Origin of the sequence: Paenibacillus wuxiensis (assembly GCF_040195695.1) — a bacterium.
Classification (GTDB): Bacteria; Bacillota; Bacilli; order Paenibacillales; family Paenibacillaceae; genus Paenibacillus_B; species Paenibacillus_B suaedae.
In genome coordinates this window covers 1-57,671 of record NZ_JBEFZI010000002.1, presented here as the reverse complement: position 1 = coordinate 57,671, position 57,671 = coordinate 1, and the positions used below count along the sequence as shown (strand labels likewise).

Annotated in this window: 38 protein-coding genes (1 of these 38 running past the window's edge); 8 read left to right on the top strand and 30 right to left on the bottom strand. The window is 42.4% G+C overall.

Annotated elements, in window-relative coordinates; translation table 11 throughout:
- Positions 1 to 47: the start of a BMC domain-containing protein gene (locus ABN764_RS03520; RefSeq protein WP_021255521.1), read on the bottom strand. 250 nt of this gene lie to the left of the window's left edge; the window shows 47 of its 297 coding nt (coding positions 1-47); the start codon lies at positions 45 to 47; its stop codon lies off the left edge, out of view.
- 366 nt (positions 48 to 413) lie between these two features.
- Between ABN764_RS03520 and ABN764_RS03515 the strand changes: the two genes are divergently transcribed.
- Positions 414 to 1,310 carry a phosphotransferase gene (locus ABN764_RS03515; RefSeq protein WP_446670930.1) on the top strand — a complete coding sequence of 299 codons (897 nt, stop codon included), beginning with the start codon at positions 414 to 416 and terminating at the stop codon, positions 1,308 to 1,310.
- A gap of 543 nt (positions 1,311 to 1,853) precedes the next feature.
- Here the strand turns inward: ABN764_RS03515 and ABN764_RS03510 are convergent.
- The 16 genes from ABN764_RS03510 to loaP form a co-directional block, all read right to left on the bottom strand.
- Positions 1,854 to 11,555, bottom strand: a complete 9,702-nt coding sequence (locus ABN764_RS03510; protein ID WP_446670929.1) for a non-ribosomal peptide synthetase — start codon at positions 11,553 to 11,555, stop codon at positions 1,854 to 1,856.
- On the bottom strand, positions 11,546 to 18,736 hold the full coding sequence (locus ABN764_RS03505) for an aminotransferase class III-fold pyridoxal phosphate-dependent enzyme (RefSeq protein ID WP_446670928.1): 7,191 nt from the start codon (positions 18,734 to 18,736) through the stop codon (positions 11,546 to 11,548). The genes ABN764_RS03510 and ABN764_RS03505 overlap by 10 nt, the downstream gene beginning before the upstream one ends.
- Positions 18,737 to 18,762: 26 nt before the next feature.
- Positions 18,763 to 20,013 carry an MFS transporter gene (locus tag ABN764_RS03500; RefSeq protein ID WP_446670927.1) on the bottom strand — a complete coding sequence of 417 codons (1,251 nt, stop codon included), beginning with the start codon at positions 20,011 to 20,013 and terminating at the stop codon, positions 18,763 to 18,765.
- 101 nt (positions 20,014 to 20,114) lie between these two features.
- Entirely contained in the window at positions 20,115 to 20,990 is an 876-nt protein-coding gene (locus ABN764_RS03495) for a 3-hydroxyacyl-CoA dehydrogenase family protein (protein ID WP_446670926.1), read from the bottom strand.
- Between the two features lie 270 nt (positions 20,991 to 21,260).
- Positions 21,261 to 21,509 (bottom strand): acyl carrier protein, encoded by a 249-nt coding sequence (locus tag ABN764_RS03490; protein ID WP_028532981.1) that lies wholly within the window; start codon positions 21,507 to 21,509, stop codon positions 21,261 to 21,263.
- A gap of 27 nt (positions 21,510 to 21,536) precedes the next feature.
- A complete protein-coding gene (locus tag ABN764_RS03485) occupies positions 21,537 to 22,472 on the bottom strand; it encodes an ACP S-malonyltransferase (protein ID WP_446670925.1) in 936 nt (311 codons plus the stop codon).
- An 8-nt stretch (positions 22,473 to 22,480) separates the two neighbouring features.
- The gene (locus ABN764_RS03480; RefSeq protein ID WP_446670924.1) at positions 22,481 to 23,179 is read right to left on the bottom strand and encodes a thioesterase II family protein; all 699 of its coding nucleotides are present in this window, start codon (positions 23,177 to 23,179) and stop codon (positions 22,481 to 22,483) included.
- A 47-nt stretch (positions 23,180 to 23,226) separates the two neighbouring features.
- Complete coding sequence (locus ABN764_RS03475) at positions 23,227 to 29,073, bottom strand: type I polyketide synthase (RefSeq protein ID WP_446670923.1); 5,847 nt, start codon at positions 29,071 to 29,073, stop codon at positions 23,227 to 23,229.
- A 128-nt stretch (positions 29,074 to 29,201) separates the two neighbouring features.
- Entirely contained in the window at positions 29,202 to 31,526 is a 2,325-nt protein-coding gene (locus tag ABN764_RS03470) for an ABC transporter permease (RefSeq protein ID WP_446671325.1), read from the bottom strand.
- A gap of 2 nt (positions 31,527 to 31,528) precedes the next feature.
- Entirely contained in the window at positions 31,529 to 32,233 is a 705-nt protein-coding gene (locus ABN764_RS03465) for an ABC transporter ATP-binding protein (RefSeq protein ID WP_021253744.1), read from the bottom strand.
- Between the two features lie 240 nt (positions 32,234 to 32,473).
- The gene (locus ABN764_RS03460) at positions 32,474 to 33,571 is read right to left on the bottom strand and encodes a dihydrolipoamide acetyltransferase family protein (RefSeq protein ID WP_446670922.1); all 1,098 of its coding nucleotides are present in this window, start codon (positions 33,569 to 33,571) and stop codon (positions 32,474 to 32,476) included.
- A 6-nt stretch (positions 33,572 to 33,577) separates the two neighbouring features.
- Entirely contained in the window at positions 33,578 to 34,570 is a 993-nt protein-coding gene (locus ABN764_RS03455; RefSeq protein ID WP_446670921.1) for an alpha-ketoacid dehydrogenase subunit beta, read from the bottom strand.
- 20 nt (positions 34,571 to 34,590) lie between these two features.
- Positions 34,591 to 35,649 (bottom strand): pyruvate dehydrogenase (acetyl-transferring) E1 component subunit alpha, encoded by a 1,059-nt coding sequence (gene pdhA / locus ABN764_RS03450; RefSeq protein WP_021253747.1) that lies wholly within the window; start codon positions 35,647 to 35,649, stop codon positions 34,591 to 34,593.
- Positions 35,650 to 35,738: 89 nt separating this feature from the next.
- Positions 35,739 to 36,962, bottom strand: coding sequence for a class-II aminoacyl-tRNA synthetase family protein (locus ABN764_RS03445; protein WP_174809977.1), 1,224 nt, complete (start codon positions 36,960 to 36,962; stop codon positions 35,739 to 35,741).
- A gap of 31 nt (positions 36,963 to 36,993) precedes the next feature.
- Positions 36,994 to 38,142: an acyl-CoA dehydrogenase family protein gene (locus ABN764_RS03440; protein WP_446670920.1), complete on the bottom strand. Its 1,149-nt coding sequence runs from the start codon at positions 38,140 to 38,142 to the stop codon at positions 36,994 to 36,996.
- Positions 38,143 to 38,187: 45 nt separating this feature from the next.
- Complete coding sequence (gene loaP / locus ABN764_RS03435; RefSeq protein WP_174809946.1) at positions 38,188 to 38,817, bottom strand: antiterminator LoaP; 630 nt, start codon at positions 38,815 to 38,817, stop codon at positions 38,188 to 38,190.
- Between the two features lie 948 nt (positions 38,818 to 39,765).
- On the opposite strand from loaP, the gene ABN764_RS03430 reads away from it, so the two are divergent.
- On the top strand, positions 39,766 to 40,203 hold the full coding sequence (locus ABN764_RS03430; protein ID WP_446670919.1) for a hypothetical protein: 438 nt from the start codon (positions 39,766 to 39,768) through the stop codon (positions 40,201 to 40,203).
- A gap of 107 nt (positions 40,204 to 40,310) precedes the next feature.
- On the opposite strand, the gene ABN764_RS03425 is transcribed toward ABN764_RS03430, so the two are convergent.
- The 4 genes from ABN764_RS03425 to ABN764_RS03410 form a co-directional block, all read right to left on the bottom strand.
- Positions 40,311 to 41,105 carry an SDR family NAD(P)-dependent oxidoreductase gene (locus ABN764_RS03425; protein ID WP_446670918.1) on the bottom strand — a complete coding sequence of 265 codons (795 nt, stop codon included), beginning with the start codon at positions 41,103 to 41,105 and terminating at the stop codon, positions 40,311 to 40,313.
- 87 nt (positions 41,106 to 41,192) lie between these two features.
- Positions 41,193 to 42,152: an LLM class oxidoreductase gene (locus ABN764_RS03420; RefSeq protein WP_446670917.1), complete on the bottom strand. Its 960-nt coding sequence runs from the start codon at positions 42,150 to 42,152 to the stop codon at positions 41,193 to 41,195.
- A 46-nt stretch (positions 42,153 to 42,198) separates the two neighbouring features.
- A complete protein-coding gene (locus tag ABN764_RS03415; RefSeq protein ID WP_446670916.1) occupies positions 42,199 to 42,672 on the bottom strand; it encodes a tautomerase family protein in 474 nt (157 codons plus the stop codon).
- A gap of 501 nt (positions 42,673 to 43,173) precedes the next feature.
- Positions 43,174 to 43,716: an NADPH-dependent FMN reductase gene (locus ABN764_RS03410; protein WP_021260954.1), complete on the bottom strand. Its 543-nt coding sequence runs from the start codon at positions 43,714 to 43,716 to the stop codon at positions 43,174 to 43,176.
- Positions 43,717 to 43,974: 258 nt separating this feature from the next.
- On the opposite strand from ABN764_RS03410, the gene ABN764_RS03405 reads away from it, so the two are divergent.
- Both ABN764_RS03405 and ABN764_RS03400 read left to right on the top strand, forming a co-directional pair.
- On the top strand, positions 43,975 to 44,589 hold the full coding sequence (locus tag ABN764_RS03405) for a diadenylate cyclase (protein ID WP_446670915.1): 615 nt from the start codon (positions 43,975 to 43,977) through the stop codon (positions 44,587 to 44,589).
- Between the two features lie 32 nt (positions 44,590 to 44,621).
- Positions 44,622 to 45,236, top strand: a complete 615-nt coding sequence (locus tag ABN764_RS03400) for a diadenylate cyclase (RefSeq protein WP_446671324.1) — start codon at positions 44,622 to 44,624, stop codon at positions 45,234 to 45,236.
- 21 nt (positions 45,237 to 45,257) lie between these two features.
- On the opposite strand, the gene wrbA is transcribed toward ABN764_RS03400, so the two are convergent.
- Positions 45,258 to 45,866, bottom strand: a complete 609-nt coding sequence (wrbA, locus tag ABN764_RS03395) for an NAD(P)H:quinone oxidoreductase (protein ID WP_446670914.1) — start codon at positions 45,864 to 45,866, stop codon at positions 45,258 to 45,260.
- A gap of 215 nt (positions 45,867 to 46,081) precedes the next feature.
- Positions 46,082 to 47,419, bottom strand: coding sequence for a GMC oxidoreductase (locus ABN764_RS03390; protein WP_446670913.1), 1,338 nt, complete (start codon positions 47,417 to 47,419; stop codon positions 46,082 to 46,084).
- Between the two features lie 365 nt (positions 47,420 to 47,784).
- Here ABN764_RS03390 and ABN764_RS03385 point away from each other — a divergent pair, with 365 nt between their 5' ends.
- From ABN764_RS03385 to ABN764_RS03370, 4 genes are all read left to right on the top strand, one after another.
- Positions 47,785 to 48,729, top strand: a complete 945-nt coding sequence (locus ABN764_RS03385; protein WP_446670912.1) for a ring-cleaving dioxygenase — start codon at positions 47,785 to 47,787, stop codon at positions 48,727 to 48,729.
- 2 nt (positions 48,730 to 48,731) lie between these two features.
- Complete coding sequence (locus tag ABN764_RS03380; RefSeq protein ID WP_446670911.1) at positions 48,732 to 49,346, top strand: alpha/beta hydrolase; 615 nt, start codon at positions 48,732 to 48,734, stop codon at positions 49,344 to 49,346.
- A gap of 4 nt (positions 49,347 to 49,350) precedes the next feature.
- Entirely contained in the window at positions 49,351 to 49,962 is a 612-nt protein-coding gene (locus ABN764_RS03375) for a flavin reductase family protein (protein WP_446670910.1), read from the top strand.
- Between the two features lie 222 nt (positions 49,963 to 50,184).
- Entirely contained in the window at positions 50,185 to 50,568 is a 384-nt protein-coding gene (locus ABN764_RS03370; RefSeq protein ID WP_021253760.1) for a hypothetical protein, read from the top strand.
- 133 nt (positions 50,569 to 50,701) lie between these two features.
- On the opposite strand, the gene ABN764_RS03365 is transcribed toward ABN764_RS03370, so the two are convergent.
- The 7 genes from ABN764_RS03365 to ABN764_RS03335 form a co-directional block, all read right to left on the bottom strand.
- Entirely contained in the window at positions 50,702 to 51,937 is a 1,236-nt protein-coding gene (locus ABN764_RS03365; protein WP_446671323.1) for a HAMP domain-containing sensor histidine kinase, read from the bottom strand.
- A 4-nt stretch (positions 51,938 to 51,941) separates the two neighbouring features.
- The gene (locus tag ABN764_RS03360; RefSeq protein WP_446670909.1) at positions 51,942 to 52,637 is read right to left on the bottom strand and encodes a response regulator transcription factor; all 696 of its coding nucleotides are present in this window, start codon (positions 52,635 to 52,637) and stop codon (positions 51,942 to 51,944) included.
- Between the two features lie 88 nt (positions 52,638 to 52,725).
- Positions 52,726 to 54,708, bottom strand: a complete 1,983-nt coding sequence (locus ABN764_RS03355) for an ABC transporter permease (protein ID WP_446670908.1) — start codon at positions 54,706 to 54,708, stop codon at positions 52,726 to 52,728.
- 17 nt (positions 54,709 to 54,725) lie between these two features.
- Positions 54,726 to 55,418 carry an ABC transporter ATP-binding protein gene (locus ABN764_RS03350; RefSeq protein WP_268632093.1) on the bottom strand — a complete coding sequence of 231 codons (693 nt, stop codon included), beginning with the start codon at positions 55,416 to 55,418 and terminating at the stop codon, positions 54,726 to 54,728.
- 40 nt (positions 55,419 to 55,458) lie between these two features.
- Positions 55,459 to 56,175: a lipoprotein BA_5634 family protein gene (locus tag ABN764_RS03345; RefSeq protein ID WP_446670907.1), complete on the bottom strand. Its 717-nt coding sequence runs from the start codon at positions 56,173 to 56,175 to the stop codon at positions 55,459 to 55,461.
- A gap of 244 nt (positions 56,176 to 56,419) precedes the next feature.
- A complete protein-coding gene (locus ABN764_RS03340; RefSeq protein WP_446670906.1) occupies positions 56,420 to 56,965 on the bottom strand; it encodes a hypothetical protein in 546 nt (181 codons plus the stop codon).
- Positions 56,966 to 57,182: 217 nt separating this feature from the next.
- On the bottom strand, positions 57,183 to 57,671 hold a 489-nt coding region (locus tag ABN764_RS03335), incomplete at its 5' end, for a transposase (protein WP_446670905.1).

Sequence of the window (57,671 nt, the reverse complement as noted above, 5' to 3'; positions counted from 1 at the left end):
CCCAATGTTTCCACAAGCCCGAGAGCTTCTTCTCCCCGGTACTCCATTCGAATCTCACCTCACATAGGTCATTTTTATTTGTGAAATCGCTGTAATCGTAGATATTTAACTCTTACTAGCAGGTTAACATGGTTCTCCCCGTGATTATGGAGGATTCGGTAGCTGATTTTAGGATTCTAATGCCCCCTTTACCGCCAATCTGGTACAAAAACGTCTTTCTTGCACGACAAGTACCAGAACGTCCTCAAGCGTGTCTATTTCATTGAATTACTTCTCCTATCTTGCTATAATTGTGGAAAAATCTGTGCGGCGAGTATATACATTGTTAAAGCATGTATATGGAATGCCGAGAAAAGGCCATCATGAAACCTCTAAACGACTTTTTATCCAAACAAATGAATATGGAGAACCTTGTGCAGCAAAAACTCCGTCTTTTTTTTAAAGATGAGAGTATTGTTTTTGACAAATCTCGTTTTGCAGGCGGGTTGACCAATTATAACTACATTATGAATATCCACGGAACGGAGTATGTGATTCGCAAGCCCGGTAATCTGACTGATCAAATGATCGATCGCAAGATAGAGCGTGTGAACAACGGCATCGCTTCGGAGTTTGGCGTAAATTCAGAATGTATATATTTTGATGAGGAAAGCGGCATTAAGATCAGCAAATATATTCCCGATAGCACAACGCTTGCCGCGGCGGGACCTTTGGCTTTGCCGAGCTTGCAGGCTGTTTCCTCTTTACTGAAGAAAATTCACGGTAGTCCCAAGCACTTCCCGAACAAGTTTGATTGGCTCAGTGAACTTGCCAAATATGAAACCATTGTCACGCAGATCAACGGTGAATTGTTTTTTGATTACGCCTCCTTAAAAGAGCAATTGCTTCATTTCATGCAGGAACATCTCAAAAATGTCCTTTCCGTCCCTTGCCATAATGATACGGTTCCGGAGAATTTTCTCGTAGATGGGGACGGCAGCGTCTATTTGATAGATTGGGAATATTCCGGAATGAATGATCCGGCCTTTGATATTGCTGCATATATCATCGAATCGCGTTTGACAGAAGAGGCGATTGAGCAACTTTTTGAAGCCTATTACGGCAATACGTTTACAGAGGATGATCTGATGAAGGTCAAATGCTATATGATGGCCCAAGATTTGTTATGGACGGTATGGGCCCTGCTGCGCCATTATACAGGGGATGATTACCTGGATTACTGCTCGCTGCGCTATAACCGCCTGCGTCGGAATATTCAAATATTAAGCACACAACCGGATTATCCTATTGCCGACATGGTGATGCGCTAGCACTAACGGTCGCTTGCGCTGTAATGAAAACCTTTGGAGATTAATCCAGTCTCTTTAAAAACGTTTGACTGGTCAGATAATATACAAAAAAAACCTGTACTTTCTTATTCTAAAGGGATAAAAAAGTACAGGTTTTTTAATTTGAGCAATGTGATTCTTGTTGCATCAGGTTAGCATTCCTAAACGCAACTAAATCTGGGAGCCCGCATGAAAATACAAGACAGTCTTCAGAGATTACGGTCGCTCTGCACTATAAGGAGCGGCAAATCAGATTGGAAGGTTAGGATAATGGGATCGGTATGGAGACCATCTGAAGGGTTTGGTCTGAGCGCAGCCTACATAGATTCTGAAGGAACAAAAGGATATGCAAGCCATTGGTTTGGCTGAGGACAGTCAGAAGGACATTACATTGTGTAAGAAGCTTAGCCTGCAAGTCGTGCTGTTGGAGCCGGATATGCGCGACAAAAAAAGAAAAGCCCGATGAATGAACCATTCATCGGGCTACATAGTTTGAAACGAATTTACAAATACCTTGTGGACATATCACCGCGATGCTAGCGGCAAATATTCCTTTACATTATTCATATAGGTTTGAATCTCTTTTGTAATCCTTGGTATTTTGTGCTCCTCGCAAAATAGCTTAATCATGAGCTGATCCTCTACTACCGCTATTGTGATCTCCGTAGATAATTTCTTTGTCCTGCTGCTGTACATCTCCTTGATTGCAGTGAGCTCATTCTTCATCTCCGCATGTGAATCAAACAGTCCAAGGTAGTTAAAAATCGGGAGCGTAATCGTTTCAGAGCTGTAGATCTCTTTTAATGCACGTCGTACCTTCTTATACTTGTTCTTCGGCTCTTCTTGAGATAGTAAGGCTGCAAAATGAATGTTTTTCTCATAGGCAAAGCGAATGAGTTCATTTATGTCTTCCATTGCCAGGTGCTGATCTCGTGGTAGACTCAGAGGCAGAATATCAATAAATGCCCCCATAGTATGATAATAGTTATGGGATGTATATTTTCTTCCTGTATGCATAAGTGCAAACGGTACCGAATCAAGATCGAAAGCGAGCTCAACAATTTTTAAAAAGATGTTCATGGATATATCCCAGGACATCTCTTGTACAGACTCGCGTATTTCTTCAGTCAACGGAATCGAAATGGTTGTATGAATCAATGATGCTTCCTTGTACTTTTTGAAATACTGGCTAAAGCTATCCTGAAAATCAGTCAGCTTAAACCTCTCGATCAGATCCTTTTCCGTTATCCCTTGCGGCCCTCTCGACTGTTCTTGAACATAATGTTCATATTGCAATATGCTTTGCCCTCTTGATTCCCCATTGTTTGCATAGGCTTGTTGGATACTTGACTGTATGATATCGAAGCTCATGGCATCAAAAATGAGATGACTGCAAGGCATATAAACCTTATAACGACTGTCCGAGATTTTGGTGATAATCATGTTGTACAGCAGATTATTCAAAACATTTGTACGATCCGCATGATCTCCAAACCGCTCATGGATATAGGACTGAATATGTTCTTTCTGCTCTTCGCTCGCATGTTCCAAGTCTACATAAGGGATATCAATGCCTTGAACCACCCCGTACTCTTGGATCATGATTTGATGATCAGTTTGGATTAATGTACTTCGTAACAGACCTTGTTCGTTAATAACTGATGCAATGCTCTTCTTCAGCAGCTGCACATTAACTTGGTGATTAAAATCGATGATCGCCCCACTATACGTTTGGTTGGTATCAAGAAGGATTTTCTGCATCGCGGATAGTGGGTACACGCTCGTTATCTCGTTATTATTTACAATCGAACTGCTAAAGTCGTTGAGTTGGTCAGCTAGAGCTTGCTCCCAATTTGATTCGTTTCGTGAAATCCGCTCTAAGCTCTTAGATTCCTGTTCTTCCTTACAATCCATTTCTTTGTTCGCCCAGTTTCTGTAGAGGTCACGGATATTTTCATAATAGAATATATCTTTAATAGAAATGTGAATATTCACCTTTTTTAGTTCTTTGTATATTTTTGCAATTCGTATCGAGTCTCCGCCAACTTCAAATAAATTGTCCCTAACACTCAACTGCTGCAATCCCAGTACATCCTTGCAAATGTCGATCATTAGATTTTCGATTTCATTCCCGGCTTCCTCGTAATGAGCGCCCGTCTTGATATTGCCTTCCATTTCAGGCAATCGCTTGCGATCCACTTTTCCATTTAGATTAAATGGCAGCGACTCCATTCTCAGGAAATACGCGGGTATCATATAGGCCGGCAATTTCTTGCTTAACGATTCCCGTAAAGTATGGATAGCGATTTCCTGCTCTGCTACATAATAGGCACAGAGAACTTTCGATCCATCGATTTCCTTATCAATAATTGCAACCTGGGACACTTCTGGCAGCTGTAACAGGGTCTGCTCAATCTCGCCGATTTCGATTCGATATCCTCTGATTTTAACCTGATGGTCGATCCTTCCTACATATTCGATATTTCCATCAGGCAGCCATCTTGCCACATCACCCGTTTTGTAGAGAATCTCTTCTGCCCGATATGGATTATGAATAAATCTTTCTTTCGTTAATTGCTCGTTATTCAAGTAGCCCCTTGCTAGCCCCACACCTGCGATGCACAGTTCACCATTTACACCTACCGGAACCAGTTTATGATTAGCATCCAGTATCAATACGCGATGATTTGCGATCGGAGCTCCAATGGAGATTTTCGTTTGCTGAACCTCGGACAGCTTGCATGCTGTTGTACATACGGTATCCTCCGTCGGGCCATAGGCGTTAATGACCTCTACTTGTCCGAGCAAATGCGAGATCTGTTCGTACTTCAGTTCACTTCCTGCTGTTATGACCCGCTTCAAACCGTTCCCTGCCTCCAAATTACCCGCGACAAATGGAGGTAAAGTAATGGTGGTAATGCCGTGAGTTCTCACAAATTCGTTCAATAAATCCGTATTGAGCAGCACCTCTTGATCCGGAATATAAAGGGTATTGCCAAGCAATAATGCCATGAACAACTCCCATGAGAACGCATCAAACGCTATACTTGCAAATTGCAGTATATTCTCATCGTTACCGATTCCAAGCTCGCGCTCAAACCAGTGCTTCAAGTTAATGACGCCCTTATGCTCGACCATTACTCCCTTAGGCTTTCCGGTCGTTCCTGAGGTATAGATCACATAGGCCAAATCGTGAGGATGGTTGATATTATCGATTTGTTCAATCGAGCGTACGTATAACGCCTTATCTTCCAAATCAATCATTTCATTAATTTCTAGTGTTCTCTTCTGCGTAAGTGTATGGGTAGATAGCATAAGCTCTGCTTTACTGTCCTGCAACATATAATTGATTCGTTCTTCCGGATAGTTTGTATCAATAGGCAGATAGGCAGCGCCTGCCTGCAAGATGGCTAGTACGCCTACAACCATGTTGATGGAGCGATCGATCATGATCGGCACGATCGACTCCGCACCTATGCCCTTCTCTCTGAGTTGAATAGCTAACGCGTTCGCTCTCTGATGCAACTCAAGATAGCTAATGGAATCTTCACCGCATCGTACCGCCGTTTTCTCTGGGTTCCTCATCACTTGATGTACAAAGAGACTTTGAATTGTGTCCTCAGGTTGAAGCTCCATAACCGTGTTGTTGAAATCGACCAAGATTTCGTTTATCTCTTCCTCTCCCACAATTTCAAGTTCATCAATGCGGATATGCGGATTGGACATGATTTGGTTCAAAATGTGAAGGAAATGGCCTTTGATCGTATGGACGCTCTCTTCATCGTAAATCCCGTCATTATAGTTGAATTTGACAAGCAGCTCTTCCCCTGGAATGACCTTGATATTGAAGCTATAGTTCGTTTCCTCAAATATCCGGGCTGAATGAATACGAAGATTGACCTGATCTTGAATATCTTTATGAATCATATCTTGATCCATCGGATAATTTTCATAGACCATCAGCCCATTGATGAGGCTATTACCAACCTCAGTCAGCTTTTGGATTTCCGCTATTGAGCAATAATGATAGGGCTCACTCTCGTGAAAATCCGATTTTATTTGCCGCAGCACTTCCGTATATCGTTTCTCCTGCGTCGCATTTACTCGTAATGGAATGGTATTGATAAATAATCCTACCATTTCATCAATTCCATGTATTTGAGTTGTCCTGCCCGATACAATAAATCCGAACACAACATCATCCACATGATTATATCGTTGCAGCAGGATCGCCCATATACTCTGGAAAATGGTATTGACTGTAACGGTATGCTGCTGCGCTAGCAGCTCAATTTGTTTTGTAACGCTTTTATCTAGACGTAGAATAACCTCTTGCGGTTTCCCTTGGACTGTTGAAGCTTTCTTGAATGGAATATCGATTGTCGTGTCGTATCCCTTCAAATACGTTGACCAATAGTTCAGAGCTGCCGTCTTATCCTGCGAACCAATCCACTTGATATACGCTTCATAAGGTTGTATTTTCTTCGCTTCTAAAGGCGTATTACTCAACAGTAGATTATAGATATCGAACAGTTCACTGCTAATGATCCCAAATGACCATCCGTCCAAAATAATATGGTGATTGCTTAACAGTAAACTGTATTCCCGCTCGCTGATCCGTACTATAAATAATCGAATAAGGATATCGTTGCTTAAATCAAAGCCTCTTCGTCTATCCTCTATGACCAGCTGTTCGATATACGCTTCCTTATCGGATGGTAAGTCTCTAATATCCAAATACGTGAACTCGGGTTCTCTTGATTTGTACACGATCTGCATATTTTCTTTGAAATGATTGCTGTCAACATTCGTACGCAAGATGTCATGACGAGCAACAAGCTCTACAAAGCTCTTCTTGAATAACTCCGCATTAAGTTCTCCGATTACCCTAAGCTCCATATTGACATGGTAGTACTCGCCCTTATCCGCCATCGAATGGAACAGCAGACCTTCCTGCATTGGAGTGAGCGGGTACATGCGTTTCACGTTGTTGATTTGCTCATGGTACGGAGCTAATTCTGCCCAGGATATGTTCTCATCGGTAACATCCGAAGCGGTAACTTCTACATGCTCTTGGGAGATGCAATGATCGATAATCTGCTTAAGACTGTCCATATAACGCTGCAGCATCTTATCAATCGTTGCATCGTTAAATTCTTCCCTGACGTAGCTCAAGGTCAGACGGAATTGCTTATGCAGCACCATTGCTGAGATCGTAAGAGGATACAATCTGCCGCTTTCTTGGCTCACCGAATCCCCAGGTAATATATTGGATAACGTAAAGTTGTCGCCAGATATACTCTCATCGAACTGTCCCAAATAGTTAAAGCTGATATCTGGGTTGCGTATCACCTTCAAATCAAAAGGCGATAAATATTTAAGCATTCCATAGCCTATCCCTTTGTGAGGAATCCGTCTGAGTGTATCCTTCGTAAATTTGATTACATCCGAAATATGTTCTTGGGCGTGCAGAATCACCGGGTATTGACTGGTGAACCACCCGACTGTCCTTGTTATGTCCACATCATCTACGATTTGTTCTCTTCCGTGCGATTCCAAATTAATGAGTATACGCTCCGTTTGATTGTAATTAGCAATCGATACGGTTAAGGCTGAGAGAAGGATATCATTGATTTCCGTTGAATACGCCTTATTGACTTTGGTTAATAACTTCTCGGTATAGGCCTGATCCAGCATAATCGTCTTTTTTATGATCTTAGCGCCCTGTATACTTGAAGGCTCATGATCCTTGTTAATCTCTTTCACGTCCCATTGGCTAAGACGATTCCAGTATTTTAGCTCATTATGCAATGTAAATCCGCCAGCATACTGCTTCTGCTTGGAAGCCCATTCTTGGAAGGAGCTGGTCTTCAACGGCAAACTCTTTTCTGGATTCTGATAGAGCATATCAAAGTCCTCTATAATAATTCTCCATGACACTGCATCTACAACCATATGATGAATGGATACAAGCAAATGATCGCCCTTATCTGTTTGGAACAGCCCTATTTTGACAAGCGGCCCCTTCGCTAATTTCATACTGGCCTGGAGTTCAGTACATAAGCCAGTAATATAATTATCCGTAATCGGTTTTCCTCTAAGGTCATAAATATGAAAATCATATAATCTATTCGTTACTTCTCGATTGATTAACGCCTGGTCAACATATATGGCTCGCAATAGATCATGATGCTGCACAATACGATCGAAAGCACGTTCAATTCGATTTACGCTGAAGCCGTCTTCACGGTACAGCATGAGCTCCTGATTAAAATGATCCTTGTCAAGATTCTCTTGCGCTAAGAACCATTTCTGAATTGGTGTCAGCTCGATCTCGCCGGATACTTCGCCCTGATCTATGGTTTTTGTTGTCGATTTGATATGCGGGATCAAGTCTTTAATTCTAGGATTGCCCATTAAGTCTTTAATCTCAAATGAATACCCTCTATTGCTCATTTGTGCAATCGCTTGGATCGCTTTAATGGAATCTCCGCCTAAGGCGAAAAAATCGTCATTGAGGCCAACATTCCTCACGCCTAATATCTTTTCCCATACCTGGGCGATTGCTCTCTCCATGTCATTTCGAGGCGCTGCGTATTCGGCTCCAGTAACCACTTTGCCATCTGGTTCCGGCAATGCCTTACGGTCTACTTTTCCATTCGGGGTTAACGGCAGCCGATCCATCTGTACGAAATACGAAGGAATCATGTAGCTCGGCAGCGATGCAGACACATGATTCCGCAGTTCTGATGCAGACAGTTCCATCTCGCTCACAATATACGCGCATAGGTACGCTTGTCCGTCCTCACCTATTTGGGCCACTACGATTGCATCTTGGATCACCTCGTGCAGCAGCAATTGCTGGGCGATTTCGCTTGGTTCGATGCGGAAGCCTCGAATTTTGACCTGTTCATCAATCCGGCCCAAATATTCGATATTACCATCAGGCAACCAGCGAGCCAAGTCTCCGGTCTTATACATTCGTGCCCCCGCTTCGAACGGGTTCGGAACGAACTTCGCCGCCGTCAATTCTGGATTGTTGACGTAACCGCGAGCAAGACCGTCTCCGGCAACGCATAGTTCACCCGCCACACCAATAGGCTGTAAATGGTGATGACGATCTACGATATAGGCTTTCGAATTGCTAATTGCTTTTCCAATTGGGATAGAGCTGCCGAACTCTTCCTCAATAGCATAGGAGGTTGAGAAAGTTGTATTTTCGGTTGGACCGTACCCATTTATCAGCTTCAGGCCCTGATAAGCCTGTCTGACTTGATTGATGTGCTCCCAAGACAGCGCATCTCCACCCACAATTAAATACTTCAGTCCCTTAAATATCGTCACGTCCTGTTGAACGAGCTGATTAAATAACGGAGAGGTCAACCACATCGTTGTAATTTGATTTCTACTAATTTCCTCCCCTAACCGTTCCGCATGTAAGAGGATATGTTCGTCAACCAACACCAATTCGATTCCATTCAGCAAGGCTCCCCAGATCTCGAATGTGGAGGCATCAAAGACCATCGCCCCTGTTTGTAAGATCCGGTCTCCTTCCGCAAACTCTATGTAGTTCGTGTTTTGGACAAGCCGCACAACACTTTGATGCTCTACCATAACCCCTTTTGGTCTTCCCGTGGAGCCGGATGTATACATGACATAAGCCAAATCTGAAGGGCTGTTAATCAGCAACGGATTATCTGAGCTCTCTGATGACAATTCCACTGCGATTCGATCCGTAAGCACGATGTCGATCTGGCTATCGATATGAAGTAATGCTTCCATATGAGAGGATTGGGCAAGGAGCATTCCAGTGTTGGAGTCTGCAAGCAGAGTCCTCATTCGGTCTAGCGGGTATTTCGGATCAATTGGCAAATAAGCTCCGCCAGCCTTTAGAACTGCTACAATGCCGATCACCGTTTCCACGTAACGTTCACCCATAACACCAACGATGACATTGTTCCCTACGCCCATCTGTCTTACATAATGAGCCAGACGATTGGCTCTCTCATTAAGCTCTTGATAGGTTATCTGTTCGTCTTGGAAGCGTAATGCGATATTCTGCGGAACTCTCTCTACTTGCTCTTCAAGCAGTTGGATAATGGTTTTATCCTTCGGATAGTTGCTACGCGTATCATTAAACACATGAAGAATGTGATGCTTCTCGCGCTCGTCAATGATGTCAACATCATCAACGCATACATTTGTGTTGTCAATAATCTGATTCACAATCGCATCAAACGCTCGGATGATCTTTGACATATCCGCTTCAGCCAATGCGTTCTCATTATAGATGAAATTGATCATCATCTTGTCATCTTGGTTGACAACTAGCGTTACGTTATAGTTTGATCCTTCAATGAGCTGATGCGGCAGCACAAACACGGAATTGAGTATTTTCAAATCATTGTTTTTCAATATTTCTTCGTTCAGTTGCTTCTCATCAATCGGATAATTCTCAAATACAAGGAGGCTGCGAATCAGATCGCTTTTCGCCTCACTCAGATTTTGAATTTCCGCAAGACTTACAAAATCATGTTTGTTGTTCTCTAGTGTAGTGTTGGTGATCTGCTTCACGAGATCAGGATATTGCAAGTTGTCAGTAAATTTCACACGAAGTGGGACTGTATTGATAAACAGTCCAGGAATCACTTCCACGCCTTCGATCTCCGCATTTCTCCCAGAGACAACATACCCGTATACAATATCATCGGTATTGTTGAATTTGCTAAGAAGAATCGCCCAGACACTCTGGATCACGGTATTCACCGTAACTCTACTATCCTGAGCGATTCGCATGATGGATGACAATCTTTCCTCGTCCAACACCAATGCCATCTCTTTATTGATGACTTCATTCGTTTTATGTTCTCTTTCAAAAGGGATCCTCGTGACTTCCTTGCAGTCATGCAAGTAATCTTTCCAGTACGCTTTAGCTTCATTGATATCTTTGTCTTTGAGCCAATCGATATAAGTAGAATAAGGTACGACATCGTTCAGACTCGCTGGAATCCCATGCTTGATTTCATTATAAATTTTAAACAATTCAATAAGAATTAAGCTGTTGCACCATCCATCCATAAGAATATGATGCAGATGAAAAATCATACTGTATCTGTTCTCTTGCATTCGAACAAGTACAATGCGAAGCAGTACATCCTTGCTTAAATCAAATCGTCTTGCCCGATATTGCCTGATTAAATCCTCCAGATATGCTTCATTATCTTCGCCCTGCTCGGTGATGTCGATGTACTCAACTGCTCCTCTTCGCTTTCTATAAACGACCTGCATATTTTGTTGAAACGATGAATAATCAAATACTGTCCGTAAAATATCATGTCGATCGATAACCATGTTAAAAGCTCGATCCAGCATCTCCAGATCAATGTGCCCTTCCACCTGGAAACAGGACAACTTGATGTACGTATCCTGCTCATCTGTCAAAGCATGATAAAGCATACCCTCTTGCATAGGCGCAAGAGGGTAGATGTTCTTAACATTGTGAAGCTCATTCTTGTATGCGGACAATTGTTCCATAGTTATATCTTCTAGCGTAATATCGGTAACGGTAATTTCCGCTTCCTGCTTGGTTGTACAATGTTGAATAAGGCGATCCAATTGATTTTGATATACGCTTAGCAGCTTCTCAATCGTTCCTGGAATAAAATCATCTTGCTCGTATATGAAAGTGAGCTTCAAATTGTCTGCGATGAGGATAGCTTCGATATCTAGAGCATGTGAGCTTGTTAGGTACTTGGATGAGTATTCACTGGAACCCAGATTCGTAATTTCAAATCCATCTCCGCTAGCACCTGGATCGATTCTGCCTACATAATGAAAGCCAATTTCGGGCTCTGCAAGGTTCAAGTCTTCAGTGGATAAGTACTTGAGGATACCATAGAAGCGTCCCTGATTCGGAATTCGCCGCAGCATGTCTTTCGTATGTTTGATTGTGTCGCCGAGATCATCGTAAGCTCTGAGGACAACTGGAAATTGTGAACGGAAACACCCAACAGTTCTGCTCAAATCCATAGGCTGTGCCCATTCTTCCCTGCCGTGGCCAATCAAGCTGATCAATGTGTTCTCTTCTCTTGTCCAGTCTCGAATCGTCAGGGCCAAGGCAGCTAATAAAATATCAAGAAGATTCGTATGATATGCATTGTTGATATTATTCAGCAACTCTCCGGTAACTTGTACACCAAGCTCTTGAACTTGTTTGTTCAACTCCATGCAAGTTTACCTCTCTCCCTTGGCAATTTTTTGGTGGCCGTCGTGTCATGTAACCTTTTCCAATAGTCAGCCTGCCTTTTCACACGATAAGAGTCTGCATATTCGTTCAGCTTGTCTGACCATTCCTTGAAGGAAGTCGTGTTCTCCGCCAACACGATGCCCAATCCCTGTTCTGCCTGCGTATACCCATTCATGAAGTCTTCTAGCAGAATGCTCCAAGATATCTCATCGATAAGAAGACCATGGATAGCGATGAATAATTTGTCCCCCGAGCTCATTTGGAACAAGCCCAGTCTTACGAGCGGCCCTTTCTCAAGATCCATACCGTTCTGGATCTCATTGCATGTTTCGATAACTTCTTGATCCGTTACATTCTCATATACCTGAAGGTCATACTGTGCTTCACCGGCTCCTCGATTGATTTGAACGACATTGCCGTGGTCCTGCTGATACACCATTCGCAATGCGTCATGCCGAATGATCAATTGATCAAACACTTCCTTTACCGTGTTAGCCTGAAAGCCCGCTGCCCTGTGCAGCATTCTACTCTCGCAGCAATGATGTTGATCAACAGATAATTGTTCAAAAAATTGCTTTTGCATCGGAGCTAACTTTACTTCCCCAGCTAAGGAATTCTGCATCTGCTTGTGATGCTTCGACTCTATTACTTTCACTAGCTGCTTGATCGTGGGGTTTTTGTATAAGTGATCAACCTCGAAGATGTAGCCCTTAGCTCTGGCTCGTGAGATGAGCTGAATGGCTTTAATCGAATCCCCGCCCATTTGGAAGAAATCATCGTTGATGCCGATCGGACTAGAGCTTAATGTTTTTTCCCATATGTGAGCGAATTCCTCTTCGATTTCAGTACGCGGAGCCTCAAAACCCGCACCTGCTACGGTACGTCCGCTAGGCACTGGCAGCGCATCACGAGCGGGTATTCCATTCTGCGTATGCTTGTTCGTGTTATCTTGTCCGATATTGCCAAAATCCTTGAGTGTAAGTCTAGAGTTATCGTTAGGATCGTTATGAGTAATAATAAACTCTAAGATTCTTTGATAGTCTTGTCCCCATTTCCCGATCGTCTCTTCTTTGAACAGACTTGTTTTATAAGTCATCCCGATATGGAATGCGCCATTTTCCTCAAGAATTTCAATGACAAAATCAAAGTCGGATAATGCACTCTTATATTCATAGGTTGTAATTTCTAAATTATCGATCATGAGTACTCTTTCATCCGTTTTTTCATAGACAAACCGTACATTAAGGAAGCCCTCTCTGCTGTTTTTCGCTTTCTTCATGAGGCTTGCCAGATAATTGAACGGGTAATACATATTAGAGTACGCTTCAATACAATTTTGTTTGACTTCCTTGACAAACGCTGCAAACGTCTTGTCATCTGAAGGATTGTTCTTCAGCACGATGGTGTTGGTAAACATACCAATGCTCTCATCAAAAGAACCATCTGCCCGGTTTGTCACAGGAGTTCCTATGCAAATGTCTTCATTTCCAGTTAATTTTTTAAGTAGAAGATTAAACCCTGCAGCCAACAACATAAATAAAGAGCATTGATGACGCGAAGCAACTGTTTTCAAATCACGAACCAATTCGGATTCGATCTGCATATGAACCGTATTGGCCGTGAAATCAGACTCTACAGGTGTTGGAAAGTCGGCAGGGAGCTTCAGAACATTCAAATCACCGGATAATTTGCTCAGCCAATACTGTTCGCTCTGCTTCTTTTCATCCGATGCCAAGTAGCGGGTTTCCCATTCAACAAAATCTCGATACTGCTTATTCACAGGCATAAGTCGTTCATTCGCATACAAGCACATGAACTCTTGCACGAAGATACTCATTGAAATGCCGTCTGCTATCGTATGATGGAAGTTGAAAATCATCGTACCTTCTTGGCTGCCCTCTTCGATTAAGATGACCTTCAACAAAGGAGCTTCCGCTAGATCAAAAGGGGTAACTAATGATTGAATGAGCTCATCCAAATCCTCATGCAAGCCCTTTTTGACGATATCGATTGTAAACTCCACCTGTTCAAGAATTTCTTGCTTAAACTCCCCATCTTCAACAAATAGGCGTGTGCGCAGGCTCTCGTGACGCATCACGATTTCATTGAGTACGGCTTCAAATTTATGCCGATCCAGCGCTCCCCTAACTTTTAGTACGGTCACCATATTATAGGGGTCATCTTTGCCAATGGAGCTTAGAGTGTATAATCGTTGCTGAATGATAGACATCGGAATTACAGGTTGCTGCTTTTCCTGCCGAGTGGATTGAGTCACCTGAACAGCATGCTGGTTCATTGAGGAGTCGCCAAAATATCCGGCTTGACGCATCTCTTCAATCGTCATTTTGATGGCAGTAAATATATTTTCGATATCCGCATCCGTGTGTTCGGTGGAGAAGAAGCAATTCCGTCCTTCCCATACATACACACCCTTCTCCAGCAAGCCGAAGAAGAAGATTTCGAAGTCCCCTCGAAATACAAATCTGAATAAGGAACCGAAATTCACGACTTTGATTGGGACATGCTGCTGTTCGAAATACGCGTTCACTCGTTGTACAAAGTCATTAGTTTTTTGATTCAGTCTGTCATAGAGCGTATCTTTGTTCTCCGTAATATAGGTTAATGAAGCGTGAGCTGCAGCCATGGCCAGCGGGTGATGTGAGAAGGTTCCGGCAACAAACGTTCTCTTCTTCTCACAAGGCGGAACCGATGTATCTCCAAAGCTCCACATGCCTCCATCAATACAGTCCATAAACTCGGATTTTCCGGAAACAACCCCGATCGGCATCCCGCCGCCAAGGACCTTACCATAGGTTACGATATCTGCTTTGATACCGAAATACGCTTGGGCTCCGCCTGGGTCAATTCTAAAGCCTGTAATGATCTCGTCAAATATGAGTGCAACTCCGTTTTCTTCCGTGATTTGCCTAAGTTTCTTCAGGAACTCCTTAGGCTGAACATCCGGTCTTCGGCTTTGAACGGTCTCAACTAGGACACCGGCGATTTCATTCGCGTGATTTCTGATATAATCCAGCGAAGCCTCTTGATTGTAATTCAACATAACTAAATCACTGACAACGCTCTCCATAATACCTGGAGCCAATGGGATCGTCGTCAGGCTTCCGTCCTCACCAATGGAGGACAATCCAAGCAAGCCGTCATAGGTTCCGTGATAGGATCCCGCAAAAGTAACGATCTTCTTCTTGCCTGTGCTTGCCCTGGCGATTCGTACAGCCACCATATTGGCTTCCGTTCCTGAATTATAGAAAGCTACCCGCTCGACGCCTGTTAATTGGCTGATCTGTTCGGCAACGGTTCCGGCCAGTCTGCCCATTGGGCCTAGAGGCATTCCTCTGCGGAGCTCCTCCGTTAATGCTTCATTGATAAAGCTCGGGTTATGTCCAAGCAAGTTAACGCCAAAGCCCATCGTCAAATCGATAATGCTATTCCCGTCGATATCGCGAAGCTTCGATCCTTGTCCAGTGTCCGCCACGATCTGATAGATCATTTCCTTCATAACCGGCCTGAATCCCGCTACATTTCGATTATTCGCATATACTTTTCTGTATCTTTGAATATTCTCTTTTGATTTTTGGGTGAATCTTGTATATTTCTTCTCAATGTTTCGAATATAGGTAAGCTGCAATTCATTGAAATTTTCATTATCGATTAATTCCAGCTTTTTGTAGGGTACATAATGGCTTTTGGTGTCCACAGCCAAGGGTGAAGCCTTTGGGCTGCTCACAATGACCTCGCTCTGCTTCAAGTTTGGCGAATTCTTGCTATCTGCCAATGGCTTCTGACTGGGATTCGTAAGACCCTTCAGAATATCCAGCTGTTCGGACATGATTTTCATCTGCGTATTGAAAATATTCTGCAAAGCATCCATGCCATCGAGTGCACCTAACGAATGGTTCTGCGCCTGACCAGCTGCCGCCAAGCTGTTCATTGGCTCTGCATCCGGGATCGTATTTATGGTCTCTGAGATCGGTTTCACCGGTTCATCATACTCAGTCTCATAACCAATTTCGTTGATCTCCTCTTCATCCACCCAATCCGTATGTTTGTTAATATGCTCGGTGATCTTCTCAACGGTATCCAAGTTAATAAAGAACTCATTTAATGTAATCGAGATGTTGAACTTATTCGTAATTTGTTTATTGAGTTGGATAAGTACTAAAGAATCAAATCCGAGCGTCAGCAGATTGAGGTCATCCTCGATCTCTTCGATCTTGAGCCCCGTTAAAATCTGTATCATTTCTTTTAATTCGGATTTGATCTTCTCTTTCGGGTTAGATCGCAAGCGATTCCCGCGAGCTTGCGGCTGTTGTGGCTGTTGTGGATGCTGTGAGTGTTGTGAAATAGGCGGCAGTTCTTTGATTTCCTTGGAGGAGCTTGCTGCTTGGATTGGGTACGCGGCTGCACGTTCTATTCTTCGTACCTCTCTCCACAGTTCCTTCTTCTGAAATGGATAGTTTGGAAGCTTTACTCTACACGTAGCATAGGATTGATAGAATGTGTTCCAATCCAGATCCATTCCCTTCAGAAATAAAGCAGAGACGGAATTGAAAAATTGCGTGTAGTTCTCCGCTTCTCGTCTCATAGAAGGGACAAACATGATCTCATCATCTTGTAGACATTGGTTGGCTAGCCCGCTTAGGGTTGCATCGCCTCCGATTTCAATAAAGATATTGACGCCAAGTCGTCTGGCCTCTTGCATGGCACCTTGGAAGTTAACCGGCTTGGATAGATGCTCGACCCAATACTTGCTTCTACCTAACACTTCTTCTTGTTCCACTTGTCCCGTAATGCTGGATATCATTGCTATCTGCAGGTTTGAGAATGTGATGTCTCCGATGCTTTGCTCATACATGCCTTCATACTCCTTCATTAACATGGAGTGATAAGGATGAGGAATGTTGAGCTTATTAAAAAAGACTCTATGTTTGGTTTGCAAGGTTTCGATTACGATATCGACCTCATCGCTTCGGCCCGAAATCGTAACATTGTCAGGAGCGTTAATGGCAGCAATGGTAACCTGTTTGCATCCGCTCTCTTCCAATGCAGCTTTCACATATTCCACATTCGTCAGAATGACAACCATCTTGCCTTCGACATCAATGGATTCCATCATTCTGCCACGCTGTGCAATCATCAGGATCACATCGTCCAAGCTGATAAGCCCTGCATAGCAGGCTGCCGTATACTCGCCTATGCTGTGACCGATGATAACGTCAGGTTTTATGCCTAACGCACCCCACAGCTTGGTTAAGGCATACTCAATGGAGAATATGGCTGCCTGTGAATAGATCGGTCTAGTGAGCAGCGTAGTGTCTTCCCCGTAGATCCCGTCAAGTATCGACAGGCCGAGTATCGCTTTAAACTTCTCATTACACAGATCCATCGTTTCTCTAAATGTTCTTGATGTCGCGTAAAATTCTCTAGCAATTCCGTCATAGATGGAGCCTTGGCCCGTAAATAAAAAGGCGATTTTGTTGTCTTTGGCCGTACTCTTCTGGATGAGGAGCTCATGGTGGCTAGAATTGTTCAGAACCAAATCCATTTTATCCAGTAAGTCTTCTTTGTTCTTCCCCACTGCTGCAAATCTGTAGTTCAAAAATGAGCGGCTAATATTGGACGTATAAGCAATATCCTTGATGGAGCCAGTTTCCTTCACCAATTGCTCCTTCAACGCGCTTATATATCCTTTTAAAGCTTTTTCATTCTTGGCTGACAAGGTCAATAGATGAGCTGGCAGTTCATCCAATTGCTCATCCTTGTCATGAGGCTGAGGGGGCTCCTCAAGGATGACATGCGCCAGCGTTCCGCTGAAACCAAAGGAACTAATCCCTGCTCTTCTGACTCCTTCAGTCTTCTGCCAGTCCATGAACTCGTCAGCGATCTTAACCTTCCCCCACGAAATGTTCTTATTTGGGTTTTGAGTATAAATGTTAGGCAAGATCTTCTTATTCTCAAGAGACATAATGACTTTAATCAATGCGGCCATGCCTGATGCTGCTTCTAAATGCCCAATATTCGGTTTGGCGGATCCGATAAATAGAGGCTCCTTTTTATGCTTAAAGACCTCTGATAACGATTGGATTTCGATGAGGTCGCCTAATGGTGTGCCGGCACCATGTGTTTCGATATAATCGATATCGTCAACAGTCAAATTTGCATGTTGTAGTGCCTGTCTGATTACGCCTTGTTGTGACAATCCGTTTGGAGCAGTAAATCCGTTTGACTTGCCATCCTGTCCGATCACTACATGCTTGATAAGGGCCGCAACTGCATTTCCAGCTTGCTTGGCATCTTTTAATCTTTTGAGAACGATGACACCGCAGCCCTCGCCTCTTCCAAAACCGTCTGCATCATTATCAAACGCCTTGCATTTTCCGTCCTTAGACAAACCGCTGAATTTGGAAAGCCCTATAAATGGCTCTGGTGTAAGCAATAGATTCGAGCCCCCGACAATGGCCATGTCGCACTGGTTATTCCGCAAGCTGTCGACGGCAATATTCAAGGCTGAAATAGATGACGAACATGCCGTATCGCAGATGATCGCAGGCCCTTTGAAATCATAGAAATAGGATAATCTACCGGCAGCGGAGCTAAGTGAGACACCTGCAGTAGAATAAGCCGTTATATCGGAAGCTTGACCCGAATACAATTCGGCATTGGCATATTCATAAGCGCTGATTCCAATAAATACACCTGTTCTGCTCCCCTTCAGCTCCTCTATATTCAAGGCTGAATTCTCCATAGCCTCCCAGCTTACCTCCAGCAAGAGTCTGTGCTGAGGGTCTATTGATGCAGCTTCAATGGCTGATAGACCGAAATGAATATTATCAAAATCTCTGATATTATCACGCAAAAAGGATGCGCTCTTCGTAACCATCTTGCCTTCTTCTTCAGGATCATCACTGTAATAGTTGCGATAATCAAATCGATCCGATTTAATCTCAGTCACAGAATCCATTCGGTTGGCCATTACTTGCCAGAATCCTTCAGCGTTCCATGCTTCTCCTGGGAAGCGACATGAATAGCCAATTACCGCAATTTCTTCATTGCTCTTCTGATCTTGAATGATCATGGACAGCTCTTCTATTTTGGCGGCCGCTTTTTTGAGAGCCGATTTATACTTATCAATTTCCTGCTCCACACACTCACTCCCTTTTCCTCTCGAAATTACGCTCCAATTTTTTGCTGTTCCGGATTGTATTGAATAAAAGCCTTAAAGGATTTTAAGAAAAATAAAGGGATAAACAATACGGTCATTGCCATGAAGCCTGTAAATACAATGTATCTTATTGGGAAAAATTCGCCTAATATACCTCCAATAAACATCGCCAGCGGTGCAAGTCCCATCGTAAGAGTTCCCTTAAGCGAGGATACCTTGCCTCTCATTTCCTGAGAAACAGTTAATTGCACCGTTGATTCGATCAGTACATTTACAATTGCGTTGAAAATGCCGCCGATAAATAACAAAATAGCCATGATAATAAAGTTATTCATCATGACTGCAATGGAGAAAACAATCCCTGCCAGTAATCCTGATACGGTTAGTACCATACTTTTGTGGTCAGGCTTGATCCGAAATACGGAAGCAAATATCATTCCCGCAAGCATACCTAATGTAAAGATGGCCATGGCGAGCCCGTATTTAACTTCACCTAGGTTCTCTGCATTTTTAAACATCGGTGCAAGCAATACAATGCTTATCGTTGCAAAAAAATTCAAAAAACCAGCTAAAACAATTAAGTCTCTTAGCCCTTTCATTTTCCAGATATACTTAAATCCATCCTTCATATCCTGCCAGAAGTTGAATTGTTGATCCTGACTCGTTGACTTCGGAACCTTCATGAAAAATGCAAGAATAAATGAAATGATATAAGAAATACCATTACATAAAAATAAAATGGGTGCGCCTATGAGAGAATACAGCAGACCGCCAGATGAAGGCCCTATGATTTGAGAAATGGCACGCAACATACTTAAATTAGCGCTAGCTTGTACAATCTGAGAAGAGGGAACAATGTCAGGGATCGTTGAGGTTACTGCGGGATTAAAAAATGCAGCGCATGTGCCGAGAATAATTCCCGCAACAAAAGCCATCCAAATTTCGAGATATCCCAATATGGCTGCAATGCCGACGAACAGAATACATACTCCTCGTATGAAGTCCATTAAGAGGATCATTTTTCTTCTGTCTGTTCGATCTACAATGACACCTGCAAAGGGTGATATGAGAACTTTGGGCAACAACGATGTCGCCAGTAATGCCCCCATCAAACCTGGTGAACCGGTTTCGTATAGTACCCAGAAGGTTAAGGCAATTTCATAGATGGAATCGCCTAGCGCAGAAACCAGCTGTCCTTGCCAGAGTAGAAAAAAATTCATCGACCACAACCGCTTTTTAGGTTCGCTTGTATTCTCCATGTTTCCTCCTGTCGAGAGCTAAAACAAAAGAATCGCGCTCAGTTTGGGGTGATAATCCACTCGCCCACCGAACACGATTCCCTTGTCCAACATTTGTTTGATTATGCTTTCACGAAACTGCCTTCGTACACCGGGTAAGAGTAGAATCCTTGTCCACTCTTCCTTCCATGTGTTCCGGCTTCAACCATTTTACGAAGAAGCGGACAGCAACGGAATTTTGAATCCTGGTAGCTCTCGTATAAAATGTCCAGTGATTGCACAACGGTATCCAGACCGATTAAATCAGCGGTTTCAAGCGGGCCCATTTTGTGTCCAAAGCATTTTTTGAATACGTCGTCTACATCCTTCGGATTTGCAACCTGATCCTGAACCACGAATGCAGCCTCATTCATAAACAAATGGGAAATACGGTTAGACACAAAGCCTGGTAAGTCGTTAACGATGATCGCTTCTTTATTCAAGGCCGAGAGAAGATGAACAGTAGCTTCAATGGTCTCCTCCGAAGTATGGTATCCTTTGATCACTTCAACCACTGGTTTCATGATGACTGGATTCATATAATGAGAGCCAATGACCTTTGACGGCCTATTTGTAAGGGCAGCAACCTTGGTAATCGAAATACAGGAAGTATTAACAGAAAAAATACAATGATCGGGGCAGATTCGATCAAGCTTTAGATATACGTCTCTCTTGATCTCCCACTTCTCCGGCACGTTCTCAATGATATAGTCTGCATCTTGTAACAGGTCATAATCCATAGTAAAGGAGATTCGATTCAGAATGGTTTCCGGCTTTTCCGCCGCGAAATCTTTGTTGTATAAGCCTTGAAAACGAATGTTGTTGGCAATTTTCTCTTTAGCTCTCGTAAGAATGTCTTCGGAAATATCAACAAGTACTACGTCATACCCGGCTAATGCAAAATTATGCGCAACGCCAGTTCCCATAACGCCTGCACCAATGACTCCAATCACCTTCATGTTTACACCCATCCCCTTCGCATCGTTTAAGGCATAGAACGAGCTGGAATCGTTATACCTTAACGCGAATTATTAAATTCAAAGCTCACAAACATACATAGTTTCGAGTCCTGCGCAAAAGCTATCAATACTATCCCGACTCGACAGCCAAGAAGTGCTCTTGAGCAGGACTCTATCCATCCAATAAACCAAGTCAAACTGTAGAGAAAAGTCATACTAGAGAGCGTGAACGGTTTACTGCTTCAAGCCTCATTTCGTATGTTCTTACGATCATTGACTTACTGCAGCACTTTTGCTCGCGACGAACGTAGAAATGGCTTCAATAGACCGGAAGTTGTTCAAATTCAGATCTGTGTTATCAATGCCGATGCCGAACTCCTTCTCAATAAACATCACCAGCTGCATAGCAAAGAGAGAGTTGACATCTCCAGTCGCGAAAATATCATCTTGATCCTGCAGTTCTTTCTTCTTAATAAACTGGCTCAAAAATGCTCTTGTTCTGTTTTTGATTTCTTCCATCGTGATACACCTCATTGAATAGTATTTTTACTTGCTTGGCATTTTCAATCGCATGAACTTTTTATACGTTAAAAATTCAGCATCCAAATTGATGAGTCTTGATATTTTCGTAAGGGAATCCTCCAAGCTAACTTCAACAAAACTTTCAATCCCCCATTGACCTAATGTGAGGATAGAGGCATTCCAGTTCATTGGGCTTGTCATATTTTTGATGAGTTCATTCTTTAAATCAGAAGTTCTTTGGATGGCAGTCTGCGAAAATATGGATAATATCGGGATATCGCCATCACAAATCGAAATCTCCTCGACAAGATGCACGAACCTGTCAATGCCTTCTGCAGCATACGGTGAATGAAACGCATAGGGAGCATTGATGGTTGAAGCCTTGATTGCTCCCTCTTGCTCAGCGAGTCTCAATACCCGATCAACGCTGTCCTTAATTCCTGAAACAACCAGACACGTACCGTTGTTCTCGCTAGCCATATATACGTCATGTTCCGATGTTCCTCGGGCGATGAGATCGTGAACCTCATTGTACGTCTTCCCAACAATTACCCCCATACTGCATGGAATAGCAAAGCTTTTGGGGTATTCATAAATCGTTTGAAGCATTCGCAGTCCGTCGGCAAAAGAAATGGACTTGCCACAAGCCATAGCCGTAATTAAGCCCATACTGTAACCAGCCATAATGGCAGGTTTAATGCTTGAATCGACATATTGCTGATACACAAGATAATCACATGTATAAATCGTAATCCAATCGTAGAACATCCTGTCGCATTCGATATGCTGAGAGTGGAACAGATAGCCGAGCAGATCGATTCCAATCTCCTTATTTGCCGTGTAACAGTACTCCTTCAAGGCATGAAGCTGACCTTCTTCCAACATGCCCAAGAGCTCCCGATAGTCCGCTCCAACACCCTGAAAAAGAAATGCCCGCTTGTTATCCGTTAACTTATTCATGACCACCCTCATTTTTCAGGCAATAATTCGCCCTCCATAATATTCACGATTGTACTGGTATGATCGTTAATAAAAAAATGATCCCCCATAAAATGATAGAACTTGATCCTTTGTTCGCATAAGTCATCCCATTCAATCTCTTGCTTGCCATCAATCCTATCTTCAAGCCCAATAAATACGGAGATGTCACATTTAATTTTCTCTGCTCTTTGCTGAAACTCGTAGTTTTCCATGATTCTGATGTCATTTTTTAATACAGGAAGATAAAACCTCATTAATTCTTTGCTCTGCGAGAGCTCTTCATGGGTGCCTCCCAAGGCAATGATTTTTGCAAGAAACTCATCGTCAGGCATCGTGGAGCTGACATACATGTTATTTTTCACAATGGGAGATTGTCTTCCTGAGAAAAAAATATGCGCTGGCTTCCGATGCCCTTCTGCAATAACTTTATAGTACAGTTCGTAGGCCAGAAGTGTTCCCATGCTATGTCCATATAGGGCATACTCGTCTTTCTGAATTTGATCTTTTATTAAAGAATAGATATCGTCAACTGCTTCTGTCATATCCTCATAGAAGTCTTGACCGAATCTCTCCCCCCTTCCCTTTATTTCGATGGCTTCAATTTCCACAGCGCGATTTGCGAATTTACTCCAGTTCAAGTACGCACGCTTGGAGCCGCCTGCGAATGGTAAACAGAACAATTTCATGGGTACGTTCTCCTCCGAAGTACGAAGTAACAGGTAAATTATCGTCGTTAATTAAGCAGGGAGTTGATCTCGGACAAAATATCCTCGACGGATTCTTCATTATTGGCTGCGTTGCTGCCAATCTGTTCTGTCTCTTCAAAGCTCATAGCTTCGGTTACTAAATAGCCATTCAATTTCCGTAAGGATGGATAATTGAAGAAGACAGAAATGTCGACTTGCAGATCCAACAGTGCCTTTATTTCATTTCTTAAGGAGAAGATCATTAAGGAATCTACTCCTTGTTCGGTAAAGGAACTATCAACCGATAACTGATTGATATCCTGAAATCCGATAATGTCAGCTGCAGCTTTATGCAGCAAGGATAATAGATACTCGGATCTCTCCGTTTCACTTAATTCATGCAGCTTGGCGATGACATCTTCTTTTGCCGCCGATTGTTCACCTTGTGTTCCTCGCGAATGATTGTTCGTGATGAAGTTGCTTAAAAACGCTGTCACCTCATCCACACCAGTCCGCTGACTAAATAGCTCCCAATTTGCATCGACAACGACAATGGAAGCAAGATCCTTATGAAATACCTTGTCAATCATTTTCTTGCCTAGCTCTTTGGACATTCCATAGAGCCCTTTATTCTCAATGTTCTTTAATATATTGCTGTTGCTTGTCGCCATCCCAGCTTCTTCCCAAGGTCCCCAGCAAATCGACATCGCCGGCATTCCCTGGCTTCTTCTGTATGCTGCAAATCTATTCATAAAGTAATTGGCCGCCGCATAATTGGCCTGCCCCATATTCCCTACTACCGATGAAATAGATGACATCATCACAAAGAAATCCAAGCTCTCATCCTGCAATGCATGATGCAGGTGGAAGGATCCCCATACCTTTGTCTTGAATGCGTTTTCGAAGCTGTTCCAGGTTTGATCTTTGATCATCTTATCATCAATGATACCGGCCGCATGAACGACACCTTTAATCGTCAGGTTGTTCTGTTTCAACTTCTGTACCATTGCGATTACGTCAGCCTCGTCACCCACATCAGCCTGTTCAAGGGTGATGTGCACTCCCTTTTCCTTCCACGAGTTCATCGTTTCAAGCAATTTGCCAGAGGCTTGGCTTCTGCTTACTAATATGATGTTCTTGGCGCCTCTGTTGATCAGATACTCTGTGTAAACTTGACCAATGGAACCAGTGCCGCCTGTGATCAAATATGCGGCGTCATCATCAATTCGAATCGCAAGCTCCTCTTTATTCGCACGGCTCTTGGAGTTTCTAATCAGCCGAGGAATATACCTCTTATGCTGTTCTCCGAGCACGACCTGCTTCTCTTCTCCATGTAGGATTTCGTTGATAATGTCGTCTATTTCGTTTTTTAGCATATGGGTATCTGTATCAATAATGCCATCCCATAACAGCGTATGCTCAAGACGAATAACTTCGGTAAATCCCCATAACGGAGCTTGATAGAGTGATGTAGCTGCACCTTTCACTGGGTCATCTATCTGATGCACATTATTCGTTATTACCTTGATTTTCATTTTGTTGGAGTAATTTAATTCAGTTATCGATTGAACGAGATGCAATAACCCGCTGCATTCCTTTTCAACGGTATTTTTCAATTGGTAAGCAGTCAGATTATTTAGCTTAGCCTCATCTGCTGTACTTATATAAATAAGCTTGCACGTATCCTTTCCATATCGACTCGCGATATTTTCCAGCAGCCTCTTTACGTCGTGCTTATTGGTGTACGAAACAAAGAAGATATCATCATCATGCTCTACATATTTATCACTTTGTATGACTCGAATCGAAGGTATTCCATAACCATTTAACCTTTCATGGAATCGATCGATGATATCCGGGTCATTACCGATGAGTACCATTTTTTCGTTACCGCCAGCTTTTGTATTCTTGCTGGCTCTAGCTTGTTCCATCCATTCCACTTGATAGAGCAGACGCTCGCCGTTATTATTTATTTCTTTGAGTAAGGTATCCCGCTCCGTTACCTTCGCCATTAACCTCTCAATTTCAAAGACGATTTCTCCCTTTTCATTGTAGACATCGATATCGCCCACTACGCCGGATTGTTGAGAATCATCCACCTTAATATGGCACCAATAGCTTTCGGCATCTCTATAGTGATATTTCAATTTGCCTAACGAGATGGGAATAGCGGTCTTTAATGCATACGCCTCACTTTGTGAGTCCATTCTCATGCTCAATTCAGATACAAAGAATATAGATTGGAAGATAGAGTCTATCGTACCTGCATACACGATGTAGTCTTTGCCATTTGGAATGTCCTTTTTGGGATCGATATAGCAGAGTCCTTCAGCTTCACCCTTCCATACTTTCGAGATTCGGGTAAAGCCGTCCCCTAATTGAAAACCAAACTTCTTCATTACATCATAGGCATTGTATCCGGATGTTACTTCAGGGTACTTGTTTGTGAGCTCATCAATCGACACACGCTTCTCTGATTCACGCTCTTGTTCTTGGGACATGAGAATATTTCCTTTGCAATGTGTCATCCAATTCTCATGCTGTGATTGCTTATCTGTACTTACAAGTTCAAATTTCATTTGCTCAATATTAGTATCCTCGATAACGAATTGCACAACCCGCTTCTCGTCTTGTATTGCTGTTAATGGGGCATGAAATTCCACATTGGATATCGTACTGCTTACAGGATTACGGAAATCCTTAGCAATCGAGATGAGCATAGACATATGAGCAGCAGCAGGAGCTATCGCGGTATCGAAGATAATATGTTCCTGCATAAAATACGGATTCTCTACTGTATACGTAGATTGGTACAGAGTACTATTCTTTAGATATGGAGTGCTGATTCTCTGTCCAATAAGCGGATGGTAGTCAGTACCTGCAAGCGCAGGCATGCTATCCTCATGAGAGCACACTGGCTGCATCCAGTAAGAAGCTTCCCGATCAAACACATACGCAGGCAATGCTACTCGATTGTATGAACGATTGAAGCATGTCTTAAGCCCTTCCCACAGGATCGATACGCCATGGCAATACAGTTCTCCTAAGCAATGCATGATTTGCTCCCATGCATTTTTCTTCATATCAAGAGAGTTCAACAACAGATGCTCTTTATTAAGGATGAGCTTGCCAAGCGAGCATAATGTGTTGTTTGCTCCAATTTCGAGGAAAATGGTGTTTTGCGCATCCTGTAATTGGGATAATGCATGGTAGAAATCGACTTTATCCTTGATGTGATTCGTCCAGTAGTCGGCGTCTAATACTTCATCTTGTTCCACGGCTCTCCCGAGGGTGGCCGATATATAGGTCAGCCTACTGCTTCTAAATTCCACCTCATTCTGCGCAACATCTCGAAATTGCTTCAGTATCGGAATCATTAAGTGAGAATGGAATGCATGGGATACATGCAGTCGATTCACTTTCACTTTTCTGTTCTCTGCTTCCGTCGAGATTGCCTCAACAGCATCCCGCTCTCCGGATATTACGATACTCTCTTCTGCATTATGCAGGGCAATAGACACCCTACCCTCATAGCCTCTCAGCAGATCTTCGATCACAGTCTTACTTGTGTAAATAGCCGACATTGCTCCCTCTCCCGGAGCTGAATCCATCAGTTGACCGCGAAGCGCAACCAGCTTCACTGCGTCCTCAAGTGTCAGAATGCCAGCGGCAACTGCTGCAGTATATTCCCCTATGCTGTGGCCCAGCACGATTTCAGGAGTAACCCCTACACTCTCCCAGAACTTGAGTAATGCATATTCGATTGAAAAGATTAAAGGCTGTGCATAGAGGGTTCTCGCAATATCTTTCCCGGTATATTTATCGCTATAGATCATTTCTACTAGCGACTTATTGATAAACGGCTCAAACAATCGATCACATTGGTCAAAAGCCAATTGGAACGAAGGGTTGTGTTCGTACAACTCCTTCCCCATGCCGACGTACTGCGATCCTTGTCCCGTAAACAAGAACACCAGCTTGGTGTCCTGATGCATATCGATGTGTTCACGATGTCTCGTGGAGATCCCCGCTTTGTTGTTCGTATCTATGTAGGCTTGCAGCCTGTTCACTAACTCTTCTCGGTTCTGACCCGTAACCGTAAGCCTGTAAGCAAAATCAGCCTTGGCCTTATTATTGGTATACGCAAAATCGTTGAGCGCAATCTGAGGGTTTCTCTTCAAATATGCAAGATTGCTTATCACATTTTCGACTAATGCCTTTTCACTTTTGGCAGCTATTTTTACGATAGTGATAGGATCAGTATCTTTTGTCTGTGGCGCTTCTCTCTTAGGCGGCTCTTCCAAGATGATGTGGGCATTGGAGCCTCCGAAGCCAAAACCGTTAACGCCCACCCTTCTTACTCGACCTTCGCTTTTCCAAGCTGTATTTTCAGCAATAACGGAAACCGGTGATTTCTCCCAAGGAATAAAAGGGTTAGGCTCATTAAAGTTCAAATTTGCAGGGATAACCTCATTTTTGAACGCTAATAGCACCTTGATAATACTAGCCACTCCTGCTGCCGCTTCCAAATGCCCAATATTCGATTTCACCGAACCAATCTGAAGTGGATTGTCCATAGCTCTATCTTTGCCATAGGTATTGACAACGGCCTTCACCTCAATCGGATCACCAAGCTTAGTACCGGTTCCGTGCATTTCCATATAATCAACATCGGAATAAGTCAATCTTGCTTCTTTTAATGCTTTCGTGATTACTTTCTCTTGAGCTAACCCATTCGGTGCCGTTAATCCATTGCTCTTGCCATCTTGATTGATCGCGGTTCCTCTTACGATACCAAGAATATTATCGTTATCCTTTTTGGCATCACGCAGGCGTTTTAAGAGCAACACCCCGCCGCCTTCACCTCGACCATATCCATTTGCTGCAGCATCGAAACTTTTACTTTGTCCGTCAGTAGATATGGCTTCCAGCTTGGAGAAGCACACATGAACGGCAGGTGAAATCATCAAATTCACCGCACCCACGACTGCGGTATCTACCTCACCAGATTTAATCGCTTTGCTAGCTAAATGAAGTGCAGTCAGGGAGGAAGAACATGCGGTGTCCACACAGAAGGAAGGCCCTTCAAACCCAAACGTGTAGGAGATTCTGCCGCAAGCGGTACTGAACGTTGTTCCAGTAAGCGAGTAGGCATCTATTTTAGTTAAATCTCCCGATTTATAGTGGCCGAACGAATACTCTTCTCCGGCGATTCCGATATATACCCCCGTATTGCTTCCATAATGCTGAGCAATATTGATGCCCCCATTTTCAAATGCCTCCCATGTCAGTTCCAGCAGCAGTCGCTGCTGCGGATCGAGAGACTTGGCTTCTTTGGGTGACATATTAAAAAATTTCGGGTCAAATCGATCAATCGGTAGGTTTAGAAATCCACCCTTCCTGGAATACATCTTTCCAGGCTCTTCTTTGTTATCGCTAAAATAGTGATCAACATCCCATCGATCTGCAGGCATATCACAAATGCCATTAATTCCGCTCATTAACACGTCCCAATATTCCTCAGGACTATTGGCTCCCCCTGGGAAGCGGCAGCTGATTCCGACAATTGCAACATCATCATCGGAATTAGGCCCATCCAAGGCACCGTCCAGATCCTCATTACTCACTGCGGAAGCATCTGATTGGTTTAATGCGTTGTATAAGAAGTCTGCATACAGATTGATGTTCGAGTTCTCAAAAATCGATGTAACTTCGATTTCCATTCCAAATTGCATGGACACTTTTTTCGTAAATAGAGGAATGTCAACCGAGACTAATCCCAAGTTGATAAATGGTTCGTTGTAATCCTCCACTTTTTCATCCAAAATGTCTTCCACTAATTCTGCCAAATACGCGGTAATCTCAGCTTTGGTAAAGGATTTTTCTGCACTCATCTTGTCTCATCTCCTCCTTAAAGGATTCCTTTCTTGGCTTCTTGGTTGGTTTCTTAACAATTGAGAATCTCTTGCTGCATATAAAAAAACAGCCTGCAGTTCTCAAAGAACGTAAGGCTGTTTTTTCACTACTCCACACTCTTCAACGATTCAATCATATTGATTCGTGATACTTTTCTCCGTAGCAGTAAGCTTGAAAGAATAGTAAGCACGAATGCAAGAATAACCGCTATCAGCATGACGAATAGGTTTAATTGATTCGGAATTTGCTGATGGGCACTGGACAACGCCTTCACGACAAGGGTATACATGTAGCCACTAATCGGTAACGCGATAATAACCGCAAAGGTGGTAAGGATAATATTCTCGAAGAAGATAAGCCGGTTTATTTTGGGCTTCGGATAGCCTAATACCTTTAATGTGGCCAGCTCACGATTTCGCTCATAAATGTTAATGGAGGATATCGTATAGATTGCGCCAAAAGAAAGTATGATGGCACTGATAATAAACATAATGAAAATAAAGCTATTTTGCTTCAAAATATATTGCGCGGATTTCTTCAAGTCTGCCTTATCCGCAATCGTATCTACCTGTTTATCTTGTTCGAAGAAATGACGAACGCTAGGAAGGTCTGAAGCGCTGCTTGATTCTACTACTAGCGACGTTGGTTTGTATTCGATGCCAAAGCTTTGCAAATACGATGGCGTAATATAGAACGAAGGGTTCGAAAACTGGGTGGATATTTGTACTACCTTCATTTCAACTGTTTTGTTGGCAAACTCTGGCGAAGTGAACTTGATTTGAATGCTATCCCCTTCTGCAATCTGATAGTTGTTGGCATACGATTGGGGTACCAGCACACCGTTATCGTTCAAAGCGATCGAATTGCCTTTTTCGTCGAAGAAGTGGATAAGACTGTTTTCTTTCTCTGTAACAATTAACGTAGCATTTTGTTTAGTGTCTCCTTTTATGAATTCCACGGAAAAGTTGGATAAATCATAACTGCTCTTAATGCCCGCGGGGAGTTGTATCGTCTTCGGGGCACTTTCTTTCGTGTAATCGACTCTTAAATCATAGGTGTTCACCTTTTCAATTTGATCGGCAACCTTTTGCAAGGATGTCATCGTACCAAAAGCTGTAATCAACAATACCGTGCTCACCACAACGCCAACTGAGCTGGCGATTGCTTTTGGTTTATTTAAAAATATATTTCTCAAGATGAGCTTGTAGTTATAAGAAATATTACTCCAGATACCTGGAATTCTTTCGACGAGCAGCTTCTTCATCTTCTTAGGTGGTTTGGGGCGCATTGCCTGAGCTGCACATTCTCGAAGGATGGCTCTGCCGCTTAAGTAACAGGACAGGATTCCGAACGCGCTAGAGACAAGAATGGGAGGAATCACGGAAGTTAAGGACATAGAGAAGGCAATGTCAGGCAGCGAGTAGGCCTTAGCATTGGATACCTTAACTAATGGAATAAATATACTTGAAGCAGCAATGCAGCCTAGTATGGAGCCTATAATCCCTACAAGTACCGGGTAGCCCATGTAATGGAGCATGATGTTTCGGTTTTTTATACCCAGCGCCTTCATGATACCTACTTGATTTCGCTGCGAATCAATAATTCGCGTCATGGTGAGGAATAGAATAATCGCTTCGATAATAAAGAGAACGAGCGGGATGACCTTGCTCATTAAGTTATTGTTATGAATGGTTTGCTTCAGTTGGGAATAGCCGAATGTGCGCTCTTTACTGACTTGGTTCACATAGGTGAGCTCTGTGGATTGCGCTTTAATGGTTTGGCCCAATTGGTCAATATCGTAACCTTCCTTCGCATCAACCAAGATTTCATTATAAGTTAGACTGCCTGCGATTCGTGGAATAGCAGCTTCTGCTATATAGGCCACTCCAGAGGATTTATGATCTTGAATTTCGTTCTTTTTCACATACTCCACGTTTTCGCCCAAGCCGCTAATGGTGAATGTCATCGGATTGTCATTCACGCTAAGATGAATTTGAGAACCGACTTGGTACTTATGCTCTTTAGCATAATGGGAATCGAGCAAGACCTCATCCGCTCCTGACGGAATTCGGCCCTCAATGACTGTAGGTATGTTAATTTCATTATTAGCGGGAATCGAGTGAATTTTGATTGCAGCCTTCAAATTTTCAAAAACTTGTGTTGCATCTAATGTGTACCGTGCTTCGATTTTGTTAATCCCCTGGTTTTCGCTTAAATTTGTGACATCCTGCTTAGATATGTGATCGTAGTAAACATTCAAATCGCTTAAATTATGTGCCGTATAGTAAGCCTTCGTATAATCGCTAAGATTACCGCTTAACGTGAACAAGCCTGCATAGAAAAAAGCGCCCACTGCGATAACCAACACAAACGCGAGAAATTGTCCGATCGATTGTTTGATATCTCTGAGTAATTTTAGAAATAACTTCATCATTACCACTCGATCCCTTCAACATTCTGTTTGTCCTGATTGATCGTCACGCTCTCGATCATCCCGCTCTTTACCTTTATTATTTTGTCCGCCATAGGAGCAATTGCAGAGTTATGTGTGACCAAGACCACGCACTTCTTCGTTTCCTTGTTCAAATCTTGAAGAAGCTTTAACACGGCTTTGCCTGTCACATAATCTAATGCCCCAGTCGGCTCATCACACAGTAAGAGCAACGGATTCTTCGCAACGGCTCGCGCGATCGCTACGCGTTGTTGTTCTCCTCCAGATAGTTGGGAAGGAAAGTTTTTAATGCGGTCTTTTAATCCAACCTTGGATAACACATCTTTTGCATCCAGATGGTTTTTACATACTTCCGTGGCAAATTCAACATTTTCCAGCGCATTCAAATTCGGAATTAAGTTATAAAATTGAAATACAAAGCCAATCTTCTCGGCACGGTAATCAGTTAATTTTTTCTCGCTCAACTTCGTAATTTCTTGATTGCCAACAAGCACTTGTCCAGTAGAAGCCGTATCCATGCCGCCAAGGATATTCAGAATCGTACTTTTTCCGGCGCCGCTGGCACCTAGAACAACAACGAACTCCCCTTCTGCTATGGAAAAATCAACACCTGCCAAAGCCTTGATCGGTACTTCCCCTACTTTATATTCTTTTGTTACGTTTCTGAATTCGATCAGATTTTTCACTCTTCTTACATCTCCTCATAGCATATTTTTGAATTTGGGTTTGACTCGCTTCCCAATTTCCTAGGGAGATGGAAAAAGTCAAACTACATTTCGTTCCTATTCCAGATGTCAGCGATATTCGATAAGTTAATCAAGTGAGGTACACCCTTAGGTCTCTTTTGCAAATGTATGTAAATGAATATCTTGGATGTTGGATTGGATGGGAAAGTATTCTAATTCAAGGGTGTCATTCCATAAATATTATTCGTTTAATGAGGAATTAGACGTTACGCTGTGAAAATGGAGTTCATCTAAATATGTTTCATATTGACTCTCTAGATTAGCCTTAAAGGTATTGATGAATCGGAGTCCGTCTGCACCATCAAAGAAACGATGATCGAACGTTAACGTAATCGGAAGCATTTTTCTAACCACAATCTCGTCATTCTCGGTGACAACTGCTTTTTTATCCGCACGATATAAGGCAACAATAGCAACTTGGGGATAAAAAATAATTGGCGTTGCGAAGCCTCCCCCTATTGCTCCTACATTACTAATTGTAATTGTTCCCTCTCGTGAATCTGTAACTAACAATTTTCTTGACCTTGCTCTCTCGATGAGATCATTAATCTCGTCAGCCAATGCATCAACTGGTTTTTCATTCACCTGTTTAATATTAGGAATAACGACTCCGTCGTTCGTGTCCACCGCAATCCCAATGTTATGAGTTGGAAAGAGCTTCAATGAACCGTTATGCTCATGAGCGTTAAACAACGGATATTGGCCTAGTGTTAGAGATAATGCTTTCAAAAAGATTGGTGTCAATGTGAAGCGTACGCCATGATTCATCTGTAATCTTTGCTTATGCATGAGCAGATTTGTAATATCCGCCTCTGCATAAACCGTCACATGAGGAATGGTTTGCACTGATTTGGTAACAATATTCGCTATTTCCTTGCGCATGGAGGTCATTGTTACAATCGAATCATCGTGCGAATTGCCCACGACTACGTTCGGATAAGCACCTAGGTTGATGCCAAAATCATTCCATGCAGCCTTCTTTCCCTTCGTCGCGTCCATTGTTAACCACTCGAAATTTACTGCGTCTGACGCTGCCCCCTTCCCGTGATCAATGACAATGATTACATCGTTAACTGTGACGACATCTCCAGGATGATAAGGCAGTTTGTCAATTACCCCTGCAACCGGTGAAGGAAGCACAGTTGTCACCTTATCCGTCTGGACTTCTACAAGCGGCTGATCCTCAACGACGTGTTCTCCTTCTTTGACGAGATAGGCTACAATATATCCTTCAAAAAGTCCTTCACCAAGTTCCGGAAAATAAAATTCATACTTCATAACGGCTCACCTCTCCAGTGAAACTAGCATTTGTTCGATTTCATGAACAATTCTGTCGGTAGACGGCAGATAATAATCTTCGGTTGAAAATTGAGGGATGGGAACGTCGAATCCCGTGATTCGCTTTACTGGAGATTTCAAATTACTGAACATTCGCTCCTGGATCACAGCGACAAGTTCTGCTCCTACACCACCTGTCAATGGAGCCTCGTGTACGATCACGGCCCGCTGCGTTTTTCTTACGGATTCCTGAATCGTCTCGATATCAAACGGATACAAGGTACGAAGATCCACAATTTCCAGACGAATGCCTTGGGACTTCTCAAGCAGCTCCGCCGCTTGAACCACATTCCAAACCATGGAGCCCCAAGAGATAACTGTGATATCTGTTCCTTCTTTCATAACGTTCGCCTTACCAAGTGGAACCGAATATCGATGCTGTGGTACAGGATGACGCACGCTGCGATAAATTTTCATAGGCTCTAGAAAAATGACGGGATCATTGCCTTCTGCCGCAGCAATAAGAAGACCCTTGGCATCATAGGGGTTGCTAGGTATGACGACTTTTAACCCTGGTGATTGGAAAAACAGAGACTCAATGCTCTCCGAATGCAGCTCAGGAGCACGTACCCCAGCCCCAAAGGGAGCTCTTATGATTAACGGAACTTCATATTTGCCTTGTGTCCGCATGCGCAGTCTTGAGAGATGTGACAAGATTTGTTCTAAGGCAGGATAGATAAATCCCAAAAATTCGATTTCGACAATGGGTTTAAGACCATTCAACGCCAAACCAATTCCACAACCTACTATACCGGCTTCAGACAAAGGAGTGTCTACTACGCGCTGATCACCATACTTATGAAACAAGTTTTCGGTCACACGGAAGACACCGCCATTTTTACCAATATCTTGTCCTAAGAGAAGTACCTTGTCATCTTCGGCCAATAACAAATCCAAGGTCTCATTTATTGCCTGAACGAGATTCAAGTCCCTCTGCATATCCAGTCCCTCCGTGAAATCTATTGATGATGCTCTTGCATAAAGCGATTGAAGCTGCTCTCCTGCTCTTGAATATTCCACGGTTTATTGGAAAGCACATGATTAAACATGATCGCTGGATCCGATTTTGGAATTGTGAGTGCATATTGAATGCCATCATTCACTAATCGTTCCGCTTCTGTAGCAACTTTTTCTTGTACATCTTGATCCAGTACACCCTGTCTGCGCAAATATACTTCTAAACGCAGTATTGGATCTCGTGATTTCCATGACTCACTTTCCTCAGTGCTTCGATAGCGGCTTGGGTCATCAGCAGTCGTGTGAGGACCATATCGATACGTTACCGCTTCTATGAGAGTTGGCCCCTTACCGCTTCTTGCAGCTTCCAAGGCGTTTTTGGTCGCAACATACACGGCAAATACATCATTACCGTCAACCCGAACATTCTCCATTTGATAAGCGATTGCTTTTTGCGCTATGGTTTCACTGGCAGTTTGACGGGAGAACGGAACACTAATTGCATAGCCATTGTTTTGGCAGAAAAACACTACTGGCGCTTTGAAGACAGAGGCCATATTCAATCCTTCATGAAAATCCCCTTCTGAGGTTGCTCCATCGCCAAAGTAAACAAGAGAGCAAGCACGTTCATTCTTATATTTACTAGCCCAGGCAGCCCCCGCTGCCTGGGGAATCTGTGTCGCAATCGGGACATAAGGAGGAAGGATATTTCGGTTATCGGGTGGGACACACCCCTCAATTCTACCCATCCAATACCAAATGATTTTTACCATCTCATATCCGAAGGTCAGCATCGCTGCATGATCTCGATAGGTAGGAAACATCCAATCCTGCTCCATCAGAGCCATAGCGCTTCCAACTTGACTTGCCTCCTGCCCTTCGAACGCAGCATAAGTACCGATTTGGCCCTTTCGCTGCATGTTCACCAGCTTCCGATCAAATATCCGATTTAATACAAGAAGCTTGTACATCTCCATGGCCAATTTCTCGTTGATTACCATATTGTCAATTCGTAATGTGCCATCGAGTTCTAAGATTTGAAATAGACGCTGTTGCTCCATCCAGTCCCCCATAATTATAAAATTTTAAAAACAGCTTTGATAGGTTGCTTCATCACAGGCAAGCAGTCGAAGGTTCATCGTGGCGTGATTTATTCAGCGAGAAGAGCTTCAGGACATGCACTCGATAGAATCTTTGCCCAATGTTTCTCATCCAAACCGTGTTGGCAAATAAACGCATATGCTAATCTTTCTATACCGAAACCAACACATCCAGTTGAAACCCAATCTTCTTCACCACGTTTAATGTTAAATTGCTCACCAAAGAAGTGATCGTGAAAATTAAAAGAGGCTGCTGCAATGGTTCGATCGCTTGCAACCTTTAATCGGAGCTCGTATTTGAGTTCTTGCATTCTTTGATTAAATATTTTCGCCGCCGTATCATGGCTGCAGAAGAATGGATCACTAGCGATCTCGCAGTGTCCTTCCAATCCTAATCTTTGAAACAGTGAAAACGATGCTTCCATAAATTTTTGTCGGCTATCCAACACGAAATCTCTGGATCCCATAAACACAATTTCACGTATCGAAAAGTCCCATAGTCTTTCTAAGGTGCGATGATACTTGGATTCATAACGGAACGATTTCCCGATAGCTGTAACGACACGATTTTGGGTTTCAGCATGCTGCGTATTTTGGAATTGATGAAAGGTGTGGTAACACATGGTTGGAGGCAAGCAGTAGTCAACATTTTGACAGTAGGGAAGTAAATAGGAATCGAGTTTGTCGTGAGATTTGTACTCATCGAGGAAATCTTGGTAGTTATCAATATCATTATGAAGCCTTGTAACAAACATTAAGAAATGTGGGAACGAATTGAAATATCCGCATTTCTCTAAGGCTTTTGCCGAAATTAATGTTGGATAGCGGTATTCGGTTGCTCCAAATTGAGATATCGTCATCTCTTTAATCAATCGATCTAAGGAGTCCATTAAGAGGATCAGCTTATCTCCGAAGCATACCTGGCCTTCACCCATCTCATAAACCATTTGGTTTTCAAGCAATTTATCAAATACATCATCCTGAAAGTTCGTCCCGCTTTTATTGGATTCCCAAACAACTCGTGGTGGTATCACCATTTGAAGCAAGATTTCGTTTTCGATCACAGAGATGAGTTTATTTTTAATTTCAACTGGGTCGGTTCCTGGCAAGAGACTGACCTCAATGCCATCAATCGTACTCTCACCTTTAATCAGTTGAAATTGCTGGATGTTGGCAGAGACGAAAAATATCCGTCTTTCTAACTCCTCGGCGTGGTTAATGGAGATTGGTTTATCAAGTAGAATGCAATGACTATTATTCATCGTAATACCCATTCCTTTCTTCTATTCTGATTGATTTATCAAATCAGTTTTTTAATAGATGAAATGCATCCTGTGCAATTAAGACCTGCTGAATCTGGGTGCTTCCTTCTACAACCTCCATAATCTTGGCATCCCTCATATATCGCTCAACAGGGTAGTTGCGGCTGCAACCGTTCGCTCCGTGTATTTGAACCGCATCCTTCGCCGCCTTAAAGGCATGGACAGAAGAAAAATATTTGGCCAACGAAGTAGCAAAGGTAGCGGTTACCTCATTCTTGTCCCATAACTGGCCTGCTCTGAAGCAGAGGTGCCTTGCAGCGATCGTATTGGTCACCATATCAGCAATCATTTGTTGAATCAATTGATGCTCTTTCAAATAGTGATCAAATTGTTTTCTGTCCATTACATAGTCTAAGCTCGCATTCAAACAAGCTTGAGCTAAGCCAACGGCTCCCCAAGCTGTGCTATACCGTCCATGAGTTAAGCCGTTATTAGCAACAAGTGATAGCCCGAAGCCGACATTACCAACCAAGTTATCGGTTGGCACTCTGCATTCTTCAAAACGCAATTCAGCTAACATGGATCCTTTGAATCCTAACATGCCAGTTATCGGAAGGATGGTTAGGCCCGGTGTATTTCGTTCAACTAACAAGGCTACGGCTTGTCCCTCACATTGTGCAAATACCAAAAAGACATCCGCTCTTTGTGCGAAGGTGATCCAGTTTTTTTGTCCTGTTATAACGTACTCTTCTCCCACTCGTTGAGCTTTCGTTTGAAGGTTTTTGATATCACTTCCGATTTGGGACTCTGTAATCGCAAATGCAGCCATGAGTTCGCCTGAACTCATCCGTGGCAGCCAGTACTGCTTCTGCTCTTGGGAGCCCCACCGTAGAATAGAGGAAGTGACCATCCCTTGAACACCAATGATATTCCGTAAATTTGCACAACCGCGACCAATCTCTTCATTCCATAACCCGTAAGTAATGTAGTCCATGTTAGCCCCATCGTATGCAGCAGGGATCGGTGCTCCCCAGTACCCTTTCTCCATTATCTTCTGAAGTACGGAATCGGGCACACATTCCTCTTGATCAATATGCGCTGCTACGGGTACGACTTCAGAATCAACAAAAGCTTTAAATTCCTCTTGCTTCTCTTTTTGTTGCTTCGTAAGTTCAAGATTTTCGACAAACAAAATATTACCCCTCTTCTTTATAGTGAATGAGTCTATCGCCTTTCGTTAACCCAAATTTTCATTAACCTCTCGCATGTCATGTCTATCCGGCATCAAGATTTCAATTCCTACATCAATCAAGCGCTCACCACCCGAAAAACTAATCGTAATTTGTGCTCTTCTTTTTCTCTTGTCAATTTTTTTGATCATCTCTTCTAAGCCATATAACGGCCCAGATTGAACACATACCTTGGAGTCTTCTACAATAACGTTCGAATACTCGATAATATTTTCATGATTGATGAGCTGCAGGATCTGTCTGATTTCGCCCTCATCTATTTCGTTGAAAAAATCGTCGCAATTGTTGTCTGGATGTCCCACTTCTAAGAGTGGTCCCATTGACTTCTGTGCCCTTCGATTAACTTTGTCTAGCATAAACGTTGAATTGCGGAGCAATCGGTAGTACTTCGGTATTTTTTTTAGCTCATAATACATGGTCGGAGTCATCTTCGTATGAATCAATAGATAGCCAGGAAATAATGTTTTGACGACACTGTAAAATTCCCCATCTCTTTTTTCAGGAACTAGCCGTTTCGGAACACATGAATACAAATCTGCTTGGCCGAATTGTGACTTCAAGCATTTCTGAACAATGTCTTCACTGCCCGTTTCCACAAAAAGCGCATACCATCCCATACTATTTCTCCTTTTGACGGCATAATTCAGATTCGTCCGGATTTGAAATTCAATGATTAACCCGTGAACTATTTTCTATGTAAACCTGTTTACTGCGCTTATGTATCGTTATCGTAGAACAAAAAAAGGATCAGGAATTCATAAGTCGCTCCTCATCCATGTCTGCAATATTTTATTAATCCATCATTTTTACTCTAAAGGCATAGCTTCGCCACTAATCTATCTTCTTTAAAAAAATAGACTATTGCCTACGAGAACTATGTACACTAAGAAAAATTAACGTGCCTAAACAACGATTAATCTTTACAGAGTGATTATATACAGAAAGTCTTGTACGCTTAATACTTGTCTAATTCCCTCTCCATCATCTCGTTTTTGCCAAACCCTGTCGTTTCATCGAACGTTTCGACGACAAATTCGACACAAGAATAAACCTTTATTTGCTATGTATGGTTTTATTTAGACATTATACTTCCTTAATGATTTAGTGTAAATATATAAAAGACAACTAAAATGATCATTTGAAACCGTTCACTGCAGGCTACTTAGGTTTTGGATTTTCACACTTATTTACCAAGAAAAGGGTACCTTGTTTTCATAGTAAAGGGGCTTAAGGAAATCGTCAAGTTCCTATTTTATTTCCTATCAGGAACGCTCACGGTATCAACTTTCTTAAGGCAGCTAAAATAATGACTTAAGATCTAGAGATGATGCTTCACAGCAAACCGATCATCATGCCTCACATGTGAAATGAGTAAGGGGAACCATGACTGATGAAGGACTCTCGGTTCAAGAAATTAAGGAAAATGACCCAATCCAAGAGGGATACATTATTTTAATTACGTAAATCATTATGGTGTATTTACTAATTACTGGATGAGTGATATCATTTTCCATGGCAATAAATAACTGGATTTATAACAGGAGTAATAGATTGAGGAGGAGTCAATGTTGAATGTATCCGCTGCGCTTCGTTCACATACATCCTTGTCTAGAACATTATTTATTGTATATTCCATTTTGACGATTATTTTTTACTACAGTTATGGAATGCTTGACTATTTTCGACTTAATCATTCGCAAGAGCTCGATACTGCCATCCAGTATGAAAAATGGTCATCTACTTTTGGGGCACTATTTTATTATTTATTCTTTATTGCATTACTAACCATCCATTTTGTCTATCGCAACAACATGAGGGACTTACATGTTTACTTGGTACTAATTGCTGGGTTATTTATAGGAATGGCCTGCATAAATGCAGTAATTTCTTTTGCCATCCCCTTACCTATGAGTAAGTTTGGACAACCGTTGATCATAGTCACCGTAGTGCTTATTACAGATCTGCTCGCAATGTGGTTCCGAAATAAAGAAATGACGACGTAAACGATAAACAACCCCAAGACTCGTAGCCATGACGGCATGAATCTTAGGGTTACTCGTTAGAAGTCTAAACTCTGTTCATCGTACGAAGTACTTGCATTCCACTAATACTAAAATACACTACGTACTAGTCCTCCATCGATTCTCAACGCAGAACCATTAATGGCTGAAGAAAGAGGACTACTTAGGAACGTTACAAAATGTGCGATTTCTTCTGGTCGAATAAGCCGCTGAATGATAGAGGTTGGCCGATTTTCTTTCATAAAACGCAATTCAGCTGCTTCCATGGTCAATTCCTCATTGGGATAAAGGCTGTTTAGCATCGTTTCCACGCCTTCCGTCAGAGTGGAACCTGGCATAATCGTGTTGACAGTTACATTTGTTCCTTTCGTCAGCTCAGATAAACTACGTGAAAGCGAGAGCTGCATCGTCTTCGTCGCGCTATAATGAGCCATTTCTAGAGATGGCATAATGGCTGCTTCACTAGCAACAAATATAACTCTTCCTTCCTTTTTTTGAATCATTTGATTTAGGTACCACCGAGTAAGCCGAACACCACTCATAATGTTGACCTCAAACATTTTAAACCATTCTTCATCGGGGATATTAAAATACTCTTTCGGCTCAAAAATCCCAAGGTTGTTAATAAGAATATCTACCTCTGGATATTCCTCTATAGCCTTTTGACATCCCCGATCTGTGCCTAAATCAGATACCAATGACTGTAGAACAGCTTCTAGAACCTGTTCTTGAATTTCTTTGATAGTTTGTTTAACCTTATCCTCACGGCGTCCGTTTATAATGACAGTAACGCCTTCAATTGCTAATGACGTAGCAATTGCCTTACCAATACCTGCTGTAGATCCTGTAACTAGCGCAGTCTTCCCTTTCAAATTCAGAAACATATGGAATCCCTCCAACGTTGAATGTTGTTAAAGAAAGAGTGGAAACGGATATGAACTCCAACAACTCCACTCCCCTATATTTTCTTATTATTGCTTAATTGCTGGAAAATGAGGCAGTATCTCTTCGCCTAGCTCATGAATGACTTCTTCAGCCGGTCTTCTACTATCGAATAACGCAAAGAAAAGATGATTTACGCCAATTTCTTTATAGATGTTCAGTAGTTCCACTAATCGATTCCGTCCTACGCGGAACCCCAGACGAATTGGGGTAGGCATTTCATTAGGATTCTCTGACAAATCCAAATGCATGGGCTGCGTAAATGGTTTGAAGACTCCAGGATGGTACTGTTCCACAAGTTCTCTCCACTGTCGGATAGCCTCCGCTTGAAGATGCGGGCTTCGTGGATAATACATCCATCCGTCGCCATTTTTCGCAAACCAGTCCATCGATTGCTGCGCGAACCCTGTAATCATCGTTGGAATTCGCTTTGTCGGTTTCGGAACTAAATTACTTCCCTGAATGGCCCCTAATGAAGATCGAATAGAGGGATATTCTTCGTATAACACTTTGTTTAGATAATGAAATGCTTCAACGAATCGATCTCCCCGATCATCATGATTCACGTTTAAACCGTGAAAATCAGCTCTCCGATCTCCAGATGAAACGCCCATAATCAAGCGCTCTGGAAATAATCGGTCGATCGTTGCGATTTCCTTAGCTACTCGTAAGGGATGACGTAAAGAAAGGACAATCGCCGATGTTCCTAAGGCAATTTCTTTCGTCTGGCTTGCCAAATAGGTTAAATAAATGAGCATATCATAGATTTGACCTACTGCTGGATCACCAAACGAAGGATCTTCTAATAATACATCTCGAAGCCATAGACCGGTAAAACCATAATGCTCAGCTAATTGCGATAACTCCACTTGCTTTTCCATTGTCGGTGTCCCGAACTGATAATTTTCTAATGGAATGTGGAAGCCTAATGTCAACTCCCCTTCTTTATACATCCGATTATAGCTATAATGATTGGAAAACATACTCATGAAGTGCTCCTTTCTACTTGCAAAATGGATATGGGATGTATCGTTTTTAACATGTTCGACTTTTGGAAAGAAAGTCTTTATCTGCTCCCGTTACACCACTTTGTCCCCAGTTTCCTGGAATCATTTCACGAATGACGATAAGTACTTTATCGATAGGTGCATGAGTCAATGTAGATGTGACTTGTGTAAGCTGGTTTACCCACTTATCTTTTGTATCTTGATCAAATGTATTCCAGATATCAATCGTGATAATAGCCATTCCATCTATGTTACTATCCAGCGTATGATAAGACTCTTTTGTCTCCCAATTAACCACCCTGCTCTGCTCAGCAAAGGCAGCATCGCTTGCTATTGCCCCGGCTTTTCCCCAGTTTTCTTTCTCAAGCTCAGTGATTAATACTTGAATTTTATCAGGGACAATCTGTAATAATGTTGTTGTAAGTTCGGTTACGGTATAAATGAATTCCTTTTTTTCTTCTGTTGACATGGTTGGCCAAGTTTTAAGCTCAATGAATGGCATAGAATCCTATCCTCCTCTATTAATAAATATGTCCTACGGAGTCAGTGATAACACGGCCTCAAGGTTTGAAGATGTCCACAACATGTATTATAAGGAGTATGTTTTACGATGGTAAGTACGCACTTTTAAGTTATATAGGCACCTAAAAGTAACATTTGTGATTTGTCGCTCTATTTCGAATCGAATGTAAACGAAGAAGAAAAAAAATCCTGCATAGATGGTCGCCAAATGATGTTATCTGTTATCCGATTATTGGAGAGATCATTTTCAATGCCAACGCAAAAACACCTCCAAGGATGCTTCATATCTTGCGATACAAGAACATTCCCTTGAAGGTGTTTTGGTTACGTCTCCGCTTCCTTATTTCATGCTATTCACTAATGAGAAAGGCAGCAAAATAGCTCCAATTCCAGTAAGTGCGTATAGTTGCTTTACATTTCTTAATTTGTTGCATCAATTTCCCTGAATAATGCCTGATCATTGCTTGAACTGTAATTAAGATTAACGAATTGTATATAAAGCTTTGGACCAAGGGATCAATTGGTCTAACATTTGATTAACAGAATCGGCTTGGACGGCTTTTGGTTTGAAATCAGTACCATTTTCAAAATCTGTGAATAGTGACAATGCTGGATGTACACGCACATCTGCAATCAATAGCTCACCCATAATACCGCGCAGATGTTCGGCTGCTCGTGCACCACCTACAGAGCCATAAGATACAATACCCGCAGCTTTGTTATTCCATTCTACACGTAGATAATCCAGTGCATTTTTGAGAGCACCTGTAATGGAATGATTGTACTCTTGTACGATGAATACAAACCCGTCTTGTTTCGCAATCACTTCTGACCAACCTTGTGCACCAGAAGCATCTTGCCCTGGTTCACCTAGTAAAGGTAATTTGTAATCTGCAATATCAATAACTGTATAATTCGCATCTCCACGTTGATCTGCGATTTCTTTGACCCATTTTGCCACCTGAGGGCTTACACGACCTTCACGTGTTGATCCAATAATGATTCCGATATTTAATTCTGCCATTGCTTTTTCCTCCTTATGTTTTGAAGTAAAGAACTTGGTTAAAAACTTCATCCTTACTCTCACCTTTCAAAAATCCAAAAATATTTGAATTCGAATATCTTGATTTCGAGATGTATAGTAACATGATGATTCTCTTTTCGTCAACTTTTCTGCGCTGGGAAATAATTCAGAACATTAATATGTAAGATCACTTGGATGAATGAAATCACTCATAATTTAAAAGGGAATGGAAACAATATGATGTAAAGGAGGTTGCGTATGGAAAGTAATTGCGATTTATTTTCTCCTCAGCAGACTGATGTATATAATCAATTTCAACAGCTGTCCACGAAGATTAAGAGCATGTTGGCGTGCATGGATCAGGAAGATATCGATATTCTAAAAAATCTGAAGTTGCTCTCTAAAATATGTTCTGATACGGGAAAGCTGGTTTCCGCCTATCATTTGAGTCGACTTCTTCATCCCTATACAACGCAATGCAATGAAATTTTCAAAGCCATTAAGCTGCTGAGCGATCAACGGAAAGGTGCCCTTATTATCATTGAAAGAGAAGATAATATAAACGATTGGATCACCGTTGGCACTCCTCTTTCCGCAGAGATCTCAAGTACGCTGTTAGTTTCCATTTTCCATACAGGGAGCCCGCTGCACGACGGTGCTGTCTTAATTCAGAAAGATACTATCGTCTCAGCGGCAAATGTACTACCGCTAACCCGGAAATTATACAAGACCAAGCTCGGTACTAGGCATCGCGCAGCGATTGGCTTATCTGAAAATACAGATGCCCTAACCTTCATCGTATCTGAGGAAACAGGTGCGAAATCATTTACCTTTAACGGCTCGCTGTATGGATTCGAAATCCCTGACGAGTGAACTTAATCACCATTAGGAGTGCATTGTTGAATATGAAAAAACACAGTACCCATAATGATTTTTCGCAGCTCCGGATCGAAATGAACGAAAAGCTAACGGAAATCGAAAAAAAGGTGAATCAAAATATCGCCTCTCTCAGTCATAATGATATTGGCATCATCGACATTGTCCAAAAGTTGTCTAGAGAACTGCTTGAATTGGAAACAACTGCCTCGACATACTTACTTAATCGTATGTTGTCCAAGTATACGAAATGCAGTACTGAATTATCTCTAGCCATACATAAACTTAGCCGAAAACGCCAAGAAGCTCTCATTGTAATAGAGGCTGACGACCCTGTAGCACCGTTTATAAACGGGGGGATACCCATTAATGCGGTAATTACAAGTCAACTATTAGAATCTATATTTCAACCTGATAGTTTGCTTCAAGAAGGAGCTGTTCTCATTCAATCTGATTTGATTGTTTCCGCTTCCAACACCTTGCCATTAACTGAGCAAATTTTTTGGGATCGAGCAGCAGATATCCGGGAGTTATCTGCAATCGGCTTGTCTGAAAAGTGTGATGCATTGATTATATTAATCACGAACGGCGGTACAACCTATTTCTCATTGGAAGGCAATCTTTTTCCTTTCTCAGCTTCCTGAACAGCAACGGACAGAGTCATACTAATTACTGCCTGCTACAATCCATTTTGCGACTTCTACGGTACGTTTGGCTTGATGTCTAACTGCAGCCTGAACATCCTCTACCATTTTACCGTTTTGTACAGTTACGCTTGTTCCATATGGATTTCCCCCGGCTGTAAAAAGGGAAGGATCCGTGTAACCTGGTGAAACAATAATGGCACCCCAGTGATACATAGCAGTATAGATCCCCAGAATGGTTTGCTCCTGCCCGCCATGGGGATTTTGAGCTGAAGCCATCGCGCTAACCACCTTATTAACTAACTTGCCATGGAACCATAACTTCCCGGTAGTATCTAAAAACTGTTTCAATTGTCCGGGCATTGTGCCATAACGTGTCGGCACGCTAAAAATAAGGGCATCCGCCCATTCAAGATCTTGAAGAGTTACGACGGGTACATCCTTCACATGATCAACATGTTCTTTCCACGCAGGATTCTCCAGTATTGTTTCTTCAGGGGCCAATTCCGGAACTTGTAATAGTCTTACTTCCGCCCCCTGCTCCTTGCCGCCTTCCGCAGCCCATTGAGCCAAGCGATAATTCGTTCCTGTCATGCTGTAAAAAATAACTGCAAGTTTAACTGCACCCATCCTACTTGCTCCTATTCTTCATTTGGAATCATCATTTACTTCAAAACAAACTTACTATGAGTTTCGCCTCCTGATTCATGTTTCATACGTCTTCTTCCATCTGTGGCGGGATAGGTTCAGGTCAATCTCTGGAAAAGTTTTTATCCTGGGAGGTTCATTATTAAGTCGCTGAACAAATGCCTGCAAACCATGAACGCTCCCAAGTAAAAACTGCCTTACCTATTCGTACGCACAATTTGATCGGCTGTTCGAAATGCTAATGCAACCGTAGAATTTGTCGGGTTCGCTGCAGCAAGAACGGGTATCACGCTATTATCAGCGACGTAGAGACCGGTAACTCCATGAATTTCTCCATAACGGTTAGTCGCTGAGTTAGCCGGGTCAGTTCCCATTCGGCAAGTACAAGATTCATGAACATCGCTACCTGGCGGAAATAAGGTAGGCTCCCCATCTAAGGTTACTCCCATTGCATTTGCGGATCGAGCAATCCCATCACGCATTTGCTGAATCACTGTATAATCTTTGTTGCTATAAGAAAAATCAACTTGGTTCAAAGGCACGCCGTATTCATCTTGACGATTTGGATCTAAATAAACTCTATTCTCTGGCCGCGACTCCACTAAACCAAAGGCAGCATATACGATACTCAGTTGATCCGGGAGCACTTTATCCTCGAATTGCTGGTAAGAGAAAAATTGATTAGGACCTAAGATTTGGATTTGATACGGGGATTCTCTTGTTTCACGTTTCAAGATTGCCAGGTTACCAAGATTATCAGAGAACTGGCTGCGGCTTATTTTACCCGTACCCAATACAAATGAATGATTGGTTAAATAACGTCCGATTGCTGCCCCCTGTATGCCTGAATTGAGCAAAATGCGAGGTGTTTCCAATGTACTTGCAGAAATGACAACATTTTTTGCTCGAATGGTATGCGTTTTTTTATCTGGAGATATTACATTGACGCCTGCTGCATTGCCATTTTCGAGGAGTACGCGGGTAGTATAGGCATCCAATGCTAGATCAAATGGTTTGCTATTCAGGGCGTAAGCAAGAAAATGAATGGAGCTGAACCATGCATTAGAATGAATTTCCCCCATACGCGGACCTGACATGTCAATGGCAAGAGGCATGTCAGTCGCTTCTAGCACACCTCCTGCATGCAGCCGGTTCAAGAGAATCCTTTGCATGGTAGAGCCATCAGCATAAGATGTAGTGCAATGCAATACACGCTCGGCAGTCCTAAAATATACGTCAAGCTCTTCTGGATGAACAGGCCAAGATTGAAGTTGAAACTCTGCGGGTCGAGGACAGGCAGCATTCCAAAACAATGTCCTTCCTCCTAGAGCGAACGTTAACCTAGCTCCTGAAAATTCCGGAAGCCGCTCCCCGATAGGAGTAGAATTATCGGGCCATAATTGATCACGCATACGGTCGACATTCATGGTGGGGATATTTAATGCATGCGAATGAAATAGTTTATTCCCTTTTTCAAGAATCCCAATTCGCTTTGCCCCTTGGTTTTTCCATAACTCGCATAATCTATATAGCATCGCTCCCCCACCTGCGCCACTCCCCACAATAAGCACGTCATATTCTGTATTGGCCATTTCATCGAGCGATTTGGTAGGTATCCAATTATTAGGGTACACCCACATATGGATCATTCCTCTCCATCTAAGAGTCCACTCCATTTTATTACCCGCTTCTTGTCTCATATTCCAAATTCAATAAGCATTCTGCTCCCTTTATTTTAATATCTTGATTTCGAGATAATTTATGTTATACTAACTTTTATAAAGCAGCTTATCATTAATTATTATTAGAAAAGGAGAGCAGCGTTCCAAGACGAAGGTCTTCTAAATTGAAAAAGAGGTTATGGGAAACAATAAAAATAAATGCAAAAGGAGCAATTATCATGGAGAAACATACAACAGGTATTCACCACATCACGGCATTTGCTAGAAACGCGCAAGAAAACATCGATTTTTACGCAGGGATACTAGGTATTCGTCTTGTAAAAAAGACAGTGAATTTCGATGCCCCTGAGGTGTACCATTTTTATTTCGGGAATGAAAACGGAAGTCCCGGAACGATTATGACATTTTTCCCTTGGGAAACGGGACGGAAAGGCCGCGTCGGCGGCGGACAAGTGGGAGTGACAACGTTTGTCGTTCCTACGGGCTCATTGGATTTCTGGGAAGCGCGATTGCAACATTTCGGAGTGCAAATTACCCGTAAAGATAGATTCGGCGAACAATTCTTGCAATTCTCGGATCATGACGGGCTGCAGCTCGAAATCGTGGCACGAGAGGATGGTCCGAATAGCAAATGGTCTTTTGGAGGAATCCCTGTGGATAAGGCCATTAAAGGGTTCGGTGGAGCCGTATTGTATAGTACTCATCCGAAGGCAACCTCTGAATTGCTTGAAAACGTGATGGGACTCGATATGATCGGGCAAGAAGGAGACTGGATGCGCTTCAAAGGGAGCGCCGATCTTGGAAATGTAATCGATATTAATATTGCACCAATGGAACGCGGTTCGGGCGGATACGGAACCGTGCACCATATCGCATGGCGCGCCAAAGACTTTGAGGATCATGAGGAATGGAGAGAGCATGTTGCACAATCCGGATATCACCCAACTCCGGTCGTCGATCGTCAATATTTCAATGCAATTTATTTCCGTGAGCAGGGGGAAATCTTATTCGAGATTGCTACCGATCCTCCAGGATTCACCCGTGACGAGACATTTGAGGAACTTGGTACGGACTTGAAGCTGCCTGCACAATATGAACCGCTCCGGGCGCAAATCGAGAAACTCCTGCCTCCTATCCAAGTACGCGAATTGGAGGGAAAATAATTATGCAGCATATTTTTCAAAAAGGCACGGATCCTTCAAAGCCTACACTCGTCCTGCTCCACGGTACTGGCGGAACTGAGCATGATTTGCTCCCGGTAGCGCAAATCGTATCGCCGGAGTCTTCCGTGTTGAGCGTGAGAGGGAACGTACTTGAGCACGGCATGCCTCGCTTTTTCCGCAGATTAAGCGAAGGCGTCTTTGATGAAGAGGATCTTATCTTTAGAACGAATGAGCTGAATGAATTTCTGAATGAAGCTGCGACCAAGTATGAGCTTGATCGCAACAACTTCATTGCAGTCGGTTACTCCAATGGAGCCAATATTGCCGGAAGCCTCTTATTTCACCACAAAGGTTCTCTAAGAGGAGCAATACTGCATCACCCTATGGTTCCGCGTCGCGGGCTGAAACTGCCCGACCTGTCCGGTACGCCTGTATTTATCGGTGCAGGAACGAACGATCCGATTTGCGCACCGCAAGAGACGGAAGAACTGCAGACGCTGTTAACCCAAGCGGGTGCACATGTAACCGTACATTGGGAGCAGCATGGCCATCAATTAACGCATTCTGAGGTTCATGCAGCCTCATCTTGGTTACAAAGCCATATTAATCAGGGGTGAGCCCATGTTAACCATTTATCCGGAGGAGCAAACCGAGCGGGATAATTATAAACTGCTCATCGGCAGTATCCTCCCGAGACCAATCGCGTTCATCACAACATTGTCTGCTGAAGGCGTGTTAAATGCCGCACCTTATAGCTATTTCAATATCGTCTCTGCCGATCCGCCCATGATTTCTGTATCCGTTCAAAGGAAAAATGGCGTTCGCAAAGATACTTCTAGAAATATGATGGAAACAGGCTCGTTTGTTGTTCATATATCGGATGAGGATTACATCGAGGCAATCAATCTAACCGCGGCCAATCTTCCGCCTAATGAGAGCGAAGTAGACTTCGCTCAACTTACTTCCATCCCGAGCGCCAAGATCAAGGTTCCGGGGATTGCCGAAGCCAAAATCCGCATGGAATGTAAGTTAGAGCAATCTCTTGCTCTCGGCGGAACGCCTTCTTCTCCAGCATGTGATCTCATTATCGGGAGAGTCGTGTGCTTTCACATTGCGGAAGAATTGGTTGAGGGCGGGCGTATCGATGCACAACGATTAAAGCCTGTGAGCCGATTAGCCGGTAACAACTACTCGAAGCTAGGTGAAATCTTTAGCATTGACCGACCCAATTGATTAATAGTTTCGAGTTCGCAACTTATCAAATCAATGAATTACAATATCTTTAATCATAGTAAAGGCTGCCAATCATTTTGGCAGCCTTTCTTCACGTATTGATATTTTTTCATTTCCTACAAAAAAAATCGGAATTTAGTGTTTACAAGAATCCGATGTTGAGTTATATTTAACATAACTTCCAGATATTACTTGCAAAACTATCAGAGGAGTTGAATCCGTTTGAAGAAATTGCTTATGTCATTATCAGTACTGGTCGCCCTGGCTACAGCAGCACCTGCATATGCTTCCACTGCACCTGTCGATGCTGTCAAGCCTGAGGTTCAACAAACACAGAAGTTCGTTAAGTACTTTGCACTTCGTCCCAATGAACTGAGCTCACTGGAAGGGATCTATTTGAAGAAAGGCCAACAGCTTACGGTCTATGCACAAGGGAGCTATTCGTACTTTTCGGTATATGACTCGAGCAATCATCTCGGGACATTTTTCAACAGCAATGTAGGAAGAATTTTCACTGCGACTGAAGACGGGTATCTGTATTTGCAGTTTGCGGCACCTTCCACCTATACAATCAACCACATCACGGCTACTTATTTCATTAATTGACCTTAGGTTGATATAATACCGACCACATTTCTTGCAAAAACAAGAAATGGATCTGCTAGAAATGAAGACAGCGACAGTTATGGACATAATTAGTCCACGGCTGTCGCTGTTTTTTGTGGTTAAGAAGTGAACATTAGTATTTCATGAACGTAACCGTAAATTTCGTATACGTGTATCTCTCACTTTCCACCTTAATCAAGGCTTGATGCGCTTCGATAATAGATTTGGCTAAGGCCAAGCCAATCCCTACCGAATCATGCTTTTTGGAGCCTCTGGCTTTGTAGAATCGTTCAAAAATATGCGGCAATTCCTCAGCAGCAATTCCCTCTCCGAAGTCTTTAATCACCAACTCTGTATAAATCGGTGTATCTTCGATTGCAATCTTAATCTTCTCACCGGGTTCGGAGTGTTCTATCGCATTCTTCAGCAGATTCAATAATGCTTCCTGCATCCACACTTTATCGTGAACAACGACTACTTCCTCCGGGGTATGCCAATCAATCGATATATGCTGATTAGTAATCATGCTCTGCAAGCGATCAAGAGCGTCCTCAATGGTCTCTACTAAATTGGCCGGTTCTTTCTCAAATGAAATAGCTCTTGCATCGATTTTTGCTACCTTCAACAAATTGTGAATCAAGACATTCATTCTTGAGATTTGCACATCATTATGTCCCAACAGTTGAACTTGTTGCTGGCGCGGCAATCCTTCATTCATCATCATCTCGTTGTAGACGGATATGGTGGAAAGCGGCGTTTTTAATTGATGAGATATATCCTGCAGCATTTGTACTAGAAATGCTCTCTCTTCACGTAAATCCTGCATGCTTTTGCGAATAATATCTTTCATCGAACGAAAGGAAACTGCCAGTTTCGCGAGATCCCCTTCTTTGTTTTCATTGATGACAACCGAGTAATCTCCCTCGATGATTTTATTCGCTGCCGAGGTAAGCTGTCTAATTTTATGGAAGATCATCTTGTGCTGCATGTAGCTTGCCAGAAGGAGCATACAACCGAAACACACCAATCCCCAATACATGAATTGATTATGGCGAGCAATATGGTTATTTAGCAGCGGAAAAAGCTGCGATTCCAAGCCCTCATATAGCCCATACTGCCTTAGGATCTCTCTCCCTTTTTCCTGATACTGACTGGGATCCGTAGAATGTCTAGTTAAGACTTTCATAATTTCTGCTTCATTCTTAGGATTTTGCTCAACCAATCTTGCGGTAATTTCCCCCCATGATGCAGTTGAATCGCTTTTCAATTGATTGTAGAACAGTTGTTGGGTCATCAATTGATAAACGGTAAATAACGTTAACAGAACGGCCAGTATCGTGATGTAGCCTTTCAACTCGGTATTTTTCATCATCTTACTCTCTGCTCACATCCTTGCTCCAGCGATAGCCCAATCCTCTTTGTGTGACGATAAACTGCGGATTTCTCGGATCATCTTCTACTTTGTCTCTTAAACGTCGAATGTATACGGATAACGTATTTTCATCAAAGAAAACCTCATCACCTTCCGTTATATTCATAAGGAGCTCATCTCTTTTCAGTGCTTTGTGGGCGTTCATCATGAATGTGAGAAGAAGCTTATATTCTAAATTCGTTACCGGAATGCTCTCTTGATTTTTGTAAGCCTTGACTAGGTTCATATCGATTTTGATATTCTCAGATGTTAAGATCATGGAAGAAGACCCTGAACGCGCTTGCTTGCGCAATTGCACTTTCACCCTGGACATGAGTTCCTTCACGCGAAAGGGCTTCGTAATATAATCGTCCCCACCAATATCCAGTCCCATGACCACATTTGCTTCTTCATCAAGGGCGGTTAAGAAAATAACTGGTGTATCGCTATGTTTTTTAAAATGCATGCATAAATCATAGCCATTTCCATCTGGTAGGCCGATATCTAGAATAATTAAATGAAAAGTACGATGATCAAACTGCTGCTTCGCTTCTCTGACACTAGAAGCTTTGGCCACCTCATACCCCTCATTTTTCAATGAAAATTCAATGGCTAGTCCAAGAGCTTCATCATCTTCAACCAGCAATATGTTGCTCAATACGTGACCCTCCCTCTTCTCTTTCTATTTCAGTCAAAGGCCAAAAAATCAGAATAGCCTGACTATACACATAGCCAGGCCCTTCGTATTATTCTTCCCTAATCACATCAATAATATTATCCTTCTGAATTTTGCGAAGCGGAATCAGGACCGATACATAACTGATGAACAAAGCGGCAGCAAATGTAAGGAGACAAGCCGCATAAGGAATCGTCCATTCAAGCTTCTTGATACCGGAAACAGCCAAATATAATATATAAGAAAGTATACAACCGAAAAAGATCCCTTGTAAACTTCCGGACACGCCATATATGAGCGCTTCATAGATAATCATTTTTTTCAGATCTTTTTGCGACATGCCTATGGATTTTAATGCAGCCAGTTCTTTTCGTCTGATGATGATGCTGATCGTAATCGTATTGATGATATTCACACTTCCAATCAAAGATATAACTGCAATAAAACCATATACGAGCACTTTAATCACAAGCTCTGATTCTTTCCTTGTTTTATTCTCGTCCAGCTGATTAACGATTGTAATCGAGTGTTTGGTTCCAACGCTCTGCTGGATGTCCGCAACAGTCGCGCTAGATTGTTCCACATCCTTCAAGTTGATTCGAAAACTAGCGTCCTGTTGGCTAACTTCAGATACATTACTAAGCGACTTCAACTGCTCCATAACTTGTTGTCTTGCTGATGTCTTACCATGTATATCATCTTGCAGATAGATGGTTAGATCCGATTTCGTGGACTCATTGTTCACGTATTTGGTTGCAAATGCAATATCCATAATCGACGAGAACGTAATAAACAATACACTGCTAATAATGATGGATAAGATGGTAATGGTATATCGATTTTTATTTCTCTTCACATTTTTCAAGGCCAAGCTCATTGGAAAAGAAACCGGCTTTTTCAGCACCGTATTTTTTTGTTTTTTGATCGATTCTTTCCTTATCGATAACCTACTGCTGATTGCCAGCAAGGGAGATATTCTGCCTGCAAAAAAAGCAGGATAATAGCTGGACGCCAGCACCGCTGTCAGGGTAATGAGCGAACTGATCAATATGATCGACCAATCGATATGAAAGAACGAGACGCTTGCATCCGTTTCTAATAACAGGTAGAAAACGAGCTGTAGAGCTGCAAGTGCCAGGATGCTGCATACAATCCCAATCGGAATAGCGATAACAGCCAGTACTGCAGCCTCTCTCATGACGATGTGTCGAATCTGCTTGCGCGTAGCACCGATACTTCGGAGCAATCCGAACTGTTTCATCCGCTCAACGACACTAATTTGAAAAGCGTTATAGATGACGACAGCTGTCGCGACCACAACGATACTGATGACGATGACGAGCACAGCCAAAATCGAGCGATCCGACTGTGGCTTCAACACTCTGATCAATTCTTCATTGATCACCAGCTTCTCAGTTCGCGTAAATGATTTGATCTCGTCCAAGACTTCATTAAAGTTCACGTTATGGTTGATTGTGATTAATATTTGGCCTTCTCCGATGGCGAAATCATGTTTATAGGTTAATAATCTGCCCACTTTACTTTTCTGCGTAAACTCGCGATTATCGAGCAACCCAACAAGTTTATAGGTTTCTCCATCCAATTGAAATGAATCACCGAGCTGAAGGTTTTTATTAATATAAGGAAGCGCCCAAGAATCGATAGTTGCCTCATGCTCATTGGCAGGTAATTGCCCCTCCAAGAGGCTATAGGGTAAAAACGCCATCGCACGTTGATCGGCGAAATTCATTTGTACCGAAACGTCTCCAACGGGGATGGTTTTGCCCTGAGACATCAACCCGTACGATTCGATTTGGGGATTATATCTGATCTTATTCAGTATCGCTTCATCGTAATTGGATATGCCGACATGAAACGAAAACCCATTTAGCTTTTTGATGTTTTCAATTTGGGAGAGCTGTGATCCCTTCATAAACAGACCGATCGTGGAAATTAACGCTACTGAGAGTACGATTCCGACCAAGGTCAAGATGGTTCGCTTGATATTCCCTTTTAAATACCGGCTGCTAAGTTGTTTGTAACTGCTGATCAACTTCGTCCTCCCCCAGTCTATGCCTTATTCGCAGCTAGCTGTTGATCTGAAATAATACTGCCGTCTTCGATCGTAATGACCCGGTCGGAAGCCGAAGCAATCGATAAATCATGCGTAATCAACACAATGGTTTGATTGTATTTCTTCGCTGTCAAACGTAATAAATCCATGACTTCCTTTGTATTTTTCGTATCTAGGTTGCCTGTGGGCTCATCTGCCAGAATCAAATGTGGACGATTGATAAGCGCCCTGCCGATGGAGACCCGTTGCTGCTGGCCGCCAGATAGTTCGGATGGCAGATGAGTCTTCCGTTCCTGAAGCCCTAAGGTTTCAATAATTTCATCGAGATACGTCGTATCTACCTGTTCATTATCTAATATCGTAGGCAACGCGATATTTTCCTGGACATTCAATACCGGAATCAAGTTAAAGAATTGAAAAATAAACCCGACCTTCCTTCTTCTGAATATCGAAAGCTCATCGTCCGAATAACCGTAAATACTATTTTCCCCGATGAATACTTGTCCTGAGGTCGGCCGATCCAATCCACCTAATATATGCAGCAGTGTGCTTTTCCCCGAGCCGGACACACCTACGATGGAGACAAATTCTCCTTGCTGAATCGAAAGGCTAATCCCTTTTAACGCGTCTACCCTGCTATTGCCTTCGCCATAGCTCTTCACTACATTTTCCATGCGTACAACTTCCATACTGTCACCCACTCATCACCTAAGGTTCGATTTCTTACACTCAATCTTGTACATCTACAAAGTTTACTTTGTCTTCGCTATCTGGATACACACTTCTGACTTCATCTAAAATCTTGTTCACCTTCTCTTTATTTTTATAATCGTAGCTGTATCTTTGGAAATGAATTAATGAGAGCGTTGACTCTGATTCCTTTAATTTGTTGTAAGTTTGGTCGTCAACAATAACAAGATCCATAGTTGGCATATACCCGATCCACGCCTGATGTTTCACATACTGTACAGGCACCATCTGACCATTCAAATCGATTTGACCATTCTTCGTTTCGTCAAATAAAGAGAATAACAGATTTTGACCATCCGATAATTCTTTGATGGAGGTAACTGGATCAGAAAGAATAGACACACTGCCAGGTTCTTTTCTGGCTCTAATAATCCCCTTCTTCATGAATTGCTCAGCTGTAGAACGAGTAATAACCGAATACTTCTCAACTCGAGTATCAAATTCCATACCCAATTCCTTCTGATCCTCCTCTGACAATTTCTTGGATATTGTTGTTGTTACCAGCTTCAGTTTGTAATCGATCATTTCTTTGCTTATATCTTTGTACTTCGCTTTGACTTTGCTCACATCTTGATTCGTTCCAATCACTACAATTCCATCGGCCGGTTGCGATGGTCCTTCTATATATCGTTTTACCCCAAATCCTATTCCTGCAAAAATAGCGATAACCACCACGAAACCAATTATTTTTTTCACCCTGTCTGCTCCTTTTATCAAATTCATCTGATGTCTGGATTATAGATGACTTTGCTTCGCAAGTTAATGACTCTTGTCTAACCATTTTCATCATCTTCCTTACTTTTTAGTAAGAATCGAAATGAACACGTGACTTTTCCAGATAAAAATAGAGACAGTCATGGAACAAAATCGCCAGACTGCCGCTGTTTTATGTGTTTAGTTTACGGACTTCTCTATTGAATACCACGCACATCAAATCGAACTATTCACTCGGCATAAAGCCAGATCCAAAAGCTTTCCTCATCTTCTGTTGAACAAGAAGCGCATCTTCATAAGAATCAGCCGTGACAATAAAGTCCACATTCTCCTTCATCTCTTTGAAACACTCTATGTTTATATCCTGAAAATCATCATCAAACCAAATCATACCTGCCCAGATAGCTCCTTCCGCTTTATACTTTTTGAGGTCTGGGCTATGATAAAGCAAACTTCCTGAATTAATCCCTTTTATTTTTTCAAATATATACGTTTCTAATGATATATACTTGTTCGAAATATCGATGCCGTCAATTCGAATGGAACCTACGAATTTATGTTGTCGTAAAAAAGGTCGAACTAATGTCCCGGATATGTAAATCGAGGTTTTCTTAAAAGATGAAGGGTCTTTCTCATTATAAGTTATAGCAGATCGAACCACATCGATCTTCTTAGGAAATTGGTAGACTTCTAAGAATATGAACGTTGGGATTCCAAATACAATTAGCACTGATAACAAGATGATTAAGGTAGTTTTGAATGTATCATTCAAATGTGGTTCAACTCCTATATGAAGTAATATAGATGAACTGAAATACATATTTAACTATTCCGCTCAGAACTTGGAATTCCTTCAACCTCACTGTTTGATTAAGATCTATATGCTAATCATTTAGTCATATGAAGGAAAAACAAGAAGGGGCTGTCCCATAAGTAGGTTTTTACTACCTGTGAGACGACTCTAGATTTGAAAAAGGTCGAGCTATGGGTTACATTTGTACCCATACTCGACCTTTTTGCTTCATTGTTGCCCACTTCAGCAAATTGTGGGCAAGGGAAAGCCACCCGACCTCAAGGCTTACTTTCGACAGGCCTCGAAGCAGGAAACGTCTAAATCCTCTGTTATTTTTCAGTTGCCCAAATACACTCTCTGGCTCGATCATTCGTCGAACCGACAGCGCATAACCTTCTTCGCTTCGCAGCTTTTTCTGTACGCATTGCTTGTAGCGAAGATATTGCATGCTTACTCGAATTTCACGATTCCCGGTTGCTCTAGAACAGGCTGCTTTGAGTGGGCAACTCATACAGTCCTGGCTTCGATAGTGGCGAAGGAGGATCTCATAACCACTTTCCGTTTTCTGTTTGCTATCACGGTGAAAATGGAGGGATTGTCCGCCAGGGCACGTCCACAAATCCGCCTGCGTATCATACTTCCAGTTGTCGATTCTGCTAATGTCCTGTTGCCACTTCTTTGATTT

Excerpts from the sequence above, each read along its gene's own strand:
- ABN764_RS03445 (WP_174809977.1), bottom strand. The coding sequence starts at position 36,962 with ATGGGTATTACGATGAATAATAGTCATTGCATTCTACTTGATAAACCA.
- ABN764_RS03430 (WP_446670919.1), top strand. The coding sequence starts at position 39,766 with ATGTTGAATGTATCCGCTGCGCTTCGTTCACATACATCCTTGTCTAGA.
- ABN764_RS03350 (WP_268632093.1), bottom strand. The coding sequence starts at position 55,418 with ATGGAAGTTGTACGCATGGAAAATGTAGTGAAGAGCTATGGCGAAGGC.
- ABN764_RS03480 (WP_446670924.1), bottom strand. The coding sequence starts at position 23,179 with ATGAAATTGTTCTGTTTACCATTCGCAGGCGGCTCCAAGCGTGCGTAC.
- ABN764_RS03475 (WP_446670923.1), bottom strand. The coding sequence starts at position 29,073 with ATGAGTGCAGAAAAATCCTTTACCAAAGCTGAGATTACCGCGTATTTG.
- ABN764_RS03400 (WP_446671324.1), top strand. The coding sequence starts at position 44,622 with ATGAAAAAACACAGTACCCATAATGATTTTTCGCAGCTCCGGATCGAA.
- ABN764_RS03375 (WP_446670910.1), top strand. The coding sequence starts at position 49,351 with ATGTTAACCATTTATCCGGAGGAGCAAACCGAGCGGGATAATTATAAA.
- ABN764_RS03485 (WP_446670925.1), bottom strand. The coding sequence starts at position 22,472 with ATGAATAAGTTAACGGATAACAAGCGGGCATTTCTTTTTCAGGGTGTT.
- ABN764_RS03490 (WP_028532981.1), bottom strand. The coding sequence starts at position 21,509 with ATGGAAGAAATCAAAAACAGAACAAGAGCATTTTTGAGCCAGTTTATT.
- ABN764_RS03420 (WP_446670917.1), bottom strand. The coding sequence starts at position 42,152 with ATGAGTATGTTTTCCAATCATTATAGCTATAATCGGATGTATAAAGAA.
- ABN764_RS03415 (WP_446670916.1), bottom strand. The coding sequence starts at position 42,672 with ATGCCATTCATTGAGCTTAAAACTTGGCCAACCATGTCAACAGAAGAA.
- ABN764_RS03470 (WP_446671325.1), bottom strand. The coding sequence starts at position 31,526 with ATGAAGTTATTTCTAAAATTACTCAGAGATATCAAACAATCGATCGGA.
- ABN764_RS03460 (WP_446670922.1), bottom strand. The coding sequence starts at position 33,571 with ATGAAGTATGAATTTTATTTTCCGGAACTTGGTGAAGGACTTTTTGAA.
- ABN764_RS03365 (WP_446671323.1), bottom strand. The coding sequence starts at position 51,937 with ATGAAAAATACCGAGTTGAAAGGCTACATCACGATACTGGCCGTTCTG.
- ABN764_RS03385 (WP_446670912.1), top strand. The coding sequence starts at position 47,785 with ATGGAGAAACATACAACAGGTATTCACCACATCACGGCATTTGCTAGA.
- ABN764_RS03510 (WP_446670929.1), bottom strand. The coding sequence starts at position 11,555 with ATGGAGTTGAACAAACAAGTTCAAGAGCTTGGTGTACAAGTTACCGGA.
- ABN764_RS03500 (WP_446670927.1), bottom strand. The coding sequence starts at position 20,013 with ATGGAGAATACAAGCGAACCTAAAAAGCGGTTGTGGTCGATGAATTTT.
- ABN764_RS03405 (WP_446670915.1), top strand. The coding sequence starts at position 43,975 with ATGGAAAGTAATTGCGATTTATTTTCTCCTCAGCAGACTGATGTATAT.
- loaP (WP_174809946.1), bottom strand. The coding sequence starts at position 38,817 with ATGGGATGGTATGCGCTTTTTGTGGAAACGGGCAGTGAAGACATTGTT.
- pdhA (WP_021253747.1), bottom strand. The coding sequence starts at position 35,649 with ATGGAGCAACAGCGTCTATTTCAAATCTTAGAACTCGATGGCACATTA.
- ABN764_RS03495 (WP_446670926.1), bottom strand. The coding sequence starts at position 20,990 with ATGAAGGTGATTGGAGTCATTGGTGCAGGCGTTATGGGAACTGGCGTT.
- ABN764_RS03455 (WP_446670921.1), bottom strand. The coding sequence starts at position 34,570 with ATGCAGAGGGACTTGAATCTCGTTCAGGCAATAAATGAGACCTTGGAT.
- ABN764_RS03390 (WP_446670913.1), bottom strand. The coding sequence starts at position 47,419 with ATGCTATATAGATTATGCGAGTTATGGAAAAACCAAGGGGCAAAGCGA.
- ABN764_RS03425 (WP_446670918.1), bottom strand. The coding sequence starts at position 41,105 with ATGTTTCTGAATTTGAAAGGGAAGACTGCGCTAGTTACAGGATCTACA.
- ABN764_RS03380 (WP_446670911.1), top strand. The coding sequence starts at position 48,732 with ATGCAGCATATTTTTCAAAAAGGCACGGATCCTTCAAAGCCTACACTC.
- wrbA (WP_446670914.1), bottom strand. The coding sequence starts at position 45,866 with ATGGGTGCAGTTAAACTTGCAGTTATTTTTTACAGCATGACAGGAACG.
- ABN764_RS03410 (WP_021260954.1), bottom strand. The coding sequence starts at position 43,716 with ATGGCAGAATTAAATATCGGAATCATTATTGGATCAACACGTGAAGGT.